This window comes from Flavobacterium sp. MEB061 (assembly GCF_000834715.1).
In the GTDB taxonomy this organism is placed as follows: Bacteria; Bacteroidota; Bacteroidia; order Flavobacteriales; family Flavobacteriaceae; genus Flavobacterium; species Flavobacterium pectinovorum.
Map to the genome: position 1 here is coordinate 1 of NZ_JXQR01000003.1, position 40,616 is coordinate 40,616.

At 34.3% G+C, this 40,616-nt stretch carries 32 protein-coding genes and 2 tRNA genes; 13 read left to right on the forward strand and 21 right to left on the reverse strand.

Annotation, left to right across the window (positions count from 1 at the left end; genetic code table 11):
* Positions 1 to 147: 147 nt before the first annotated feature.
* The 8 genes from RT99_RS01035 to RT99_RS01070 form a co-directional block, all read right to left on the reverse strand.
* The gene (locus RT99_RS01035) at positions 148 to 855 is read right to left on the reverse strand and encodes an NUDIX hydrolase (protein ID WP_042562882.1); all 708 of its coding nucleotides are present in this window, start codon (positions 853 to 855) and stop codon (positions 148 to 150) included.
* A 38-nt stretch (positions 856 to 893) separates the two neighbouring features.
* Positions 894 to 1,928 carry a glycoside hydrolase family 43 protein gene (locus RT99_RS01040; protein WP_042562883.1) on the reverse strand — a complete coding sequence of 345 codons (1,035 nt, stop codon included), beginning with the start codon at positions 1,926 to 1,928 and terminating at the stop codon, positions 894 to 896.
* A 25-nt stretch (positions 1,929 to 1,953) separates the two neighbouring features.
* The gene (locus tag RT99_RS01045) at positions 1,954 to 3,387 is read right to left on the reverse strand and encodes an MFS transporter (protein ID WP_042562909.1); all 1,434 of its coding nucleotides are present in this window, start codon (positions 3,385 to 3,387) and stop codon (positions 1,954 to 1,956) included.
* Positions 3,388 to 3,667: 280 nt separating this feature from the next.
* Positions 3,668 to 4,783 carry an endo-1,4-beta-xylanase gene (locus RT99_RS01050; RefSeq protein WP_042562884.1) on the reverse strand — a complete coding sequence of 372 codons (1,116 nt, stop codon included), beginning with the start codon at positions 4,781 to 4,783 and terminating at the stop codon, positions 3,668 to 3,670.
* A gap of 131 nt (positions 4,784 to 4,914) precedes the next feature.
* Positions 4,915 to 6,084, reverse strand: coding sequence for a mannonate dehydratase (uxuA, locus tag RT99_RS01055; RefSeq protein ID WP_117614783.1), 1,170 nt, complete (start codon positions 6,082 to 6,084; stop codon positions 4,915 to 4,917).
* Positions 6,085 to 6,201: 117 nt separating this feature from the next.
* Positions 6,202 to 6,939 carry an SDR family NAD(P)-dependent oxidoreductase gene (locus RT99_RS01060; protein ID WP_042562886.1) on the reverse strand — a complete coding sequence of 246 codons (738 nt, stop codon included), beginning with the start codon at positions 6,937 to 6,939 and terminating at the stop codon, positions 6,202 to 6,204.
* 18 nt (positions 6,940 to 6,957) lie between these two features.
* Positions 6,958 to 9,120, reverse strand: a complete 2,163-nt coding sequence (locus RT99_RS01065) for an alpha-glucuronidase family glycosyl hydrolase (RefSeq protein ID WP_042562887.1) — start codon at positions 9,118 to 9,120, stop codon at positions 6,958 to 6,960.
* A 302-nt stretch (positions 9,121 to 9,422) separates the two neighbouring features.
* Entirely contained in the window at positions 9,423 to 10,454 is a 1,032-nt protein-coding gene (locus RT99_RS01070) for a LacI family DNA-binding transcriptional regulator (RefSeq protein WP_042562888.1), read from the reverse strand.
* 232 nt (positions 10,455 to 10,686) lie between these two features.
* On the opposite strand from RT99_RS01070, the gene RT99_RS01075 reads away from it, so the two are divergent.
* Positions 10,687 to 13,308 (forward strand): glycoside hydrolase family 3 C-terminal domain-containing protein, encoded by a 2,622-nt coding sequence (locus RT99_RS01075; protein WP_042562889.1) that lies wholly within the window; start codon positions 10,687 to 10,689, stop codon positions 13,306 to 13,308.
* A gap of 105 nt (positions 13,309 to 13,413) precedes the next feature.
* Here the strand turns inward: RT99_RS01075 and RT99_RS01080 are convergent, their stop codons facing one another.
* Complete coding sequence (locus tag RT99_RS01080) at positions 13,414 to 14,088, reverse strand: DUF1080 domain-containing protein (RefSeq protein ID WP_042562890.1); 675 nt, start codon at positions 14,086 to 14,088, stop codon at positions 13,414 to 13,416.
* Between the two features lie 245 nt (positions 14,089 to 14,333).
* Positions 14,334 to 15,164, reverse strand: a complete 831-nt coding sequence (locus RT99_RS01085; RefSeq protein ID WP_042562891.1) for a M57 family metalloprotease — start codon at positions 15,162 to 15,164, stop codon at positions 14,334 to 14,336.
* Between the two features lie 530 nt (positions 15,165 to 15,694).
* Here RT99_RS01085 and RT99_RS01090 point away from each other — a divergent pair.
* Positions 15,695 to 18,427: a S8 family serine peptidase gene (locus RT99_RS01090; RefSeq protein ID WP_042562892.1), complete on the forward strand. Its 2,733-nt coding sequence runs from the start codon at positions 15,695 to 15,697 to the stop codon at positions 18,425 to 18,427.
* Between the two features lie 17 nt (positions 18,428 to 18,444).
* Here RT99_RS01090 and RT99_RS01095 read toward each other — a convergent pair whose 3' ends face one another.
* The 3 genes from RT99_RS01095 to RT99_RS01105 form a co-directional block, all read right to left on the reverse strand.
* Positions 18,445 to 19,062: an alpha/beta hydrolase gene (locus RT99_RS01095; RefSeq protein WP_042562910.1), complete on the reverse strand. Its 618-nt coding sequence runs from the start codon at positions 19,060 to 19,062 to the stop codon at positions 18,445 to 18,447.
* A gap of 16 nt (positions 19,063 to 19,078) precedes the next feature.
* Positions 19,079 to 19,369: a GNAT family N-acetyltransferase gene (locus RT99_RS01100; RefSeq protein WP_042562893.1), complete on the reverse strand. Its 291-nt coding sequence runs from the start codon at positions 19,367 to 19,369 to the stop codon at positions 19,079 to 19,081.
* Positions 19,370 to 19,456: 87 nt separating this feature from the next.
* A complete protein-coding gene (locus tag RT99_RS01105; protein WP_042562894.1) occupies positions 19,457 to 20,395 on the reverse strand; it encodes a ring-cleaving dioxygenase in 939 nt (312 codons plus the stop codon).
* A gap of 255 nt (positions 20,396 to 20,650) precedes the next feature.
* Here RT99_RS01105 and RT99_RS01110 point away from each other — a divergent pair, with 255 nt between their 5' ends.
* From RT99_RS01110 to RT99_RS01145, 8 genes are all read left to right on the forward strand, one after another.
* Positions 20,651 to 21,307 (forward strand): DUF6766 family protein, encoded by a 657-nt coding sequence (locus tag RT99_RS01110; RefSeq protein ID WP_042562895.1) that lies wholly within the window; start codon positions 20,651 to 20,653, stop codon positions 21,305 to 21,307.
* A gap of 58 nt (positions 21,308 to 21,365) precedes the next feature.
* Complete coding sequence (locus tag RT99_RS01115; RefSeq protein ID WP_042562896.1) at positions 21,366 to 23,537, forward strand: hypothetical protein; 2,172 nt, start codon at positions 21,366 to 21,368, stop codon at positions 23,535 to 23,537.
* Between the two features lie 91 nt (positions 23,538 to 23,628).
* Entirely contained in the window at positions 23,629 to 24,387 is a 759-nt protein-coding gene (locus RT99_RS01120; RefSeq protein WP_042562897.1) for an SDR family oxidoreductase, read from the forward strand.
* Positions 24,388 to 24,562: 175 nt separating this feature from the next.
* Entirely contained in the window at positions 24,563 to 26,704 is a 2,142-nt protein-coding gene (locus tag RT99_RS01125) for a catalase (protein WP_042562898.1), read from the forward strand.
* A gap of 18 nt (positions 26,705 to 26,722) precedes the next feature.
* On the forward strand, positions 26,723 to 27,298 hold the full coding sequence (locus RT99_RS01130; protein ID WP_042562899.1) for a ferritin-like domain-containing protein: 576 nt from the start codon (positions 26,723 to 26,725) through the stop codon (positions 27,296 to 27,298).
* A 125-nt stretch (positions 27,299 to 27,423) separates the two neighbouring features.
* Positions 27,424 to 28,233: a mechanosensitive ion channel family protein gene (locus tag RT99_RS01135; protein WP_042562900.1), complete on the forward strand. Its 810-nt coding sequence runs from the start codon at positions 27,424 to 27,426 to the stop codon at positions 28,231 to 28,233.
* Between the two features lie 247 nt (positions 28,234 to 28,480).
* Positions 28,481 to 29,881: an MFS transporter gene (locus RT99_RS01140; protein WP_042562901.1), complete on the forward strand. Its 1,401-nt coding sequence runs from the start codon at positions 28,481 to 28,483 to the stop codon at positions 29,879 to 29,881.
* A 346-nt stretch (positions 29,882 to 30,227) separates the two neighbouring features.
* Positions 30,228 to 30,905, forward strand: coding sequence for a YceI family protein (locus RT99_RS01145; protein WP_042562902.1), 678 nt, complete (start codon positions 30,228 to 30,230; stop codon positions 30,903 to 30,905).
* Positions 30,906 to 30,984: 79 nt separating this feature from the next.
* Here the strand turns inward: RT99_RS01145 and RT99_RS01150 are convergent, their stop codons facing one another.
* Positions 30,985 to 31,545: an NADPH-dependent FMN reductase gene (locus RT99_RS01150; RefSeq protein ID WP_042562903.1), complete on the reverse strand. Its 561-nt coding sequence runs from the start codon at positions 31,543 to 31,545 to the stop codon at positions 30,985 to 30,987.
* Positions 31,546 to 31,885: 340 nt separating this feature from the next.
* Here RT99_RS01150 and RT99_RS01155 point away from each other — a divergent pair, with 340 nt between their 5' ends.
* Positions 31,886 to 35,200, forward strand: a complete 3,315-nt coding sequence (locus tag RT99_RS01155; protein ID WP_042562904.1) for a TonB-dependent receptor — start codon at positions 31,886 to 31,888, stop codon at positions 35,198 to 35,200.
* Between the two features lie 164 nt (positions 35,201 to 35,364).
* Here the strand turns inward: RT99_RS01155 and RT99_RS01160 are convergent, their stop codons facing one another.
* The gene (locus RT99_RS01160) at positions 35,365 to 35,706 is read right to left on the reverse strand and encodes a helix-turn-helix domain-containing protein (RefSeq protein WP_042562905.1); all 342 of its coding nucleotides are present in this window, start codon (positions 35,704 to 35,706) and stop codon (positions 35,365 to 35,367) included.
* Positions 35,707 to 35,813: 107 nt separating this feature from the next.
* Here RT99_RS01160 and RT99_RS01165 point away from each other — a divergent pair, with 107 nt between their 5' ends.
* On the forward strand, positions 35,814 to 36,191 hold the full coding sequence (locus tag RT99_RS01165) for a DoxX family protein (protein WP_042562906.1): 378 nt from the start codon (positions 35,814 to 35,816) through the stop codon (positions 36,189 to 36,191).
* Positions 36,192 to 36,297: 106 nt separating this feature from the next.
* Entirely contained in the window at positions 36,298 to 36,774 is a 477-nt protein-coding gene (locus RT99_RS24555; RefSeq protein ID WP_052483491.1) for a hypothetical protein, read from the forward strand.
* Between the two features lie 68 nt (positions 36,775 to 36,842).
* On the opposite strand, the gene RT99_RS01175 is transcribed toward RT99_RS24555, so the two are convergent.
* The 6 genes from RT99_RS01175 to RT99_RS01200 all read right to left on the reverse strand — a co-directional run bounded on the left by RT99_RS01175 (position 36,843) and on the right by RT99_RS01200 (position 40,616).
* Entirely contained in the window at positions 36,843 to 38,237 is a 1,395-nt protein-coding gene (locus tag RT99_RS01175) for an aldehyde dehydrogenase family protein (protein WP_042562907.1), read from the reverse strand.
* A 130-nt stretch (positions 38,238 to 38,367) separates the two neighbouring features.
* Positions 38,368 to 38,673 (reverse strand): putative quinol monooxygenase, encoded by a 306-nt coding sequence (locus RT99_RS01180; RefSeq protein WP_052483493.1) that lies wholly within the window; start codon positions 38,671 to 38,673, stop codon positions 38,368 to 38,370.
* 87 nt (positions 38,674 to 38,760) lie between these two features.
* Positions 38,761 to 39,555, reverse strand: a complete 795-nt coding sequence (locus RT99_RS01185; protein WP_207384874.1) for a type 1 glutamine amidotransferase domain-containing protein — start codon at positions 39,553 to 39,555, stop codon at positions 38,761 to 38,763.
* Between the two features lie 126 nt (positions 39,556 to 39,681).
* Complete coding sequence (locus tag RT99_RS01190; RefSeq protein WP_042562908.1) at positions 39,682 to 40,251, reverse strand: Crp/Fnr family transcriptional regulator; 570 nt, start codon at positions 40,249 to 40,251, stop codon at positions 39,682 to 39,684.
* A gap of 208 nt (positions 40,252 to 40,459) precedes the next feature.
* Positions 40,460 to 40,545 (reverse strand) — tRNA-Leu (locus tag RT99_RS01195).
* 6 nt (positions 40,546 to 40,551) lie between these two features.
* Positions 40,552 to 40,616 (reverse strand) — tRNA-Phe (locus RT99_RS01200).

A 40,616-nucleotide genomic window follows, 5' to 3' on the forward strand; every position in this document is an offset into this window, starting at 1 on the left:
TGTCCCTCCGGGTCGGGCTATTCGCTGCAAGTCCTCGCACTTCCTTCGTCAGGCTGTGGGCTTTCCACTACTATCCCTCACGCAAACGTTACAACAAACCAGACAAAACACTATTTTTTTATAAACCTATTTCGATTAAGCACTTCTTTAAAAATTAAAATTGATTTCCCTTTGCGATAAAACTTCATGATGCTGCAAATTCAAACTGTAAAACCTTGCGGCTCTGTGTGAAACATCTTCTTCCTTTTCATTGGAGTCATGTACAATTCCTGTCTGCAATAACTTTCTTCTAAAATTTGATTTATTAATCTCGATTCCTAAAATTTCTTCATACAAATTAATAACCTGCAAAAGGGTAAATTTTTCCGGCAATAAATTAAATCCAACGGCGCTTTTGCAGATATTTTTGCGTAATTCTTTTAAGCTAAAATCTAATATTACTTTGTGTTTATCGTTTAAACCGATAATTTCATTAATGCCAATCCATTTAACGTCAGCATTAAACAAATCATCTTTGCTGTTATCGCGTTTTACCAAAGCATAATAAGCGATCGAAATATCTTCCTGTGACGAAGAGTCAGACTGATAGCTAAACGCCTTTAATTGCTCTAAGAAAAATTGATCGCCGTTAATGTAATTTTCCAAAATATTATGGGCTGTACTCAAAATTGTTTCCCCTTTTTTGATGTAATCATTGGCCAGTCCCCACGTTATAACTCCTTCATTGTCTTGCTGTTTTACTAATAAAACATTAAGACTGTTATTTTCAAAATTGAATATGACACAATCAATTTCTATTTTGTTTGTAATATATTGTCTGGCGATTTTTCTAACATTTTCATCTCCCTTTTTCATAGAAAATAAAATTTAAACATATTACTTTTTCCTTTTCCTTAATCTCCTGATCTTCTGATCCCGTACGGATCTATTGTAATAATTGAACCATCTTCGAGATAATCAATTTTAGTTACTTTCATACTTCGCAAATGCGTTACGCCTTTTGATAAACTCGAATCGTGGTAAAACAAATACCAATCATCCTCAACTTTACAGATAGAATGGTGCGATGTCCAGCCCACAACCGGATTCAAAATGCGCCCTTGATACGTAAACGGCCCATACGGACTGTCTCCAATCGCGTAACAAATAAAATGCGTATCGCCTGTTGAATACGAAAAATAATATTTGTCATTGTATTTATGCACCCAGGAAGCTTCAAAAAAACGTCGGTCGTTGTCTCCGGCTAATAAAATTTCTCCGTTTTCATCAAGGATTTTAATCTCTTTTGGTTCTTCAGCAAACTCCAGCATATCGTCTGTAAGCAAGGCTACAATTGGTCCTAAAGCAGGTTCATTTGCAAGAGGTTCTTCCTGATTTGAATCGTAGGTATTGTTTCTGTATTTTTGAAGCTGTCCACCCCAAATACCTCCAAAATAGATATAATGTTTTCCGTCGTTATCTTCAAAAACAGCCGGATCAATACTATAACTTCCTTTAATAGCTTCAGGTTCAGGTAAAAATGGTCCAACTGGTGAATCGCTTATCGCAACGCCAATCTGAAAAATTCCGTTGGCACGTTTCGCCGGAAAATACAAATAAAACTTTCCGTTTTTACAGGCCGCATCCGGTGCCCACATTTGTTTTTCGGCCCAGGCCACATCATCAACATGAAGCGCAACTCCGTTATCAACTGTTTCTGCATTAATGTTTTCCATCGAAAAAACATGGTAATCTTCCATTCCAAAATGGTCGCCATTATCGTTAAACGGAATCCCGGCATCAATATCATGCGACGGATAAATATAAATTTTACCATTAAAAACATGCGCCGACGGATCTGCGGTATAAATATGCGAAACCAAAGGCTGCGAAATGGCTTTTTTATTAATTTGCTCGAAATTAATTTGTTCAGTACTATCTTCAGGCATAGTCGTTTTTGTTTTTATAAAATAATTAAGTTCTTCTTTCTTTTAAATCAGATTCAATCTGCACTTCCATATTTTTATCGATTTTATAGAAAAATAATAGCGCAACACCAATTAAAAAAGGTATCGCGGGGAAAATACTCACCAATAATTTGATTCCGTTTATAGCAATCGCGGTTTGACCCGAAGCATTTGGCACATAATCAAAAAAGCCTAAAAATGAAGTAGTTAAAGCTCCACCAATACTCAATCCGGCTTTTAAACCCACCATCATGGCCGAGAAAATAATAGCCGTTGCACGACGGTTATTCAGCCATTCTGAATAATCGGCAACATCTGCAATCATCGCCCACAAAAGCGGAATCGTTATTCCGTAGAAAAATCCGTGCAGTATTTGTGAGAAAAACATAAAGCTGATGGCGTTTGCCGGAAAGAAATAAAATGCAATAATAAATAGGGTCGAAATGAATAAAAACAATCCGAAAATATTTCGTTTTCCGTATTTATCAGCCAGACTTTTAGATAAAGTTATTCCAACAATCATGAAAATAATTCCGCCAGCATTAAACAATCCGAAACCGGCAGAAACAGGATCGCTCCCAAAGTAATTCAGTTTTAAAGTGGATAAAACATCCAAAATGGGCTGGATAAAAATCGCCAGCTGATCTTTGTCTACATAATTTTCAAAATAATATACATACGAACCGCCTTTCATTGCCAAAGTAATGAATACCAATGTGGTAAGACTTAGCATAATAATCCACGGTTTGTTTTTCATCAAATCGCTTAAATCTTCTTTTATGCTTGATTTTTGTTCCGGTTTTGGAATAATACGTTCTTTTGTAGTTAAAAATGTGATTAACAACATGATGGTTCCGATGATCGCTAAAACGGTCATTACCTTTTCGATACCAATGGCTTTGTCGCCATTTCCGGCACTTTTAATAATGCCCAGCATAAAAACCTGAACGAAGAATTGCGCAAACATTACAGCCACAAAACGATACGCCGACATGCTGTTTCTTTCGCCCATATCGCCTGTAATAACTCCGCTTAAAGCAGAATATGGCAAATTATTACTCGCATAAAAAAGCAATAATAAAGTATAAGTAACAACGGCATAAATTACTTTTCCGTGATAAGAAAAATTGGGCGTTGTAAAAGCCAGTAAGGCAATCGCACCAAGCGGAATTGCAGTTATTAAAATCCAGGGTCTGAATTTCCCCCATTTTGTACGGGTTCTGTCTGCCAAAACACCAATAATCGGGTTGAAAACAAAAGCCGCAATTAAGCCCACGACTAGCATAATTATAGAAGAATCTGTTGGCGATAAGCCGTAGATATCTGTATAAAAATAAGCGAGATACGTCATCAGGGTCTGGAAAACCAAATTTGCCGCGAGGTCACCTAAACTGTAGCCGATTTTTTCTTTAATGGATAATTTTTGTGAAATATAATTCATTCTTGGTGTGGTTATTTTTTTAGTTAGTTGATTCCTGAAAAGGTATCTATTTTTTATCATTTCGAGAAACAAAAATAACATACTGAGAGCGACGCACTACATGACTACATTATATGATTTCTCGTTCCCCGAAATGACAAATTTCTTAAAACAATCGGTTGTGTAAAATTATATAAAAAAACAGAATTCGCAAGTGCGTATTTAATTATTTCATTAAATCAAACAAAATACACATTCGGTTGTGTACTTCGCAAAAAAAAGTTTTTTTTACGAGAAAATTTTATTGTTTTATTTCTTTTAATTGGATTACGCTGTTGTACGCTTTTTTGGGCTTTAAGTCTCTATCAAATAACAATGGGTAATTTGTCCTACCTTTTATAGGCCAGTCGTTTAACCAGGACTGCCCATCATGAACGCCCCAAAACGTAACACGGCTAATTTTGTCTTTATGTTTTAAAAATAATTTAAAAATCGAAGCATAACGTTCCGCCAGTTTAACCTGCACAGAATCCGGAAGTGTTTTAGGATATGGATTCATTTTAGGATCTCCTTCAAATTTTTGGTTTACATCGGCACCGCTAAAATCCTTTGGATTTGGTAAAACCGAAATATCAAGTTCTGTAAAAGCAACCTTGATACCAAGGGCAGAATATTCTAAAATACTTTTTTCAATTTCTTCTAATGATGGATAACCCAATTTCCAATGCGCCTGAATCCCTACTCCATCAATTTTGCCTCCGCCTGCCTTGATTTTTTTAATTAATGCAATATTTCCTGCTCTTTTTGCTGGTTCTTCATTATTATAATCATTGTAATACAAATCAACTTTAGGGTCTGCAGCGGCAGCCAATTTAAAAGCGTCTACAAGATATTGCTCTCCAAGTTTGTCCAGAAAAATTGATTTTCTTAAAGTTCCGTCTTCGTTTAAAGCTTCATTCACCACATCCCACGAATCTATTTTGCCTTTGTATTTGGAAACAATTGTCGTGATATGATCTTTCATGAAAGCTTTCATTTCTGTGCTGTCCTTAATTTTTTGCATCCATGGCGCCAATTGACTGTGCCAGATTAAAGTATGGCCGTGAATGAACATTTTGTTCTTTTCTCCGTAAGCAATAAATTTATCCGTAAGGACAAAGTCGTATTTGTCTTTTTGTGGATGAATAAACATCGATTTCATGATATTTTCCGCTGTAATCGCATTAAATTCTCTTTCGATTAAGGAATCTTCGTTAGCGTTTTTTTCTTCAATTTGATCGGCGCTTAGAGCTGTTCCAATATAAAAATCATTTTTATAGCTGTCTTTTAAAGAAACAACTTCTTTTTCTTTTTGTGCATTACAGCTGTTTAAAACTACAACAGACAAAAGCAGTAGAGAGCGGTTAAGTAATCTCATTTGATGTGGTTTAAGGTTAATAGTTAGTTGTTAGTAAATTCTTGCTTCTTTATTCTTGCTTCTTTATTCTTACTTCTTTATTCTATTTTCTAAACTCTTTCTTCTCAATTCTTACCTCCTTCAATCATGGCTTACGCCAATTCTTTCAGCTTATAAGCAATACCCATTTCTAATCCTCTTAATTCAGCAAGACCTTTCAATCTTCCTGTTAAAGAATAGCCGGGATACGTTTCTTTGTCTTTATCCACTTCATGCAAAAAACCGTGATCGGGACGCATTGGCAAACTTATTTTTGTGGAATTCATGAGCAGTAAAATTTTCTCGACAATGCTGCCCATTTTCGTATCACCGTTCAAATGTTCTGATTCCCTGAAAATAGTTTCGCTTTCGCGGAAGGTGTTTCGAAGATGCAAAAAGTGAATCCTGTCTCCGAAATCATCGATAATTCTCTCCAGATTATTTTTCGGATCTGCTCCCAAAGAACCTGTACAAAAACATAATCCATTCGAATTAAAAGGAACAGCATTCAAAATGGTTTTTATATCTTCTTCGGTAGAAACAATTCTGGGCAATCCCAAAACCGAAAACGGCGGATCATCAGGATGAATGGCTAATTTAGCATCATGCATTTCAGCTACCGGAGCAACTTCTGATAAAAAATAATTCAGGTTTTCTCTTAGTTTTTGATTATCAATATTGGCATAATTATCTAATAAAGAGAGGATTTGTTCTGCCGTAAAATTGATTTTACTTCCAGGCAATCCCAATAAAACATTCTTAAAAAGTAAGTCTTTTTCGTCTTCAGAAAGTTTATCTCCAAACTTTAATGCATTTTCTTTTTCTTTATCAGAATAATCATTTTCAGCATTGGGTCTTTTCAGCAAAAAAACATCAAAATAAATAAAAGCTTCCTGATTGTATAATAGTGCTTTGCTCCCATCTTTATTAATAAAATTGTGCTCTGTTCGAACCCAGTCCAAAATTGGCATAAAATTATACGTGATGATTTTAATACCGCAATCTGCCAGATTTTTGATGCTTATTTTATAGTTTTCAATGTATTGCAGATAATTTCCGGTAGCGCGTTTTATTTCTTCATGAACCGGTAAACTTTCTACAACTGTCCAATCTAAACCTGCGTTTCTTATAATTTGCTGTCTTTCTTTAATATCTTCAACCGTCCAGATCTCGCCAACGGGAATTTGATGCAAAGCGGTAACAATTCCGGTTGCTCCGGCTTGTTTTATATCTAATAAACTTACGCTGTCATTTGGTCCAAACCAACGCATTGTTTGCTGCATTTTTATCATACTGAGTATTTTTTTTTAATCTCGCAAAGTCGCAGAGTCGCAAAGTTTTTTCTTTTTTAAGCTTTATTTTAAATAAGTTGGTGACTTTGCGAGCAATTTCATAGGTTCTTAAAACCCAATACTATTTCCACCATCAACAGGCAAAACAGTTCCGGTTGTGTATTTTGATTCGCTTAATGCGAAATAATAAACGGCATCTGCAATGTCTGATGGTTCTCCTAAAAAGCCCATTGGCGTTCTTCCCAAGACTTTATTTTTTCTTTCGGGATCATTATCAAGTGCTGCCGAAGACATTTTGGTTTTTATAAATCCAGGCGCGATGCAATTGACACGAATACCAAACGGCGCCAATTCTACTGCCATCGCTCTGGTCATTGATTCGATTGCGCCTTTACTAGCCGAATAGGCAATTACTTTTGGAATCCCGTATTGTGATGCCATCGAACTGATATTGACGATGCTTCCACCGTTATTTTCTTTCATGTTTTTTACAACAGCTTTACTCACAGCAAAAACGCTTAAAAGATTAGTATGAATTACAGATAGAAAATCTTCATCAGTAACATCTGTAAATTCTTTTTTCAGATTAATTCCAGCGTTATTTACCAAAATATCAATCGAGTTTTCTTTGGTTAGCTTTTCAATCATTTCCGGAATTCCGCCCAAATCATTTAAATCGTAAATAACCGGAATGGCATTTTCGCCAATTTCCTTACAGGCATCTTCTGTTTTTTCTTTTGATCTTCCAACTATATAGGTTTTAATGCCGTTATCGCATAATTTCTTTGCTGTTGCAAAACCCAAACCCGAATTTCCTCCGGTTACAATTGCTGTTTTTGTGCTCATATTTTTGTAATTTGAATATTAATTTCCCGGTGCAAAAGGAAATTTTAATGATTTAAAATAGTCCAGAGACTGTGTTGGTTTTTCGACGCCTAAAGGTAATTCCTTTTTTGAATATTGTTGAAAATACAGCAGACACGCATCCCGCCACCATTTTGCTTCTTTGTGCTGAATTTCTAATAACATCTGCACTTCTTTAAAACGTTCATCATCAACATATTTCTGCGTTTTATTCCAGATATTTTGCATTGCTGCAACCTGATTTACACCTTCCTGATATTTTAAAGCTAAACCATTCCAAAGCGTTTGTCCGTTTTTCAATTTATAATCCCAGGAAACGTGATGAAACCATAACAAATCTTTTTCGGGACAAGTTTCGAGATTATCGAACATTTTCTCCACTTCGGGGGCGTATTGCGCTGTGGCGTTTGTTCCGGTTTTTGATCGGTCGAAACCAATTCCGTTTTTATCTGCTTTATGATAATAAACGGGATTCCATTCTGGTCGTGACAAGTTTGAAACCCACGGACCCGGACCGTAATGATGCCCCGTATCCATAATGTGATGCAAACCAAGCGGTGTCATATAATTTACAACAGCTTCGCGCGAATCCATCATCATTTCTTTTACTGGTTTTATGAAATTTTCATCGTTAGAGAATGTACATCGAAGCCACTCATCGGCAATTGTTTCTGAATCTAAATAGGGATTCCACGCCAATCTTCCAAAGCCATACCAATTTGCCTGCGCAAAAGGATGTCCCGTCCAGTTTAAATCATTTCCGATGTTGGAAACACCTGCAATTCCGGTTAATTTTGTTTTGTTTAAAGAGCCGTCGATGACTTTGGCAACGGTTGTTCCTTTTCCTTTTTGATAGGTATCTGATTCTAAAACTTCCTGAAATAATTTTGGCAGAAAAACCAAATGCGTACTAAAACCCAGATATTCCTGAGTGATTTGGAACTCCATCATCAAAGGTGTTTTTGGCATCGCACCAAACATGGGATGAAAAGGTTCACGAGGCTGAAAATCAATCGCTCCGTTTTTTACCTGAACAATTACATTGTCTTTAAATTTTCCATCATAAGGCACAAATTCGGCGTAAGCTTGTTTGGCTCTGTCGTTTGCATCATGTTCAGAATAGACAAAAGCACGCCACATAATGACACCTCCAAAAGGTGCAACGGCATCGGCAAGCATGTTGGCGCCGTCTACGTGATCTCTTCCGTAATTTTGCGGCCCGGGTTGTCCTTCAGAATTTGCTTTCACCAGAAATCCACCAAAATCGGGGATTCTTTTATAAATTTCTTTGGCTTTATTTTTCCACCAATTAATGACTTGGGCATCTTTTGGGTCGGCTGTTTTTAAACCTCCAATTTCGATTGGTGCTGAAAATCTTGCTGTTAAATACACTTTTATTCCGTACGGTCTGAAAACATTGGACAAAGCTTCCACTTTTTCTAAATATTGCGGTGTCAGGATTAAAGCGTTTGCATTTACATTCGTCAAAACCGTTCCGTTAATGCCGATTGAGGCATTTGCACGCGCGTAATCAATATAACGCTGATCGATAAAATCAGGGAGTTTTTGCCAGTTCCATAACGAAAATCCGGCGTAACCGCGCTCTACAGTTCGGTCAAGATTATCCCAGTGATTTAGTATTCTGATGTTTGTTTTTGGTGCATCAGTAATATTTAAATTTTGAATGGGTTTATTGGTTTGCATCAATCTCAAAAAGCTATAAACGCCATATAAAACGCCAACATCTGTTTTACCTGTAATGACAAGGTGGTTTTTATTTTTTATGGAAATAGATTTAATAATAAAACCTTCGTCATTTATTTGATCGAAATTCCCGATTTCCTTTTGAATTTCAGAAGTTAGAAATTCTTTTGAACTTATTATAATATTATGATCTCCTGAAATTGCTGATTTATTTTCAAATTTCTTTCCCAACATTTCATACAAACCTGATTGCAATTCTGTAAAGGCAATTTGTGAAGTTTCCGATTTTCCCAGAGAAACAATTTCCTCAATGTTAGAAAGATATTCTGTTTTTAAATTAGCGTCATCAACATTATTGTATTGCAGCCATAATTTGTAATCTTTTTGAGCTGATGAAGACCAGCAAACTACAAAAAACAGTAAAATAGATTTGAAAAAAGTTTTTTTAATATATGTCATTTTGCTTTTCTATCAATTTAAATTTAAAATGCAAATCAGTAATTCTATTCAAAATCATATTATTTAGCAAAAAAAGTGCTAAAAAAATATGTTATTATAAAAAATAAGTTATTTGCAATCGGTTGTGCTAAAATACAAAAATATGGGAATAAAAAAATAAAAATTGATTTTTTTTAATTCTGATTAGCTTTTTAAAAATAGAAAATGAGATCCTTAGCAAGAAGAATTATGAAAGAATTCGACATAAAAAAACCTATCAATATTGAAATTAACAGGTTTATAAAATAGTAAAAAAAGAGAATCTAAATTCTCTTAGAAGATTCACGTATAAGGACTTGTGTATTTAAAAATGTAATTTCTTTAGCATCTTCTTCCTTAACCGATTTTAGATTTTTAATAATGAGTTCGGCTGCGGCTTTGCCCATTTTTTCGGCCGGATGCGTTATGGTAGAAATGTTTGGTTCAATAATTTTAGAGATTGGATCGTCGTTAAAACCAATTACTGCAAACTCTTCAGGTATTTTAATTCCACGCTTTTTTGCTGTCTGCACCGCACTTACGGCAAGAATATCCCCAGGCGCAAAAAGACCATCAGGACGGATTTTTAAATCAAATAATTGATTACAAGCTTTTACGCCATCTTCATACGTCATTTCTTTCAGGTTTATAATCAGCTTTTCGTCAACAGGAAGTTCGTGCTCTATTAAAGCATCCATATACCCCCTTTTTCGCTCATTATAAAGTGTACCAAATTCTGATCCGGCAGTTAAATGCGCGATTCTTTTACAGCCTTGTTCAATAAGATGTTTTGTTGCTTTATAACCTGCGAGATAATTATTGATTACAACTCTGAAAGTATCATAATCTCTGGGAACCCTGTCTACAAATACAAGCGGAATATTGTTATTCGAAAATTGTTTAAAATGTGAAGTGTCTTTTGTTTCCATCGCAAGTGAACAAATAACACCGCTTACCCTGTTGCTGTATAAAGATTTAGCTAAATTAACCTCCATCTCGTAGGAATCATGCGACTGCATAATAAGAACTGAATATTCAGATTTTTGAGCTGTGATTTCGATACCACTAATTAAAGAGGATAAAAATGGCTGTGTTACTGTTGGAATTAAAATACCAATAGTCCTTGATTTATTTCCACGCAAACCCGCGGCCAAAGTATTAGGTACAAAACCCATTTCTTTAGCTGTCTGCTTAACTTTTTTTATTGTCTTATCACTAATAGTATGATGATCTTTTAAAGCTCTTGAAATTGTTGATGTTGCAAGATTAAGCTTCTCTGCAATATCATATATCGTTACATGTCTGTGTTCTTCCATCATTAAAGTACTAAGATCGTAAATGTAATTATTTTAATGATACATTAATACATTCTGGAAGCATTTTGCATATTACAAGCACCTAATTGATTACCTGATATCATCTCATTTTTAAAAAAATGTCACAAAACATAATTTTTTTATTTTAAAAAAAAGTTATTCCTTTACACAATCGGTTGTTTGAAAACAAATTATAATGCTGTATATTTAATTCTCCAAAACAAAAAAGCTTATGAGATCATCAAAATTCAAATACATATTACTACTGTTTATAACTTCTTTTTGCTTCGCACAAGAAAAATCTGGAAAATTTCTATTTCAAGATCCAAACCTGACGTTTGAAGAACGAGTAAATGATCTGGTAAGTCGCTTGACTTTGGAAGAAAAAGTATCACAGATGCTAAATTCATCGCCGGCAATTCCCCGTTTGGGAATAATTGCTTACGACTGGTGGAACGAAACCTTACACGGCGTTGCAAGAACTCCTTTTAAGACAACGGTTTATCCTCAGGCAATAGCGATGGCGGCAACATTCGATAAAAATTCACTTTTTAAAATGGCCGATTATTCTGCTTTGGAAGGAAGAGCTATTTATAATAAAGCTTTAGAATCAAACAGAACCAACGAGCGTTATTTGGGACTTACCTATTGGACGCCCAATATTAATATTTTTCGCGATCCGCGTTGGGGACGCGGTCAGGAAACTTATGGCGAAGATCCCTATTTGACCAGCATTTTAGGTGATTCATTTGTAAAAGGACTTCAGGGCGATGATCCTAAATACTTAAAAGCAGCGGCTTGTGCCAAACATTATGCGGTACACAGCGGACCGGAATCATTGCGCCATACCTTTGATGTTGATGTTACTCCTTATGAACTTTGGGATACTTATCTTCCTGCTTTTCAAAAATTAATAACCGGATCAAAAGTGGCTGGCGTAATGTGTGCTTACAATGCTTTTAGAACGCAGCCGTGTTGCGCCAGTGATATTTTAATGACTGATATTTTACGCAACCAATGGAAATTTGATGGCTACGTAACCTCTGACTGTTGGGCAATTGATGATTTTTTCAAAAACCATAAAACGCATCCTGATGCCGAATCAGCTTCGGCAGATGCGGTTTTTCACGGTACTGATATTGACTGTGGTACCGATGCTTACAAAGCTTTGGTTCAGGCGGTAAAGAATGGAAAAATTAGTGAGAAACAAATTGATATTTCCGTTAAAAGACTGTTTATGATCCGTTTCAGGCTCGGAATGTTTGATCCTGTTACAATGGTTAAATATGCGCAGACACCTGCTTCTGTTCTGGAGAGTCCTGAGCATAGCCAGCATGCCTTAAAAATGGCCAGACAATCAATGGTTTTGTTACGCAATGAAAAAAATACCCTGCCATTGAGCAAAAAATTGAAAAAGATTGTGGTTCTTGGTCCCAATGCAGATAATGCTATCTCAATATTAGGTAATTACAACGGAACTCCAAGCAAATTGACTACGGTTTTAAATGGTATTAAAGAAAAACTGGGCAGTAGTACAGAAGTTGTCTACGAACAAGCAATTAATTTTACCAATGACACTTTATTAGTATATCAAAATCTTAAAAATCAATACCATTACGAAGGAAAATCGGGGTTTAAAGCGGAATATTTTGACAATGTTGATTTGACGGGAAATCCTGCCGAAATAAGAATTGAACCAGAAATTAATAACTTTTGGCAGGAGGGCGAAGTTGTGGTCAAAAACATTAAGGCAAATCATTTTTCTGCTCGTTACACCACAAACTTTACTGCAGACAAAGACGGTTCTATAACCTTTGAACTCAGCGCTGATGATGGTTATCGTTTTTTAATTGATGGAAAAGAAGTGGTAAACGCCTGGAAAAAAAATCGATGGGGAGAAAAAACATTTCAATTAATTACCAAAAAAAATACAGTTTATAAGCTAGTTTTAGAATATTGGCAGGGCGAAGGAAAAGCAAACGTTGCCTTACGTACCGGAAACTTTGTAAAAACTGATTTTGCAAAATTAACTGACCGACATAAAGATGCAGATGCATTTATTTTCGTGGGCGGAATATCACCTCAGCTTGAAGGCGAAGAAATGCCTGTTAATTTTCCGGGTTTCGCAGGTGGTGACCGTACCTCGATCTTGCTTCCGGAAGTACAAACCCGACTAATGAAAGCACTAAAAACTTCAGGAAAACCAGTTGTTTTTGTGATGATGACCGGAAGTGCGATCGCGATTCCGTGGGAAGCAGAAAATATTCCGGCAGTACTTAATGCATGGTACGGTGGTCAGGCGGCAGGAACTGCAGTCGCTGATATTCTGTTTGGAGATTATAATCCGGCGGGAAGACTGCCTGTTACTTTTTACAAAAGCGATTCAGACTTGCCTGCTTTTGTTGATTACAGCATGGATAATAAAACCTATCGTTATTTCAAGGGCACGCCGCTTTATGGTTTTGGATATGGTTTGAGTTATACTTCTTTTAAATATGATCCATTAACGATTCCTTCTAAAATAAAAAAGAATGAAACTGTTCCGGTCTCCGTAAAAATAACCAATACCGGAAAAATGGAGGGTGAAGAAGTTGCCCAATTATATATCATCAATCAAAATACAAACATAAAAACACCACTGAAAAGTCTAAAAGGATTTGAAAGGCTTAATTTAAAACCGGGCGAAAGCAAGATCATAACCTTTACTCTTTCTCCTGAAGATTTGTCTTATGTGACTGCCGAAGGGAATTTACAACAATATGAAGGTAAAGTTAAACTTGCCGTCGGCGGTGCTCAGCCAGATGAAAAAAATCAAATAAAAAGTAATATTGTATCTCAAATTATTCAGATATAAAAATAAAAATCGAATTAAGCTGATTATATAACTATTTTATGTTCCGAATATTAAAATACGGTTCCTCTGGCATTCTGTGAATTTTGAGGGACCGTTTTTATTATCTTATTCTTTTATCATAATATTACGAAACCATACTTTATTTCCGTGATCCTGCAAAGCTATTTTTCCTTTTTTGAATGTGCCAAAACCAGGCCATCCTGCAAATTTACTTCCCTCGATCAATTTATTAAAATTAGCATCCCAAAGTACCGTCTCAACTACTATAATCCCATTTAGAATTAGTGTTAGTTTTCCTTTTTTGCTTATCACTTCTGCAGTATTCCATTCTCCAACTTTTTTTACAGGTTCTGATTTACTTTGAATCAAGTCGTATAAATCTCCCGCACGGTGTTTGGTGATTTTTCCGTCGGGATGACCGTCATTGTCCAAAACCTGCATTTCAAGACCTGTACTGTATGTGTTTTGATATTTTAAAGGATCTTCATTAACATAAAAAATAATACCGCTGTTTCCGTTTGGCGCTATTTTCCAATCTAATTTCAAATGAAAATCTTCAAATTCAGTGTCTGTTACTAAATCCCCTCCTTCTCCATTTGCGGCTGCATCAGGATCAAAATACAAAAATCCATCTTCTACTTTCCATCCGGCTCCTGCCGAATTTTTACCATAAGAATGCCAGCCTTTGGTAGTTTTTCCATCAAAAAGCGGTTTAAAACCTTTCTGTGCATGAATCTGTAAAAAAGATAAAATCAATGCTGCAATTATAACTTTTTTCATTTGTTTAAATTATTTATTTATATCAAAACAGTTTTCTGAAGTTCTTCCTGGGATTTTCCTTTCATTTCAGGCACTATAAAAATAACAAGTTTCAGGAGAAATTAGAAAATTGAATAACTAAAAGACACTTTATATTATTAATTAAAAATAATACGAAATCAGGAAATACATCCAATAAAAATAGAGGCTGCTTCACAATTGTGAAACAGCCTCTTATATTTTGTAAGAGAACTCTAATTCAACTTCTAGTATAAATAATTAAGAGCTGTAACGTCGTTAGAATTGAAAGCCCCTGTTACGCTTGAACTGAAACATGCTAACATGTAAGAAGTAGAATCGTATCCTGAAGGTGTTCCAGGAATTTGAATTGCTCCAACGCCAGCTGTTCCCTCGTTTGAATTTTGTCCACAACTTTGACGGCTGAACCAGTCTGTATGACGTAAACCAATACAGTGTCCGATTTCGTGTGCCGCTACGTGTGCGTTTACATTTGTTGAATAAGTATCTAATCCAGAATATAATGTAACTGAATTATAAGGATTCCCTCCTGAAGGGAAACCTGCTACTCCACCGGCAGATCCGGTTTGTCTTCTTACAACAATGTTTGCACCTGAAGTACTTGAACTAAAGGTTAGTGTAAAGTTTATTGATAATCCTAAGTTATTGTATCTGTTGATTGCCGCTTGCAATCCATTCCGCATATTTGTTGACAGCGCTGATGTACCAGTCCCTGTTAACCCAACAACTCTAATTGTTCTTGGTGCAGATACTAAATTAGTCGTACGGTACTGTTCTGTAGTAATACCACCGTGAAGATCCATTTTGTTTAATTGATCTTGTGTAATGATAATATCTCCTTCTATCAGGAACGCATCCTCGGTAGTACCATCTAATTTAGTATTCTTAATCACCTGAACATCTGATGTATTTAATGAAAGTGAACTAATTTTATTTAACACCTCTGGTGTTACTTTAAGGGATCCTTGATTAGATTGAACTTGCTCATCTTCTTTGTTACAAGAAAACAGCGTTAGCGCTATAAATGACAAGGCTACAATTGATTTAATTTTTTTCATAATAAGTTTTTTGGTTTGTTAAATTAAGTTGATAAATAGGGGTTCTTTTACAAAATATTGTAATACTTATTACCAAATTTATATAATTTTTAATCTTAAAATACTTATAAAATAATAATTTAACAAAATTAACATTTTTTGTTATATTTTTTAATAACATATTTTTAATAATAATTATCTGATTATTACTTCAGTCCCAGTAAAATCAATAACTGAATATAAATCAGACTATTAATACCTAATAGTATCGAAAATTATTTCTTTTCTAAAAGTGTTAGAAAATGTTTTTTACAATTTTGCATTCATTTTAAAATGCAAACAGGTTATAAAAGAAAATTGTTCTCCTACAGATTTAGATTATTGTGAATGAATAAAAAATCATAAAATTATTACAAATAATTTAATAACTTTGATTGACCTACAACGGATAAATATTTAAAATAGAAATCATTAATCACAAATTTCATCTGGCTTTATCTAAATTAAGATGAGCTGTAATAATAAGATAGTTGCCCTAACCTCTACAGTAAATGAAGAAACGAATTACTTTTCTCCTTTTTATGATTACGACAATTAGTTTCTCACAAAATTCTGAGAAATGGAAACGGTACATCAAAAAAGAAAATGAAAGTAAATTTGAGAAATACTTTTTTACATCTTTAGAAAATGCGCATCACAATAAATACAAGATTGTAAAAAAACTGGACAGTACTTTTTGTATTGTTGAAAATGAAAGTTTAAAATCGAATCAAACTTTTAAATCAGATCAAGCTTTAAAAAAAAATCTACCGGTAAATAATTTATGGAAATTACCTTCAAATTTTTCAGATCATAAAGAAGACAAGTTTTATACAATAGCAACAGATACTATCGAAGCTTTGATTACAGACTTGAAGTTATTGAACATTTCTGATATTAAAATACTGAACAATCATCTTGTAATTATAAAAAGTGATTCTAAAAAAATTGTTGATGAAATTATAGCGCTCAACAGTGTGTCTTCTATTTCGCAGGAATCGTTGCGGCCAAAAGGGGAATCTAAAATAATAGATCAAAATTTTAGTATCAATTCTATAAATAAAGCCACTACTAATTTTCCTCTTTTAACAGGCGAAAATCAAGTTGTAGCTATCAAAGATGATTTGTTTAATCTGGATGATATTGATTTATTAAATAAGCACATTCCTTCCTCAACACAATCTGCAATTGTATCGAGTCATGCAACGGCTATGGCGACTATAGTTGCTGGGTTAGGAAATAGTTCTGCATTAGGAAAAGGAGTTGCCCAAAAGGCTAAAATACAATCGTCTGACTTTTTGAATATTTATCCTGATGAAGTAACAACTTTACAAGGTGCTGCTACTCAAAATCATTCATACGGTACAGAAATTGAGAATTTTTATGGTTCACTTGCTAATGCTTATGATTCTCAATTGTTTTTAAACCCTGATTTGACTCATTGTTTTTCCTCTGGTAATAGTGGACTTCAGGGGTATAAATCTATTACCGGAAATTTTAAGCAATCCAAAAACAGCATTGTATTGGGCTGTATTGACCAAAACGAAGTAGTTATGCCGTTTTCTTCAAAAGGTCCTGCTTATGATGGTAGAATAAAACCTGAGTTAGTAGCTTATAGCACACAAGGAACTTCAAATTCTACAGCACTGGTTACAGGAATTATTACGCTTATAAAACAGCATTATAAAACTATAAACAATAGTTTTTTGACTAATGCCCTAACAAAAGCCATTTTAATTAATAGTGCAAAAGATTTAGGCAACCAGGGTCCAGATTTTACTTATGGTTATGGTAATATTGATGCTGATAAAAGTCTAAAAACAATCAGCGAAAACAGAATTCTATCAGGTAATTTGACATCTGGTCAGACAAATAAGCATACGATTACTGTTCCTGAAAATGTGAAAAACTTAAAAATTACATTAGTATGGAACGATTTGCCCGCTGCAATTAATAGTAATATAAGTTTAGTGAACGATTTAGACATGCAAGTTATTTCTGCCGACAATATCACATTTTTGCCTTGGATTCTTAACCCCGAGATTCCTGAGCAGCAAGCTTTAAGAGGAAAAGATAAAATTAATACTATCGAACAAATTACTATTGAAAATCCTGCATCGGGTTCAGTTTCTATCAATGTTTTGGGGTCGTACATATCAAATACATCTCAGGAATACGGTATCGCTTACGAATATGAATTGGAAAATCAATTTGAATGGAATTATCCTGTAATCAATGATAATTTCCCTTATGATGGAAAGACTATTTCTCCTTTCAAATGGAATTCTTCATTTTCCGATATTTCCGGAGAATTGTCTGTTAGTTATAATAATGGCGAAACCTGGGAAATTATAGCAAATAATATAAATCTGGATAATGAACAATTTACATATACGCCTAAAGAACAAAAATTTTCAAAGGCCAAATTAAAAATGACCATTAATAATACCGAATATATCTCTGACAGCTTTACGATTTCTTATGATTTAAACATCAGTACCAGTTTAGTTTGTGACGGCACAACAGAAATTAATTGGGACAAACCTGCCGATGTTGCTTCATTTAATATTTATCAATTAACAGGTGATCATTTAGAATTTAAAGAACAAACAACAAACACCAGTTATACTTATACTGATGGAAAAATCCACACGGTAATTCCTGTATTTGATAATACCGAAGGAATAAAAAGTGAGTCAACGTTACAATACACCGAAAACTCAAATTGTTATTTTGAGTTGACTTTGGCAGAAGTTTTTGAGGAGGATAAAGTAAAGATAGATGCCAGTCTTTTCAGTTTGTACAACATCAAAAGAATTGATTTGGTAAAAATAATTAATGATGTTGAAAGTGTTATTAGTACAATAAACGATATCAATTCAAAAACATTTTCTTTTTTGGATGCTGCCCCGATAAAGGGCAGCAATAAATATAAAATAAATATAATTTTAGAAAACAATAACGTAGTAAGTTCGCTAATTCTTGATACTAATTATTTAGGTGATGATTTGTTTTTTGTACACCCCACATCACTGAGCAAAAATGAAGAATTAAATATTGAAGCTAAAAAAGAAGGAAACGCTATTTTCTATCTGTACAACATTAGTGGACAAAATACTATTACTTCTCCTTTACTTTCTAAAACCAATACTATCCATCTAAAAAATACTGCATCGGGAATTTATATCTATAAAATAGTTACAAACTCAGGCGAAATGCAAACAGGCAAAATTGCAGTTTTTTAAGCTCTTGACACAGAATCTTACTTTGTAAAAACCAGATCATTAACCAAATCTATTTCGTCCTGGCTTATTGTATGTCCCATATTTGGATAGATTTTTTTTGTAACCAAAGCTCCCATTTTTTTAAGAAGCACTTCGGTTTCATTTACTCTTTCAACGGGAACATGAAAATCAGGATCGCTTGTTCCGATGAAAATCGGTGTGTTTTCGAAATTTCCTGAATAATGATTTTCATACACTTTATCACCTATAAGTCCACCAGTAAAAGCTGCTACACCGCCATATTTTGCAGCATTTCTGGCTGTAAATTCCAATGCAAGACAAGCTCCCTGCGAAAATCCGAGGAAATAAATGTTTTCTTTCTCAATTCCATTTTGCTGAACTGCTTCAACAACCTGAGCGATGGTTTCTAATGATTTTGAAAACGAAGGCTCATTCTCTTCAATCGGTACTAAAAAGGAATACGGATACCAGGTTCTGTTTTCTGCCTGAGGCGCTATTAATGCAAAATTTTCCACCTTAAGATACTTCGCAATCGAAAGAATATCGTTTGAACCTGCACCACGCCCGTGAAGCATAATTAATGCTTTTTTTGCTTCTTTTAAAGGCGTTCCTGCTGTTATATTTTCTAAATTCATGATTGTATTTTTTAAATTATTTTTTCCAGATATCCTGATATTCATCCGGATGTTTCTTGAACTGCGCATGTACATAAGGACAAAGTGGTAAAACCATCAAATTATTGGCACGTACATAAGATGTCATTTCATCCAAAAGCTTTTTTGCATAACCTTTTCCTTCAGCTTCAGGCTCAACACCGGTATGGTAAACAGTCAGTAAATCCGGTTTGATGCTTACTGTCATTTCTCCCAGTTTTTTATCATCAACATAAAGATTAAAAGCTCCATGTTTTTTCTCGTCTAATTCTAATTTTATTGTTTCCATAGTATTTTTTATTTATAAAATTAATTTACGCCTAATTTAAGCGTAAACTAATTTCATTTTTTTATTGATTTAAATATCTTTTAGTAATTAATTAATTTTAACCAAGTGCTTTTCAATGGCAGCTCTTTGTGATTCATATTGTGCCGGAAGTTTTAAGTTTTGTCCTAATTCTTCTAAGCTTTCATCTACTGTAAATCCGGGATTATCTGTTGCGATTTCAAACAAAACTCCTCCTGGTTCTCTGAAATATAGAGAATGGAAATATTGTCTGTCGATTTGTGGTGTAATTGACAATCCAAACTCTTCTATTTTTTCACGGAAGTGTATTAGAATTTCATCATTTTTCACACGGAAAGCCACATGGTGAACAGTTCCATTTGCATTTAAACCACGTTTTTCATCAGCCAATTCTACTAAGTCAACAATTGCGGCATTTTCTACAGCATCTGTTGCATAACGATAACGGTTTACGTCCTGATCAATTAATTTGTAACCAAATATTTCTGTTAAAACTAAAGCAGTTGGTTTAATATCGTTTAAAGTTAAAGTAATATTGTGAAAACCTTTTGTTGCAACATCCGCTTTTACTTCGTCAGTTTCCCAGCCTTTTCTGTTATCGTCTGTTTTAGATTCGATTAATTCTAATTTTAATCCGTCCGGATCTAAGAAAGTAAGATATTTTTCTCCGAATTTCTCAGCAGGTTTGTTATAAATTACATTGTACTGCTCAAAACGTTTCTGCCAGAAATCAAGGCTTCCTTTTGGAACAGAATATCCTATTTCAGTAGCCATTCCAGAACCTTTTCTTCCTTGCTGAATTCCTTCTCCCCAAGGGAAAAAAGTTAAAATTGTTCCTGCGCTTCCTACTTCATCACCAAAATAAAAATGGTACGTTCCCGGATCATCAAAATTCACTGTTTTTTTGATGAATCTTAATCCTAAGATTTTTGAGTAAAAGTCGAAATTACGTTTTGCGTCACCTGCAATTGCAGTAATATGGTGTAAGCCTAAAATTTTATTTTCCATGGTATTTTATGTATTAAAGTTGTTTTGATTTTCTTTTACAAATTTACTTCCGTTATACCTGTTTATCGATTAACCTAGATTAAGAAATGAAAATTGCTTAAAACTGTTGTTTTTCTTATTATATAATCAGTCGTGTTCTTAATAACTGAATTAACTTTTTGTAAGTTAATCTACCTAAAAATAATATAAATGATTACCCTAATTCTATAAAATGGAATCAATCGTGTTTCGGAAATTTGTGAAAAAGCAAGAAACATGAAAAACTTTTTACGAAATAACGGACTCAGTATCTGTTTTCTACTATTATTTTTCGGCGCATTAATCGGTCAAATATTTTTTGGGTTCGAAGAACATAATAAAGAATTGATTGAGGAAGGCAGTACTGCTATTACGCTTTCTTCTTATCTTATTTCAGGTCATTTTATTCAATCGACTTTTGAAAATTGGGAAAGCGAATTTCTACAAATGGCCTTGTTTGTTGTATTAACCATTTTTTTTATGCAGCGGGGTTCTTCAGAATCTAAAGACTTAGACAAAGAAGAAGAATTTGACAGAGAACCTTCGCCTACGCGAAAAGATGCACCCTGGCCTGTAAAAAAAGGCGGATGGATTCTTAAAATCTACAAACATTCACTTACGATTGTTTTATTGTTATTGTTTATACTTTCTTTTTGTGCTCATTTTTACGGAAGCCTTAAAGATGAAAATGAGCAGTTGGCCTTAAAAGGAATGCCTTTGGAATCTGCCTCTGATTATTTGGGAGATACGAGGTTTTGGTTTGAATCTTTTCAAAACTGGCAAAGCGAATTTTTATCTGTTTTTGCCATCGTAATACTTTCTGTTTATCTGAGACAAATTGGCTCTTCGCAATCTAAACCTGTAGATGCTCCTCATATGAAAACAGGCGAATAGCTCTATTTTTTTTGAAATAAATATAGCAGAAATCTTTTTATCAATTAAAACTATCATTATGCCAACAGTTACACCTTGGAGCGCAACGGCGCAGGAAGATATTGAAAATAGTGAAATACTTTTAGAAAGAAAAATTGTTGATTACACCTATCAATTTTACAATACAGGTGATTCTTTATGGATTGTGGTATTGATGCCTGAAAACGGAAAAATAGCTTTTCGTGCGGCATTTGCAATGAACAGCTGTTTTGAAGTTACAAATCTTTTTGATGATGAAGATACCACAGTTTTTATACTCGATTCCAGATTGGGAAGTTATGAAGTTCGCATCAATTTTCCGGCAGGTGTATTACATTATACAACAACATTTACAGCAAAAACTGCCTTAATGATTCCGTTTTGGCCACGAGATATAATTCCGCTTACACAAAGTGGAAGTTTAGAAAATACGTCTGGAAATATTCACATGGCACAATTCGGGTCGCGATCAGGATTGTTATTTGCCAGCATTACAAAACCACAAACAGGATCCTTTTTTTATTTTCAAAATCTTACTTCATTGTCTGAGTATTGCGAAGTTACCAAAACAGAATCGAAAAATACCGTTGGAGGAACATGGCCGGAAATTGGATTTCAGCTTCCAACAACGGATGAATTGCCTCTTCCACCCAATCAGGCATTTACAATATCAGATGCTTATATAATAGTAGAGACTGAAATTTTTAAAGATACAACAGCTATTTGTGAGCACTTTTTAAATAATCTTGTTACTATTTACAAAGTGCTTGAACAGCCAAGAATTGAATATCATAATTGGCCGGATATCGCTCAAAAAGTTTTAAATGATTTACAGCATAACAAAGGTGCATGGCAACAGGTAAACGGAATTCAGTATCTAAATGCTTACTTATGCGACTATGACACACCTCCTGAAAGTATGGTACAATTGGCTGTATTGGCACCTTTTAAGGAATTTGAAAAATGGAGTGGTGAAAAACAATCGATCTGCGATGATTTAATTAAGGGGCTGCCTGCTTTTTATGATCCAAAAATAAATTGCCTTAACAGATGGCTTCCTTCGATGGTAGACAAACTTGACAACTCAGAAGAACAAAAAAAAGAGATGGTGATGGATTCCTGGTATCTACACCATCCCTTAATGAATTTAGCAAGACTGGCTTTAAAGGGAGACAAAACTGCAAAAAAACTGGTATTAGATTCTATTGATTATGTTATAAAAGTGGCGCATCATTTTAAATACAAATGGCCTGTATTTTATAATATGGAAACCCTCGAAACAATCAAGGAAGAAACTGCTCCCGGTGCCGGGGGAGAAAGGGATGTTGCGGGATCTTACGCCCATTTGATGCTGCTGATTTTTAAATTAACCAAAGAAAAACGCTATTTAAACGAAGCAGAAAAAGCAGCCAGAAAATTGGCAGATCTGGGCTTAACTATATTATACCAGGCCAACAATACAGCTTTTGCCGCTGCGGCACTATTAGAACTATTTAAAATTACTAATAAAAAGCTGTACCTCGAGATAAGTTATACCTGTCTGAGCGGATTATTTAAAAATATCCAGCTTTATGACTGCAAATATGGCTATGGTAAAAATTATAATAATTTCTTTTCAATATTTCCCCTCAATGATGCACCATATACTGCTGCTTATGAAGAATTAGAAGTCTACGCAGCTTTATCAGAATATTTATCACTGGCTAAAGATGTTGACATTTTAGCATCATTAAGAACGCTGATACCGGAGTTTATTAAATATACCGTGAGCAGGATTGCTTATTATTATCCAACAATGCTGCCAAAAGAAATGCTTTCGGAAGAAGTTAAAACAGGCGAAATACAAGCTGATCTCTGGGTTCCTCTGGAGGATTTGTACAATGGCTGGGAAAAAAGCGGTCAGGTTGGTCAGGAAGTATATGGCAGCGGAATGGCTTTTGGAATTGTGGCAAGACAATACATCAAAATCGATGAAGATTTTCTTCTTTTTATCGATTATCCTAATGAACATACGAAAAGAGGAAAATCGATTACTATCAAATTAGATGGTGACAAAGATATGATCTGCAATTTGAAAATTATAAAACTCAAAGACCGTAAAATTCAAATGAAAGTGTTTTATGATAATGAACTTCTTGATCCCTTTACAAAGAATGTCAGCATACAGGAATATAAAATTTCTGGTCAGGGTTCAGTTAAAGTTCAATGGTAATATTTAATAAAAACCCGGCACTAAAAAATAGCATCTGCTGTTAGAAATTCCAGCAGTTTGCAAATAATAATCATTTATAAAAAAACAAACAATGGAACAATTAACAAATTACTTTGGACAAAATATTAAAGACAAGCGAATTGTAGTAACCGGTGGCACAACCGGAATAGGAAAAGCAATTGCCGATGTATTGGTCTCTCTGGGCGGACGCGTTCTTATTTTTGGAAGAGATGAAAAAGATTTTAAAAATGCTGTCGAAGATCTTAAACAGCAATTTCCCGGCTGCGAAGTTTATGGAACTCCTGCCGATGTAACCAAAAAAGAAGATATCGATAAAATATTGCAAATTGTAGATACTGAGTTGGGCGGAATTGATATTCTTATTAACAATGCAGCATTAGGTGCTCCGGGAATTACACAGGAAACTTACAAGGATTACAAGTATATTATTGATACCAATATTACTGGTTACCTGGCTTTTGCTCAGGAAGCCTCATTACGAATGAAAGAGCAAAAATCCGGGCATATCATTAATATTGGGTCTATGAGTGCCGAGAGCCGTACTCCGGAAAGCACCATTTATGTAGCTACTAAATCTGCAATACGAGGTTTTAGCACATCGCTTCGTAAGGAATTAAATCCGCTTGGAATTAAAGTTTCACTTATAGAACCCGGAGCCGTAACAAGTGATATGCAGCCAGGCACTAAAGAAGAGCATAAGGAAAAAATAGAAAAAATGGAAATGCTCGAAGCGTATGATATTGCTATGAGTGCCCTATTCTGTTTATCTCAGCCAAAGAGATGCGATATTGTAACGATGCAAATTCGACCACATCTTCAAATTATATAAAAGATTTCTGATGGTAATTTGGTTGGATGGTAATTGTACAATATTGCGGAATAATCTTATAAATCCAAGTTATTCGTATAGCTTAAATTTGATTTATAAGTTAATTAAAGATCACAAAAACCTCATAATGTGACGATAACATAAAAAAAATTAAATCTAAACAAAGCAAAAACTAATGAAAAATTTTCAAGACGAAAAACAGCGTGATTTGTCGATAAACAAATCCGACGGAACTAATAAGTTTCTGACTACTGATCAGGGTGTTCGTATTAACGATGATAACAATTCGTTAAAAGCCGGCGAAAGAGGACCTTCCTTACTCGAAGATTTTATTCTAAGAGAAAAAATTACGCATTTTGACCATGAACGTATTCCGGAAAGAATCGTACACGCACGTGGTTCAGGGGCGCACGGTTTTTTTGAAGTAACAAACCCAATTCCTGAATTAACAAAAGCGGGATTTTTAAAAGAAGCCGGATTAAAAACACCCGTTTTTGCCAGATTTTCTACCGTTGCAGGTTCAAGAGGTTCTACAGATCTTGCGCGGGATGTACGAGGATTTGCTGTAAAATTTTACACGCAGGAAGGTATTTATGACCTTGTTGGCAATAATATACCTATATTTTTTATTCAGGACGCCTCAAAGTTTCCCGATTTAGTTCACGCTGTAAAACCAGAACCTCATAACGAAATGCCTCAGGCAGCATCTGCTCACGATACTTTTTGGGATTTTATTTCCTTAATGCCCGAGTCGATGCACATGATTATGTGGGTAATGTCTGATCGTGCGATTCCAAGAAGCTATAGAATGATGGAAGGTTTTGGAGTTCATACTTTTAGATTGATTAATGAAGCTGGAGAATCGACTTTTGTGAAATTTCACTGGAAACCTAAATTAGGAACACATGCTGTTGTGTGGGATGAAGCCCAAAAAATTTCGGGTAAAAATCCAGATTTTCACAGAGAAGATTTATGGGAAGCGATCGAAATGGGAAATTTTCCTGAATGGGAATTAGGCGTTCAGATCATTCCTGCAGAAGACGAACACAAATATGAATTTGACTTACTTGACCCGACCAAAATTGTTCCCGAAGAACTTGTTCCGGTAAAGATTGTGGGAAGAATGGTTTTAGATAGAAATCCCGATAATTTCTTTGCAGAAACAGAACAAATTGCCTTTCACCCAGGGCATGTTGTACCGGGAATTGATTTTACAAACGATCCGTTGCTTCAGGGAAGATTATTTTCTTATACCGATACACAACTTTCAAGATTAGGAAGTCCTAATTTTCATGAAATTCCGATTAACAGAAGCGTTGCGCCCGTACATAATAACCAACGTGACGGACATATGCGTCAGGAAATTAATAAAGGTCGTGTAAGTTATCATCCAAATTCACTTGGCGGAGGATGTCCGTATCAGGCTAAAATTGCCGAAGGTGGTTTTGCAAGTTTCAACGAGCGCATCGATGCACATAAAGTAAGAGAAAGAAGTGAAAGTTTTGCAGATCATTTTGGTCAGGCAAGATTATTCTTTAACAGCCAGACAGATGTAGAAAAAAGCCACATCGTAAAAGCACTGCGTTTTGAACTTGGAAAAGTTGAAACTACTGCTGTCAGAGTTAGAATGCTGGGGCTTTTATCTCAGGTTGATACGCAATTAGCAGAAAAAGTTGCCTTGGGTCTTGGTGCTACGGTTCCGCCTGTATTGGAAACTCCAATTAATCAGGGCGTATCTCCGGAAAATGAAAATGGAAATCAGGAACCACAAACAGTAGATTCATCCGTTGACAGTTCTGATGCTCTTTCTATGCTTAAAAACCCTACCAATTCGCCTACAATTGCTTCCAGAAAAGTGGCTATTATTTGTTCTGACGGAGTTTCTGAAGCAGCAGTCCTAAACATGAAAAGTGCGCTTCTTAAAGAAGATGCAAAAGGTTTTATAGTTGCGCCGCATTTAGGATCTGTTGTTACAGATGCTGACGGAGCAGTTGCAGCAGATTATAGTTTGCTAACCGCATCTTCTGTTTTATTTGATGCCGTTTACATTCCGCATGGATTAGGCCTTGACGTTTTAGCTGAAAATGATGATGTGAACGAATTTATAAACGATGCCTACAAACACTGCAAAGTAATTGGTGCCGATGGCGAAGCAACAAAAATATTAAGCGCAGCACCTTTTGTTGCCAAAATAACAAACAATGATGACGGACTTATTTTATCCAGCGAACCTGGCACACAATCATTTGCATTAGATTTTATTGCTGCTATGGCACAACATCGTTTTTGGGAACGCGAAACCAACTTATACAATTAACATTCAAAATAAAAAGATATGAAAAATTCAGAAAAACCAACTGAAACTAAAATTGCTGCCACAAAAAGCACCAAGAAAAATAATCTTGTCGAACCCGCATCAGACGCTGCGGCAGATTTAAGAGAATTATTTATTGACAGTCTTAAAGATATTTACTGGGCAGAAAATGCACTTGTGGGTGCCTTACCAAAAATGTCTGCCAATGCTACAGCTCCAAGCCTTTCGGGAGTTATTTCAGAGCATGTTCTCGTTACCGAAAATCATGTTGCAAGACTTGATAAAGTTTTTGACTTACTGGGAGAAAAAGCCGAAGGAAAAAAATGCGAAGCTATGGCCGGATTATTGAAAGAAGGCGACAGTATTTTGCTTGAAACAATTCCAGGCTCGGTTAGAGATGCAGGGATTATTTCGGCATCACAAAAAATCGAACATTATGAAATTGCAACTTATGGTACTTTAGTCGCTTTTGCAAAAGCATTGGGAGAAAATGACGCTGCAAAATTATTAGCACAAACTCTGGCCGAAGAAAAAGAGGCAGATTGTTTACTAAATGATGTTGCTTTAAATACCGTAAATATTGTAGCGGCAGAATAACGAAACTAAATATTACCTTGTAATAAAAGACACTACTTTTTTTCATTTACCTGAAAACATCTGTACTTCGTGCAGATGTTTTTGCATTCAATTTTAACATCAAATTTTTTTAAATATAACCTATTATGAAAGAATTTCTGCATGACATTGCCCAACATATAGAAGGATATTATCAAAACATTGTTGATATCACACCAAAATTATTACTCGCCATTCTGGTTGTTTTAATCTCCTGGTTTATAGCATCGCGTGTTCGGGTATTTGCAGATCGAAGATTAAAACAACGAATGCATGATCCATTATTAGCGACTTTTATTGCCAATCTTATCAAAGCGGTCCTTATTGTTATTGGGTTTTTATTTATGTTCCGCGTTATTGGGCTTACAGGCGTCGCACAAAGTGTTTTGGCCGGTGCTGGAATTTCGGCGTTTATTATTGGTTTTGCCTTAAAAGATATTGGCGAAAACTTTTTAGCGGGAATTTTACTCGCTTTCAAAAGACCTTTTTCTGTTGGTGATATTATCGAAAGTAATGGCGTAAAAGGAAAAGTCGTGGCATTAAATCTTCGTGATACACAGATAAAAAGTGACAGTAAAAACATTTATATTCCAAATGCATTATTAATAAAAAATACGCTTATCAATTTTAATAGTGAAGGATTTCTTCTTCAGGATTTTACTATCGGGCTTGAATATGGATCTGATTATAAAAAGGCAATTGATTTGATCACCGAGGTTATGAAAGCGGATGACGAAATTGTAGATAAAGGATATTCAAATTCGGCTGTAGTATCTGGCATTACAGGTGCCGTTGTACAAGTCAATGTAAGATATTGGGTAAAAACCGACTTAAAGGTTACGGATGGTAAACATCGCTCTGAAATTGTAATTAAAGTTGCCGAAGTATTAAAAACAAATGGCTTTGTTCTAAAATAGCAAAATTAACATTCAGAATGATTCTTCTAAAACAGCGCAATACAACATGACAGTTCTTCTAAAAATTAATTTAAATTTTAAACAAAAGATATCAAATATGGTATCTTTTGTTATTTAGTTAAAGATTAAATCAATTAAATTCTAAAACAAATTATTAGGATATCTTTCGTAATTTTATAGAACACATGAGTTAAATTGGGCTTTAAGAACTCTAGCTTAAATTGTTTCAGGCAAAAAATAGAAATCTATGAACGTTATTATTGATAAAGAAGCGACGAAAAAAATATTGCCTATTATTTTGGCAACTTCCATTTTTATGCAAATGCTTGATTCTACAATTCTTAATACTTCTATAACTGCTATTGCCAAAGATTTGCATGAATCGCCGCTGGAAATGCAAAATGCTATTATAAGTTATGTATTAACGTTGGCGCTTTTTATGCCTGTAAGCGGTTTTTTGTCGGACAAATTTGGAACCAGAAAAATATTTATTTTTGCTTTATTACTTTTTAGCCTTGGCTCTTTGTTTTGTGCCCTTTCTCAAAACTTAATGCACTTGGTTATTGCCCGTGTTATTCAGGGTATTGGAGGAAGTTTAATGACACCTGTAGGGAAACTGGCACTTATTAGAACATTTCCAAAAAATGAATTATTACAGGCAATGAATTTTGCTATCATTCCAGCTTTAATTGGACCTGTTTTAGGTCCGTTGATTGGAGGATATATGGTCGATTATTTATCCTGGCACTGGATTTTCTTAATCAATATTCCTTTTGGTATTATTGGTATTATTTTAAGTTTAAAATACATGCCTGATTACAAATCTCCAATAATTGATTTTGATTTAAAAGGCTTCCTGATTTTTGCAGCCGCTTCACTCCTATTATCAATTTCTTTAGAATTGTTTGGCAATACCGTTCGTTTATCGCCGGTTTTAGTTGTTTTAATGTCAGGATTTTTAATGCTGTATTGGTATTATCGTCATGCCACGAAAGATAATAATCCTATTTTTCCCTTAAATTTATTTCAGGTAAGAACCTTTCGTGTGGGTATTGTTGGTAATTTGGCAACGCGGCTGGGTTTTAGTTCTATTCCTTTGCTATTACCTATGATGATCCAGATTGCTTATGGTCAGTCTGCAGTGACCTCAGGATGGATTGTTGCACCTATGGCACTTACCGCAATGTTTGGAAAATCGGCGGTAATTAAAATTTTAAATACTTTTGGATATCGCAAAACTTTAATGGTCAACACTTTTATTATTGGTATATTAATTTGTGCTTTGGCCATTCCGTCAATTCATACATCTATTTATTGGTATATTCCGATTATTTCTGTTTTGGGTTTCTTCAACTCCATACAATTTACCTCGATGAATTCTATTTCTATTGCTGATTTAAGGGTTTATCACACAAGCAGCGGTAATTCATTAGTCTCTGTAAATCAGCAATTAGCAATAGGTTTTGGTATTGCTTTCGGATTATTGGTACTCAAAATTTTTCAGGGTGATGTAAAACTCATTCATAACGAGATTCATAACGCCTTTCGCTACACCTTTCTGGTGGTTGGTTCTTTAACTATTTTATCGGGCTTAGTTTTTAGAAGACTGCATTTAAAAGATGGTGATAATTTAAAATCTACTATTTAAATTTAGTATTTAGCCCAAATTTTAAAAACCGAAGAATTTCATCATATTCTTTTATGAATGCAAAGTTTAAGAATCATTAGTTACAACACTTCATTTTATACTTAACATGGACGTAAGTTTGATGAAAAAAGAAAACGCAGAATTATTATTAAGCGTAAATACGTCGAGTTTCAAAGCAAAAGAATGTATTAACATTATGTATTTTTATTGTTTCTTATAGTAGTATAGGACAAGAATAACAGTTTAATTCAAAAAAAATAAACTGACTCAATAGAAATAATGAGAAAATTTCCATAATTTAACTCTCTCAATATTTAAAATCAATAAATAATTAAACAGATAAGAAATGAAAAAATTAAGCGTATTTACATTAGCAGCGGTTACTTTATTTTTAACGTCATGCGGAAAAAAATCATCTAACGAGACAACGACAGCTGCAGAACAAGAGGTTGCAGAAAAAAAAGGCGAAGTTTTACCGGTAAATTTAGAAACTTCGAAGGTAAACTGGAAAGCATTTCATAAAGGAGGTTTTGCTCCTCGTTGGGGAACTCTTAGCCTTACATCAGGAGAAGTTTCTGTTGAAGGCGGAGAACTTACAGCAGGTGACTTTGTAATAGATATGAAATCTATTAAAGTTGATCCGGCATCTGTAACAGAAAAAGATAAAAAATATTCTGAATTGGAGGCTCACTTAAAAGGTGCTGATTTTTTTGATGTAGAGAAAAATCCAACGGCAACTTTTAAAATTACAAAAGTTGCGGCATTAGATCCTGCTGCTAAAGATGTAATTGAAGGTGCTAATAAAACAGTAAGCGGTAACCTTACCTTAAAAGGAAAAGCAGTAAATGTTACTTTCCCGGCAAAAGTTACTGTTGCTGAAGGAACTGCATCAATTCAGGCTAAATTTACGGTTAACCGTACAGATTGGGATATCAAATTTGGAGCTTCTGAGGCTGATCCTGCTGAATGGATGATCAGTAAAGATATTGAGATTGGTATTGATGTGAACGCAGCAAAAAAATAACAACAGATCATTATTTTTGATACAAAAAGCCCCTCTTAATTATAAGAAGGGCTTTTTAATTTTAACTGATATTTCATCATTATTGACTGGAATTTTTGTTAAACCAGACAATATATGCATCAACCGCTTTTTGAAGAAACTCCTTAATTTCTTCTTTCTGAATATTCCCTTGATCATCAAAAAGTTCATTTACTTTGGTAAGATAAACTTCAGGCTGCTGCATAACAGGAACATTTAGAAAAACCAAACTTTGTCTTAAATGGTGATTAGCACCAAAGCCAGAAATACTGCCTGGCGAATTACTAAATACGGCTCCGGGTTTACCGTCCCACACACTTTTTCCGTAAGGACGCGAACCTACATCCAATGCGTTTTTTAAAACTGCGGGCACTGATCTGTTGTATTCCGGTGTTATAAAAATTGCACCATCAATTGCTTTTACTTCATTTCTGAAAACAGTGTAAGATTCCGGCACTTGATTTTCATCATCAAAATCCTGATTATAGAGCGGTAAATCATCCAAAGAAATTATTTTAAATTCAAATTCTGCAGGTGCCATTGCTGCAACAGCTTTAGCTATTTTTCTTGAAAATGATTCCTTACGCAAACTTCCTGCGAAAAGTCCAATTACTTTGTTCATATCAAATGTTTTTTAATTACAGTTACTACAGCTTTTGCAGTATAACTTACTTTAAATAAAAATTAATCGATTAATAATCTTTCGTCATATAATAAAGTTAGTCAAAAAAGCAAATTGGTATAAATAAGAACTCATAAAATTGACGTAAAATTCTTAAGATTATATAAAACTAAAACATCTTATTTTTTTATTAAAAACCAATAAATATGTCTTAAAATCCTTTTATTCTTACAAAAACCACTCAGTAGCCAAACCACTACATTTTGTTAATATTGAGTTAACACCGGGCTTCTTCAATCTCATAATTTTGCCAAAAAATTAAACCAATATAAAACATTAGATGAAAAAAATTATTTTTATTTTGATTATTTTACTCTCGACTTTAGGTCATGCTCAAGTTACGAGTTCTGCCATGTCTGGGATTGTTAGATCAAATAAGGGGGAGGCTCTGCCTGGGGCAACAGTAGAAATTGTTCATAAACCAACGGGAACAAAGTACTTCTCAACTTCTGATTTTGACGGTGGATACGCTGCACAAGGTTTGAGACCAGGAGGTCCTTACACGGTTAAAGTAACTTATATTGGTTACAAAACAACAGAAATCACAGACATTAATGTCGGTTTAGGTAATAACTTAACTGTAAACATTGCTATTGAAGAAGAACCAAATGCGCTTCAGGAAGTTGTAGTTTCTACAAAATCAAAAGGAAATTTTAATAAAGGAAGAACTGGTGCTTCACAACAGTTTTCAAATAGAGAAATCGCTGCAGTTCCGGTATTAGGAGCCCGTTCGATAAACTCTGTTACAAAATACAATGCAAATGCCGGAGCTAACGGAACATTTGGCGGACAGGATTCAAGATTAAATAATTTTACTATTGATGGTTCTGTATTTAACAACGGATTTGGTCTTGGATCAGATTCACAAGCCGGAGGTAGAACTGGTTCGACTGCAATTTCATTAGATGCAATTGAGCAGTTACAAGTAAACATTGCTCCATATGACATTCGTCAATCTGGTTTTTTAGGTTCAGGTATTAATGCCGTAACAAGAAGTGGAACAAACGAAATCGAAGGATCTGTTTATACTTCTACAAGAAATAATAAAAAAGATTTTATCGGTACTCACGCTGGGGATGTAACAATTAAACCAGGTAAATTTGAAGAAACAATCTGGGGAGCTCGTATTGGAGCGCCAATTATCAAAGATAAATTATTCTTTTTTGGAAATTTTGAAACTATTGACAATGTAAGCCCGGCTACAAACTGGACATCTACAGGTTCTCCGCAACCAAGTGGTCAGGTTTCTCTTCCTACATATACTGAAATGCAGACTCTTTCTAACTTTATGAAAGATAAGTTTGGTTATGATACAGGTGCATGGGAAAACTATGATTCTTCAAAAGAATCAAAGAAATTCTTAACAAGAATTGACTGGAATATCAATGACAATCATAAACTTACTGCTCGTTATGTATTTCATAATTCATCTTCGGATCAGTTAACTTCTAACTCAAATTCATTAGGTTTTGGTAACAGAACTAATAGTGCATTAGCAATGTCATTCAAAAATAGTGGATATACAATTTTAGACAACACAAGATCTATTGTATTAGAATTGAATAGTAAATTAAGCAATTCATGGTATAATAACTTCATTGGAGGTTATGACAAACAAATTGAAGACCGAGGTTTAATTGGAGGTGGTTTATTCCCAACAATTGATATTAAACAAGGAACTGCTACTTATATTTCAGTTGGTTTAGACCCTTTTACTCAAGGTAACAAACTTTCTTACTCAACATTACACTTTACAGATAATTTGACTAAAACTATTGGAAAACACTCTTTAGTATTTGGTGCAAACTTTGAATATTTCAAATCTAGTAACTTGTTTTTCTCAGGATCAAACGGAGTTTACGTTTTTAACTCTTTAGCAGATTTTTATGCTTCTGCAAATGAATCTCTTGCAAATGGTGGCGCGACATCAACTACAATTAGTACTATGCCTAATAAAGTTCAATTTAAATATTCTGCTTTGCCTGGAGGTGCTGAACCAATGCAAATACTAAAATCTAACAAATTAGATTTATATGCTCAGGATGAAATGAAATTGAGTGATAAATTTAAATTAACTGTTGGTTTAAGAGCTTCAAGAATATGGTATGCTGATACAGCATTAGAAAACCCAACAGTTACTGCTATGACTTTCGCTGATGGCGAAAAATTCAATACTAGTTCAATGCCGGATGCAGCAATATTATTCGAGCCTAGAGTTGGTTTCAACCTTGACTTAAATGGTGATGCTTCAACAATTGTTCGAGGAGGTTCAGGAGTATTTACTGGTAGATCTCCTGGTGTATATTTATCAAACCAAATTGGAAACAACGGAGTTCTTACTGGTGTTGTAGATGTTAGTGGTGCTGATGTATATACAAAAGGATATGGTTTTACAGCAAATCCAGCACAATATTTTACTCCAACTACACCTACAGCTCCATCAACTTATGACTTGTCATTTAATAAGAAAAACTTCAAATCTCCTCAGGTTTGGAAAACTACAATGGCAGTTGATCAAAAACTTCCTTTTGGATTCACAGGTACAGTTGAAGGAATACTTCAAAAAAATATTAATGCGATCACTTATTACAATGCTAACTTTGATGCTCCGGTTGGAACATTTAGCGGTAATGACAACAGACCAAGATATTCTCGTAATGATGCCGGAACACGTGTAAATGATAATGTTTCAAACGGTATTGTTTTAGCAAACTCTGATGAAGGATATTTTTATTCTACAACATTTAAATTAGAATACCCATACCAAAGAGGACTTTGGGGATCATTCGCCTACACGCACTCTAACGCGACAGATTTAATGTCACCAGGTTCAGTAGCTTCAGGTTCATGGACAAGTGCTAGATCTGTAAATGGAAATAATGATTTGGATGTTTCTAATTCAAACAACAATACACCAAATCGTTTGGTTGGAGTTATTGGTTACAGAATTGAATATGGTAAAGGTCTTGGAGGTGCAACTTCTATCAACTTAGGTTATATTGGAGAACAAGCAAGTCCATTTACTTACACTTACAGTGGAGATATGAATGGAGACAGAATTAGTGGTAATGATTTACTTTATGTACCAAACAGCGCAAGTGAACTTACGTTTGCTCCTCTTGTAGTATCTAGTACAGTAAATAATGTTACAACTTCAAGAACTTACTCACAAGATGAGCAAAGAGCTGCGTTTGATGCTTATATCAATCAGGATAAATATTTACGTTCAAGAAGAGGTCAATATGCTCAAAGAAATGAATCTACTTTACCAATGTTACACAGATTAGATTTATCTATCTCTCAAGATATATACATCAAAATAGCTGGTAAAAAGAATACTTTTCAATTTAGAGCTGATATCCTGAACTTTACAAACATGGTAAATAAAGACTGGGGATTATCACAAAGAGCAACAAATCCAAATGTTCTGGCTTATTCTAGTACAACAGGTGCAAATGTCCCTGTTTATACCCTTGCTACACAAACAGATCCTAATGGAAACAGGTATTTAATTAAAGATACTTTCCAAAAGAACTCTTCAACATCAGATGTTTGGCAAGCACAATTTACACTTAGATACATATTTGGTAACTAAACTATTTTTTACAAATAAATTAAAACCAAAATAATTAATAAAACGACATTGACTTTTAGTTAATGTCGTTTTTTCGTATTGGAAAAATTAAAGAAGTTGAAATCTGGAAAATATTGGACTCGCCATAAAAAAGTCCTGTTTTAATATTAAAAATAACAATATCATCAGGAATCTTTTAATATTTTTGATCTATGAAGAAGTCCCCAAAAATGCAATTCATCTAATACTTTTTCTAACGAAATTCCATGCTCTGTGATTGAATATTCGACTTTTGGAGGAAATGAATCATAAACCTGACGTGTAATAAGTTTATTTGCTTCTAATAATTTTAATTCTCTTGACAGCGTTTTATCTGTAATACCAATTACACTTTTTGATAATTCTCCAAATCTTTTTGGATGTTCCGCAAGAGAAAAAAGAATAAGTAATTTCCATCTTCCCTCTACCGCTTCAAGAGCATCTTTTATAGAAAGCATTGTTTTAGGGCATCCACCTTTTGAAATCATAACGTATTGATTATCTAATTACTTTACCTCTGGATAGTACTATCCAAAGGTAAAGCAATATCGTTTGGATAGTAAAAGTATCTAATTTTGATAAAAACTTATAAAAAATGGAAGAAAACAAAATTAAAAAATTGAAAAAAATCGTTGTATGGATAGTTCAGATGCTGCTATTTGCAATTTTTGCATGGGCAGGATTTATGAAAATTTTTAAACCAAACGATCTGACATTTCCCTGGATAAAAGATAATGTAATTTTAGTACTGATTACTGGTATAATTGATCTTTTGGCAGCGACAGGAATTCTATTTCCTTCTCTATTCAATAGTAAATCCAGACTGACAGTTTATTCAGCTTACGGAATTATAGCATTAATGTTTAGCGCTATCACCTTTCATATTTGTCGAGGAGAAGCTAAAGATGTTGGGTTTAATATCTTCATTATTATTGCCGCCTTATTTATAGTTTGGAGCAAAAAACAACTTTAAGTAAATTGTTATGATTATCTAAATCCTGCAATATCCAAATGCTATTATATAACAATACATTTTTAAAAAGGAATTAAATTTGAGACACTTACTTAAAAATACGATTATGAAAAATTATTTAATTCTTTTACTATCAATTCTCGTTTTTTCATGTCAACAAAAAGGAACCAAGGAAACTACTGTTGAAACCTCAGACACTATTTTCACGAAGAAAAATAAAGAGGAGAAAAAAGAAGAGAACAAACAAATAGACGATACTATTTTTATGAATTTTGCGGATAATAAAGGTTTATACACAGCTGAAGGCTCTTTAGATTCAATTCATTCTAAAATATATGTCAAATTTAAAAATGAGGATTTAGGCGAATTGAATGCAAAGATCATTCCGTCTACCGGCAAAGGAAATATCCGTTTCAACCAAATTATTTTTCCCGATAAATCCTCAGATGGCCCATTTGGAATGGATTTAAAAATTCAACTTAAGCAAAAAGGAAATCATGTCCTTGTAATTGGACATTCGCTAATGGCTGACAGTCCTTTTTGGGGTAAATTCGAAGTACAGCTTGAAAATAAAAAAGAATAATCTAAAAAGTCCTAATTAAAATTAGGACTTTTTTATGGGTAAATTTAAAAGCTATTTTTCTAAAAACTTTATATAGATTTACTTTTAAAGACAGTTAATTTTTCTCTAATCATATCATTTATAGTATATGAAATCCCGCCCATTCCAAGACCTGATGCATCTCTGCCTCCAAACGGCATCCAATCTACTCTAAAGGCAGTATTATCGTTAATCATAACTGCAGTAGCGTTTAGTTTTTTGGCCGTACTCAAAGCAATATCAATATTCTTTGTAAAAACCGCTGCCTGAAAATGAACATCCAAAGCGTTAGCTTTATTTATTGCTTCTTCCCTATTTGTAAAAGGATAAATACAAACAACGGGGCCGAAAATCTCATTAGTCGATACTTTAGAATCTTCTGAAGGATTAAGCAGAATTGTAGGTTCAAAACAAGTCTCTGAAATTCTTTTTCCTCCTGTAATTAATTTAGCGCCATTTTCAATAGCTTCATTAACCCATTCCTCAATGCGGTTAACTTCTTTTGGAGTTATAAGCGATCCTACATCTGTAGTTTCTTCAAACGGATTTCCAACAATTAATTTATTGGTTGCTTGCGAAAACTGTTCAATAAAACGATCACAAATTTCCTCATTTACATAAATTTTCTGAACTGAAACACAAACCTGACCCGCATGATAAAATGCTCCTTTTACCAAATCAGGAATCATTTCGTTAAAATCGGCATCGCTCTCCACAATAACAGGAGCAGCACCGCCATGCTCTAAGGCACATCTTGTTCCCGGCGGCAATTTGCTTTTTAGAGACCAGCCTACTTTTGCTGAACCAATAAACGAGAAAAAAATAACTCTTGGATCTGTAACCAATAATTCTGCGGTTTTATTATCACATAACACCACTTGCAGCCATCCTTCGGGCAAACCTGCTTCCTTTAAAATATCTGCCAACGCAAGACCAGATAAGGGTGTATTACTTGATGGTTTAAATATAACAGGACAACCGGCGGCAACGGCAGTAGCAATTTGATGTACCGCTAAATTTAATGGGTGATTGAATGCACTAACTGCAACAACAACACCAATTGGTTCTTTTGACGTAAAAGCAATTCTGTTTAAAGAAGCTTCAGTAAGTCCCATCGGGATTTGTTCTCCTTTTATCTGTGATATATGTTCTGCTGCTAATTTTACACCTTTGATGGCTCTGAGTATTTCTGCTTTTGAATCCTTATAAGGTTTTCCCCCTTCGCTTATTGCCAAATGAATCAATTCCTCACTTCTTTCATTCATTATCGTAGCTGCTTTTTCTAAAATTTCAATTCTTTCAAAAGCCGGAATCCAATTAGATTGATCATTGAATAATTTTTGGGCAGTATTTAATATCTTCTCAACATCGTTACTATTTAACAGCGGTAATTCTTTTACCAGAGTCTGATCGTAAGGGAATAATATTTTTGTGGTCTTTTCCATAAATGTTTTTTTTAATACTTAATCTTAGAAAAGATGTTATCAACTATTTAAACTCTTTTCTTCATAATCTGTTCTTTAAATTTAGTCAAATTATCAATGCCTACAATGTATTAATTCCCAATATTGAAAATTAAAAATCTAAAACCGTCGCTAAAACAATCTCCCTATTCTCTAACAAAGGCACAATTTTACCTAAAACCAAATCTTTAAAATGTACTGAATTTCTGTGTTCTGCAACAGCAGCTTCATTACTATATCCCTCAAATAAAACAATTGTATTTACATCCGAATTGCTTTGATGAACTTTATAAAACAAATTACCTTCTTCTTTGATGCTTTCGTTATGTACTGCTTTTAGCAAATGCAAAACGTTTTCAATCTGACCTTCTTTCACTTTCCATGTAGCAAAAACATGAACTGGATTTTGATTTTCCATTTTGATTTTTTTTAATATTATTATATTTATTTTAAAATTGCATGAACCTCCTTTTTTTTCTGAAGAAGATCCATACAATTAGTTTCATTATTTTTTAGGCGATTCTAAAATGACAATCATTTTTTCAGCTACTCCTTTTGCCGAAGCAGGATTTTGTCCCGTAATGAGATTACCATCAGCAATGCTGTGAGCTGACCAAACTGCAGCTGCGTGAAATTTTGCTCCTTGTTTGGTTAATGCTGTTTCTAACAAAAAAGGTACATCTGCGATAGCATAACCTCGCTCTTCTTCATCTGTAAAAGATGTGATGTTTTTACCATTTACAAGATAAGATCCGTTGCTTAATTTTACATTTAATAAGGATACCGGACCGTGACAAACAGCTCCAACAACTGCATTTCGTTCGTAGGTTTCTTTAATTACTTTTTTAAGAAGTTCATTTTCCGGCATATCAACCATTGGTGCTAATCCGCCTGGTATAAAAACAGCATCGTATTTACTAACATCAATATTGGATAGTTTAACAGCTTTCTGCATTTTTTCCCATCCTTTTCCTGTTAGAAAAATAAGATTATCAGGATCATTTGCCAAATTAAGTGCATCTAAATATGGAGTATCTCCCGTTAGGCTGGCAAAATCTATCTGATAGTTTGCCTTGTCGAATTCTGCATAAGGATGTGCTACTTCGGGAAGAAATGTTCCGGTTCTTCTGTTATTTGGTCCAATTGCATTGGCATTAGACACAATAATTAAAATTCTCTTTTTCATTGTAGATTCTTTTTTAGGTGTTACTGTTTGTTTTACTGATGTGTTTTCCTTTTTACTTTGTGCATTCGAAGAAAAAAAGGCAATTGCAAGGGTTAAAAGCATAAGTTTTTTCATGTCTATAAATTTTATTGGTTAATGAATTATTATAGGACAAATTTATGCCAGCTCTACTCCTCAATACGAGGAGTAAAATCACAAAAAAAGTGTGACCGGAATCACACTTTCAGAATCAAGGTTATGTTATTTGTTGTTGGAGTAAAGCCTGCTAAGGGTTTCGCGGCTAATTCCGAGATATTCAGCTATATATTTTTTTGGAATTTTTTGCATTAGATTTGGATAAAGATCTGCAAATTCCTCATATCTCTGCTGCGGATTATTTGAGAGAAGTGAAATAACTCTTTGCTGAATTGCAATAAAGCCTTTTGTGAGTTTAATTCTAAAAAAATGTTCCATTTTATGAAGCGTATCAGAAAGTTTTTCTCTGCCATTGAGTGTCAGACATAAAACTTCTCCCGGCTGCATGCATACTACATACATATTAGCTTGCTTTTGATTGAAATAAGCAATGTAATCAGACATCCACCAATTTTCTGTGGCGAATTGTACAATATGTTCCTTACCGTCTTCATCAAGATAAAAAACTCTGAAAATTCCACTCATAATGATGTATTCATATTTTGCTTCATCACCTTGTTGAATAAGATATTGATTCTTTAAAACTTTTCGTATCGTAAAAAATGGCTTGATAGATTCAAACTCCTCATCAGTGATAGGTATAATTTCTTCAATATGTTTTCTAAGTTTTTCCATAGTTTACCTTTTCAAAGATAGAAGATTTATTTTTTGTTTGATAAATAGAAATTTGGTGGCAATTCAACTCTACCTATTCTGTAACTTTTAAATGATTATTACAAAATTAATATAGCAGAGTATTAAACGAAAAAAGACCTTAGCTAAAATAGCTAAAGCCTTTTTTAAAAACAAAATCCCCCTTATAAAATAATAAGGGGGATTTTTGTACTCAGAGCGGGACTTGAACCCGCACGAACATTGCTGTTCACTGGATTTTAAGTCCAGCGTGTCTACCAATTTCACCATCCGAGCATTATGTGGTACCTCCAGGGATCGAACCAGGGACACATGGATTTTCAGTCCATTGCTCTACCATCTGAGCT

What these genes read in the sequence shown, in the direction of transcription:
- RT99_RS01090 (WP_042562892.1), top strand. Translation starts at nt 15,695, where the DNA reads ATGAAGAAACGAATTACTTTTCTCCTTTTTATGATTACGACAATTAGT.
- RT99_RS24555 (WP_052483491.1), top strand. Translation starts at nt 36,298, where the DNA reads ATGAAAAATTATTTAATTCTTTTACTATCAATTCTCGTTTTTTCATGT.
- RT99_RS01045 (WP_042562909.1), bottom strand. Translation starts at nt 3,387, where the DNA reads ATGAATTATATTTCACAAAAATTATCCATTAAAGAAAAAATCGGCTAC.
- RT99_RS01060 (WP_042562886.1), bottom strand. Translation starts at nt 6,939, where the DNA reads ATGAGCACAAAAACAGCAATTGTAACCGGAGGAAATTCGGGTTTGGGT.
- RT99_RS01085 (WP_042562891.1), bottom strand. Translation starts at nt 15,164, where the DNA reads ATGAAAAAAATTAAATCAATTGTAGCCTTGTCATTTATAGCGCTAACG.
- RT99_RS01130 (WP_042562899.1), top strand. Translation starts at nt 26,723, where the DNA reads ATGAAAAATTCAGAAAAACCAACTGAAACTAAAATTGCTGCCACAAAA.
- RT99_RS01185 (WP_207384874.1), bottom strand. Translation starts at nt 39,555, where the DNA reads ATGAAAAAACTTATGCTTTTAACCCTTGCAATTGCCTTTTTTTCTTCG.
- RT99_RS01150 (WP_042562903.1), bottom strand. Translation starts at nt 31,545, where the DNA reads ATGAACAAAGTAATTGGACTTTTCGCAGGAAGTTTGCGTAAGGAATCA.
- RT99_RS01155 (WP_042562904.1), top strand. Translation starts at nt 31,886, where the DNA reads ATGAAAAAAATTATTTTTATTTTGATTATTTTACTCTCGACTTTAGGT.
- RT99_RS01165 (WP_042562906.1), top strand. Translation starts at nt 35,814, where the DNA reads ATGGAAGAAAACAAAATTAAAAAATTGAAAAAAATCGTTGTATGGATA.
- RT99_RS01115 (WP_042562896.1), top strand. Translation starts at nt 21,366, where the DNA reads ATGCCAACAGTTACACCTTGGAGCGCAACGGCGCAGGAAGATATTGAA.
- RT99_RS01190 (WP_042562908.1), bottom strand. Translation starts at nt 40,251, where the DNA reads ATGGAAAAACTTAGAAAACATATTGAAGAAATTATACCTATCACTGAT.
- uxuA (WP_117614783.1), bottom strand. Translation starts at nt 6,084, where the DNA reads ATGCAGCAAACAATGCGTTGGTTTGGACCAAATGACAGCGTAAGTTTA.
- RT99_RS01125 (WP_042562898.1), top strand. Translation starts at nt 24,563, where the DNA reads ATGAAAAATTTTCAAGACGAAAAACAGCGTGATTTGTCGATAAACAAA.
- RT99_RS01040 (WP_042562883.1), bottom strand. Translation starts at nt 1,928, where the DNA reads ATGCCTGAAGATAGTACTGAACAAATTAATTTCGAGCAAATTAATAAA.
- RT99_RS01105 (WP_042562894.1), bottom strand. Translation starts at nt 20,395, where the DNA reads ATGGAAAATAAAATTTTAGGCTTACACCATATTACTGCAATTGCAGGT.
- RT99_RS01140 (WP_042562901.1), top strand. Translation starts at nt 28,481, where the DNA reads ATGAACGTTATTATTGATAAAGAAGCGACGAAAAAAATATTGCCTATT.
- RT99_RS01175 (WP_042562907.1), bottom strand. Translation starts at nt 38,237, where the DNA reads ATGGAAAAGACCACAAAAATATTATTCCCTTACGATCAGACTCTGGTA.
- RT99_RS01065 (WP_042562887.1), bottom strand. Translation starts at nt 9,120, where the DNA reads ATGACATATATTAAAAAAACTTTTTTCAAATCTATTTTACTGTTTTTT.
- RT99_RS01075 (WP_042562889.1), top strand. Translation starts at nt 10,687, where the DNA reads ATGAGATCATCAAAATTCAAATACATATTACTACTGTTTATAACTTCT.
- RT99_RS01110 (WP_042562895.1), top strand. Translation starts at nt 20,651, where the DNA reads ATGAAAAACTTTTTACGAAATAACGGACTCAGTATCTGTTTTCTACTA.
- RT99_RS01035 (WP_042562882.1), bottom strand. Translation starts at nt 855, where the DNA reads ATGAAAAAGGGAGATGAAAATGTTAGAAAAATCGCCAGACAATATATT.
- RT99_RS01145 (WP_042562902.1), top strand. Translation starts at nt 30,228, where the DNA reads ATGAAAAAATTAAGCGTATTTACATTAGCAGCGGTTACTTTATTTTTA.
- RT99_RS01160 (WP_042562905.1), bottom strand. Translation starts at nt 35,706, where the DNA reads ATGATTTCAAAAGGTGGATGCCCTAAAACAATGCTTTCTATAAAAGAT.
- RT99_RS01080 (WP_042562890.1), bottom strand. Translation starts at nt 14,088, where the DNA reads ATGAAAAAAGTTATAATTGCAGCATTGATTTTATCTTTTTTACAGATT.
- RT99_RS01100 (WP_042562893.1), bottom strand. Translation starts at nt 19,369, where the DNA reads ATGGAAACAATAAAATTAGAATTAGACGAGAAAAAACATGGAGCTTTT.
- RT99_RS01070 (WP_042562888.1), bottom strand. Translation starts at nt 10,454, where the DNA reads ATGGAAGAACACAGACATGTAACGATATATGATATTGCAGAGAAGCTT.
- RT99_RS01095 (WP_042562910.1), bottom strand. Translation starts at nt 19,062, where the DNA reads ATGAATTTAGAAAATATAACAGCAGGAACGCCTTTAAAAGAAGCAAAA.
- RT99_RS01120 (WP_042562897.1), top strand. Translation starts at nt 23,629, where the DNA reads ATGGAACAATTAACAAATTACTTTGGACAAAATATTAAAGACAAGCGA.
- RT99_RS01050 (WP_042562884.1), bottom strand. Translation starts at nt 4,783, where the DNA reads ATGAGATTACTTAACCGCTCTCTACTGCTTTTGTCTGTTGTAGTTTTA.
- RT99_RS01135 (WP_042562900.1), top strand. Translation starts at nt 27,424, where the DNA reads ATGAAAGAATTTCTGCATGACATTGCCCAACATATAGAAGGATATTAT.
- RT99_RS01180 (WP_052483493.1), bottom strand. Translation starts at nt 38,673, where the DNA reads ATGGAAAATCAAAATCCAGTTCATGTTTTTGCTACATGGAAAGTGAAA.